The 55,670-nt window shown below is 70.6% G+C and carries 53 protein-coding genes, 1 tRNA gene and 2 pseudogenes (2 of these 56 cut by a window edge); 34 read left to right on the top strand and 22 right to left on the bottom strand.

Going from position 1 to position 55,670, the window contains the following annotated elements; genetic code table 11:
* The 4 genes in view from ACR68M_RS17065 to ACR68M_RS17050 are tightly spaced (at most 41 nt apart) and all read left to right on the top strand, a layout consistent with a single transcriptional unit that may run on beyond the window.
* Positions 1-667: the 3' portion of a uroporphyrinogen-III synthase gene (locus ACR68M_RS17065; RefSeq protein WP_441251368.1), read on the top strand. The gene continues 458 nt to the left of window position 1, outside the view; 667 of the gene's 1,125 nt are visible here — the last part of the coding sequence; the start codon falls outside the window, past its left edge; its stop codon occupies positions 665-667.
* Positions 664-1,464 carry a sirohydrochlorin chelatase gene (locus tag ACR68M_RS17060; protein WP_441251367.1) on the top strand — a complete coding sequence of 267 codons (801 nt, stop codon included), beginning with the start codon at positions 664-666 and terminating at the stop codon, positions 1,462-1,464. The genes ACR68M_RS17065 and ACR68M_RS17060 overlap by 4 nt, the downstream gene beginning before the upstream one ends.
* Entirely contained in the window at positions 1,406-2,386 is a 981-nt protein-coding gene (locus ACR68M_RS17055; protein WP_441251366.1) for a sigma-70 family RNA polymerase sigma factor, read from the top strand. The genes ACR68M_RS17060 and ACR68M_RS17055 overlap by 59 nt, the downstream gene beginning before the upstream one ends.
* A 41-nt stretch (positions 2,387-2,427) precedes the next feature.
* A complete protein-coding gene (locus ACR68M_RS17050) occupies positions 2,428-2,832 on the top strand; it encodes a hypothetical protein (RefSeq protein ID WP_441251365.1) in 405 nt (134 codons plus the stop codon).
* A 14-nt stretch (positions 2,833-2,846) separates the two neighbouring features.
* Here ACR68M_RS17050 and ACR68M_RS17045 read toward each other — a convergent pair whose 3' ends face one another.
* From ACR68M_RS17045 to ACR68M_RS17025, 5 genes are read right to left on the bottom strand one after another with little or no spacing between them, the layout of a single operon-like run.
* On the bottom strand, positions 2,847-4,019 hold the full coding sequence (locus tag ACR68M_RS17045) for an aminotransferase class I/II-fold pyridoxal phosphate-dependent enzyme (protein ID WP_441251364.1): 1,173 nt from the start codon (positions 4,017-4,019) through the stop codon (positions 2,847-2,849).
* Positions 4,006-4,746: an alanine--tRNA ligase-related protein gene (locus ACR68M_RS17040; RefSeq protein ID WP_441251363.1), complete on the bottom strand. Its 741-nt coding sequence runs from the start codon at positions 4,744-4,746 to the stop codon at positions 4,006-4,008. Before ACR68M_RS17040 ends, ACR68M_RS17045 begins: the two co-directional genes overlap by 14 nt.
* Complete coding sequence (locus tag ACR68M_RS17035) at positions 4,743-5,702, bottom strand: pyridoxal-phosphate dependent enzyme (RefSeq protein ID WP_441251362.1); 960 nt, start codon at positions 5,700-5,702, stop codon at positions 4,743-4,745. The genes ACR68M_RS17040 and ACR68M_RS17035 overlap by 4 nt, the downstream gene beginning before the upstream one ends.
* The gene (locus tag ACR68M_RS17030) at positions 5,699-6,679 is read right to left on the bottom strand and encodes a DMT family transporter (RefSeq protein ID WP_441251361.1); all 981 of its coding nucleotides are present in this window, start codon (positions 6,677-6,679) and stop codon (positions 5,699-5,701) included. Before ACR68M_RS17030 ends, ACR68M_RS17035 begins: the two co-directional genes overlap by 4 nt.
* Positions 6,676-7,350 (bottom strand): GHMP family kinase ATP-binding protein, encoded by a 675-nt coding sequence (locus tag ACR68M_RS17025; RefSeq protein WP_441251360.1) that lies wholly within the window; start codon positions 7,348-7,350, stop codon positions 6,676-6,678. Before ACR68M_RS17025 ends, ACR68M_RS17030 begins: the two co-directional genes overlap by 4 nt.
* A gap of 463 nt (positions 7,351-7,813) precedes the next feature.
* On the opposite strand from ACR68M_RS17025, the pseudogene ACR68M_RS17020 reads away from it, so the two are divergent.
* From ACR68M_RS17020 to ACR68M_RS16990, 7 genes and pseudogenes are all read left to right on the top strand, one after another.
* Positions 7,814-8,710, top strand: a pseudogene (locus ACR68M_RS17020) (LysR family transcriptional regulator); the annotation flags it as partial.
* Positions 8,711-8,884: 174 nt separating this feature from the next.
* On the top strand, positions 8,885-10,141 hold the full coding sequence (locus ACR68M_RS17015; RefSeq protein WP_441251359.1) for a sensor histidine kinase: 1,257 nt from the start codon (positions 8,885-8,887) through the stop codon (positions 10,139-10,141).
* Positions 10,138-10,539 carry a roadblock/LC7 domain-containing protein gene (locus tag ACR68M_RS17010; protein ID WP_441251358.1) on the top strand — a complete coding sequence of 134 codons (402 nt, stop codon included), beginning with the start codon at positions 10,138-10,140 and terminating at the stop codon, positions 10,537-10,539. Before ACR68M_RS17015 ends, ACR68M_RS17010 begins: the two co-directional genes overlap by 4 nt.
* Positions 10,536-10,913, top strand: a complete 378-nt coding sequence (locus tag ACR68M_RS17005) for a DUF742 domain-containing protein (RefSeq protein ID WP_441251357.1) — start codon at positions 10,536-10,538, stop codon at positions 10,911-10,913. The genes ACR68M_RS17010 and ACR68M_RS17005 overlap by 4 nt, the downstream gene beginning before the upstream one ends.
* Positions 10,888-11,499: a GTP-binding protein gene (locus ACR68M_RS17000; RefSeq protein WP_441251356.1), complete on the top strand. Its 612-nt coding sequence runs from the start codon at positions 10,888-10,890 to the stop codon at positions 11,497-11,499. Before ACR68M_RS17005 ends, ACR68M_RS17000 begins: the two co-directional genes overlap by 26 nt.
* A gap of 15 nt (positions 11,500-11,514) precedes the next feature.
* On the top strand, positions 11,515-12,858 hold the full coding sequence (locus ACR68M_RS16995) for a cytochrome P450 (protein ID WP_441251355.1): 1,344 nt from the start codon (positions 11,515-11,517) through the stop codon (positions 12,856-12,858).
* A 251-nt stretch (positions 12,859-13,109) separates the two neighbouring features.
* Positions 13,110-14,228: a tryptophan dimethylallyltransferase family protein gene (locus tag ACR68M_RS16990; protein ID WP_441251354.1), complete on the top strand. Its 1,119-nt coding sequence runs from the start codon at positions 13,110-13,112 to the stop codon at positions 14,226-14,228.
* Positions 14,229-14,303: 75 nt separating this feature from the next.
* Here the strand turns inward: ACR68M_RS16990 and ACR68M_RS16985 are convergent, their stop codons facing one another.
* Both ACR68M_RS16985 and ACR68M_RS16980 read right to left on the bottom strand, forming a co-directional pair.
* Entirely contained in the window at positions 14,304-15,593 is a 1,290-nt protein-coding gene (locus ACR68M_RS16985; RefSeq protein ID WP_441251353.1) for a flavin-containing monooxygenase, read from the bottom strand.
* A 130-nt stretch (positions 15,594-15,723) separates the two neighbouring features.
* Positions 15,724-16,464 (bottom strand): helix-turn-helix domain-containing protein, encoded by a 741-nt coding sequence (locus ACR68M_RS16980; RefSeq protein ID WP_441251352.1) that lies wholly within the window; start codon positions 16,462-16,464, stop codon positions 15,724-15,726.
* Positions 16,465-16,687: 223 nt separating this feature from the next.
* Here ACR68M_RS16980 and ACR68M_RS16975 point away from each other — a divergent pair, with 223 nt between their 5' ends.
* From ACR68M_RS16975 to ACR68M_RS16965, 3 genes are read left to right on the top strand one after another with little or no spacing between them, the layout of a single operon-like run.
* A complete protein-coding gene (locus tag ACR68M_RS16975) occupies positions 16,688-17,359 on the top strand; it encodes a DUF4097 family beta strand repeat-containing protein (RefSeq protein ID WP_441251351.1) in 672 nt (223 codons plus the stop codon).
* Positions 17,360-17,377: 18 nt separating this feature from the next.
* Positions 17,378-18,376, top strand: coding sequence for an ATP-binding cassette domain-containing protein (locus ACR68M_RS16970; protein ID WP_441251350.1), 999 nt, complete (start codon positions 17,378-17,380; stop codon positions 18,374-18,376).
* Positions 18,373-19,161, top strand: a complete 789-nt coding sequence (locus tag ACR68M_RS16965) for an ABC transporter permease (RefSeq protein WP_441251349.1) — start codon at positions 18,373-18,375, stop codon at positions 19,159-19,161. Before ACR68M_RS16970 ends, ACR68M_RS16965 begins: the two co-directional genes overlap by 4 nt.
* Positions 19,162-19,177: 16 nt before the next feature.
* Here the strand turns inward: ACR68M_RS16965 and ACR68M_RS16960 are convergent, their stop codons facing one another.
* A complete protein-coding gene (locus ACR68M_RS16960; RefSeq protein ID WP_441251348.1) occupies positions 19,178-19,816 on the bottom strand; it encodes an NAD(P)-dependent oxidoreductase in 639 nt (212 codons plus the stop codon).
* A 102-nt stretch (positions 19,817-19,918) separates the two neighbouring features.
* Between ACR68M_RS16960 and ACR68M_RS16955 the strand changes: the two genes are divergently transcribed.
* Complete coding sequence (locus ACR68M_RS16955) at positions 19,919-20,296, top strand: winged helix-turn-helix transcriptional regulator (RefSeq protein WP_441251347.1); 378 nt, start codon at positions 19,919-19,921, stop codon at positions 20,294-20,296.
* A 214-nt stretch (positions 20,297-20,510) separates the two neighbouring features.
* Here ACR68M_RS16955 and ACR68M_RS16950 read toward each other — a convergent pair whose 3' ends face one another.
* The gene (locus ACR68M_RS16950; RefSeq protein WP_441251346.1) at positions 20,511-21,542 is read right to left on the bottom strand and encodes a medium chain dehydrogenase/reductase family protein; all 1,032 of its coding nucleotides are present in this window, start codon (positions 21,540-21,542) and stop codon (positions 20,511-20,513) included.
* 129 nt (positions 21,543-21,671) lie between these two features.
* On the opposite strand from ACR68M_RS16950, the gene ACR68M_RS16945 reads away from it, so the two are divergent.
* Entirely contained in the window at positions 21,672-22,259 is a 588-nt protein-coding gene (locus tag ACR68M_RS16945) for a TetR/AcrR family transcriptional regulator (RefSeq protein WP_441251345.1), read from the top strand.
* Positions 22,260-22,349: 90 nt separating this feature from the next.
* Here ACR68M_RS16945 and ACR68M_RS16940 read toward each other — a convergent pair whose 3' ends face one another.
* Positions 22,350-22,790, bottom strand: a complete 441-nt coding sequence (locus tag ACR68M_RS16940; RefSeq protein ID WP_441251344.1) for a DoxX family protein — start codon at positions 22,788-22,790, stop codon at positions 22,350-22,352.
* Between the two features lie 110 nt (positions 22,791-22,900).
* Here ACR68M_RS16940 and ACR68M_RS16935 point away from each other — a divergent pair, with 110 nt between their 5' ends.
* Positions 22,901-23,467: a TetR/AcrR family transcriptional regulator gene (locus tag ACR68M_RS16935; protein WP_441251343.1), complete on the top strand. Its 567-nt coding sequence runs from the start codon at positions 22,901-22,903 to the stop codon at positions 23,465-23,467.
* A gap of 130 nt (positions 23,468-23,597) precedes the next feature.
* Here ACR68M_RS16935 and ACR68M_RS16930 read toward each other — a convergent pair whose 3' ends face one another.
* Positions 23,598-24,563, bottom strand: coding sequence for an alpha/beta hydrolase family protein (locus tag ACR68M_RS16930; protein WP_441251342.1), 966 nt, complete (start codon positions 24,561-24,563; stop codon positions 23,598-23,600).
* 173 nt (positions 24,564-24,736) lie between these two features.
* Here ACR68M_RS16930 and ACR68M_RS16925 point away from each other — a divergent pair, with 173 nt between their 5' ends.
* Entirely contained in the window at positions 24,737-25,333 is a 597-nt protein-coding gene (locus ACR68M_RS16925) for a TetR/AcrR family transcriptional regulator (protein WP_441251341.1), read from the top strand.
* Positions 25,334-25,456: 123 nt separating this feature from the next.
* Complete coding sequence (locus ACR68M_RS16920) at positions 25,457-26,623, top strand: damage-control phosphatase ARMT1 family protein (protein ID WP_441251340.1); 1,167 nt, start codon at positions 25,457-25,459, stop codon at positions 26,621-26,623.
* 60 nt (positions 26,624-26,683) lie between these two features.
* Here the strand turns inward: ACR68M_RS16920 and ACR68M_RS16915 are convergent, their stop codons facing one another.
* Together ACR68M_RS16915 and ACR68M_RS16910 are read right to left on the bottom strand one after the other, a co-directional pair.
* Positions 26,684-27,775 carry a hypothetical protein gene (locus tag ACR68M_RS16915; protein ID WP_441251339.1) on the bottom strand — a complete coding sequence of 364 codons (1,092 nt, stop codon included), beginning with the start codon at positions 27,773-27,775 and terminating at the stop codon, positions 26,684-26,686.
* Positions 27,776-27,938: 163 nt separating this feature from the next.
* A tRNA-Gly gene (locus tag ACR68M_RS16910) sits at positions 27,939-28,012 on the bottom strand.
* 247 nt (positions 28,013-28,259) lie between these two features.
* Between ACR68M_RS16910 and ACR68M_RS16905 the strand changes: the two genes are divergently transcribed.
* Complete coding sequence (locus tag ACR68M_RS16905; protein WP_441251338.1) at positions 28,260-28,481, top strand: hypothetical protein; 222 nt, start codon at positions 28,260-28,262, stop codon at positions 28,479-28,481.
* Between the two features lie 82 nt (positions 28,482-28,563).
* A complete protein-coding gene (gene dcd / locus ACR68M_RS16900; RefSeq protein ID WP_441251337.1) occupies positions 28,564-29,139 on the top strand; it encodes a dCTP deaminase in 576 nt (191 codons plus the stop codon).
* Positions 29,140-29,202: 63 nt separating this feature from the next.
* On the opposite strand, the gene ACR68M_RS16895 is transcribed toward dcd, so the two are convergent.
* The 5 genes and pseudogenes from ACR68M_RS16895 to ACR68M_RS16875 all read right to left on the bottom strand — a co-directional run bounded on the left by ACR68M_RS16895 (position 29,203) and on the right by ACR68M_RS16875 (position 36,022).
* On the bottom strand, positions 29,203-30,102 hold the full coding sequence (locus ACR68M_RS16895; RefSeq protein WP_441251336.1) for a metal-dependent hydrolase: 900 nt from the start codon (positions 30,100-30,102) through the stop codon (positions 29,203-29,205).
* Positions 30,103-30,178: 76 nt separating this feature from the next.
* Complete coding sequence (locus ACR68M_RS16890) at positions 30,179-31,078, bottom strand: Yip1 family protein (RefSeq protein WP_441251335.1); 900 nt, start codon at positions 31,076-31,078, stop codon at positions 30,179-30,181.
* Between the two features lie 200 nt (positions 31,079-31,278).
* Positions 31,279-32,343, bottom strand: a pseudogene (locus ACR68M_RS16885) (sugar phosphate nucleotidyltransferase); the annotation flags it as partial.
* 186 nt (positions 32,344-32,529) lie between these two features.
* Positions 32,530-33,708, bottom strand: coding sequence for a LamG domain-containing protein (locus ACR68M_RS16880; protein WP_441251334.1), 1,179 nt, complete (start codon positions 33,706-33,708; stop codon positions 32,530-32,532).
* Positions 33,709-33,811: 103 nt separating this feature from the next.
* The gene (locus tag ACR68M_RS16875) at positions 33,812-36,022 is read right to left on the bottom strand and encodes a 4Fe-4S dicluster domain-containing protein (RefSeq protein ID WP_441251333.1); all 2,211 of its coding nucleotides are present in this window, start codon (positions 36,020-36,022) and stop codon (positions 33,812-33,814) included.
* 311 nt (positions 36,023-36,333) lie between these two features.
* On the opposite strand from ACR68M_RS16875, the gene dnaK reads away from it, so the two are divergent.
* The 6 genes from dnaK (at position 36,334) to ACR68M_RS16845 (ending at position 42,960) form a co-directional block, all read left to right on the top strand.
* Complete coding sequence (gene dnaK, locus ACR68M_RS16870; protein ID WP_441251332.1) at positions 36,334-38,172, top strand: molecular chaperone DnaK; 1,839 nt, start codon at positions 36,334-36,336, stop codon at positions 38,170-38,172.
* Positions 38,169-38,780: a nucleotide exchange factor GrpE gene (gene grpE, locus ACR68M_RS16865; protein ID WP_441251331.1), complete on the top strand. Its 612-nt coding sequence runs from the start codon at positions 38,169-38,171 to the stop codon at positions 38,778-38,780. Before dnaK ends, grpE begins: the two co-directional genes overlap by 4 nt.
* A gap of 90 nt (positions 38,781-38,870) precedes the next feature.
* Positions 38,871-40,007, top strand: coding sequence for a molecular chaperone DnaJ (gene dnaJ / locus ACR68M_RS16860; protein ID WP_441251330.1), 1,137 nt, complete (start codon positions 38,871-38,873; stop codon positions 40,005-40,007).
* 13 nt (positions 40,008-40,020) lie between these two features.
* A complete protein-coding gene (locus ACR68M_RS16855; RefSeq protein WP_441251329.1) occupies positions 40,021-40,506 on the top strand; it encodes a heat shock protein transcriptional repressor HspR in 486 nt (161 codons plus the stop codon).
* 330 nt (positions 40,507-40,836) lie between these two features.
* Positions 40,837-41,703 carry a helix-turn-helix domain-containing protein gene (locus tag ACR68M_RS16850; protein WP_441251328.1) on the top strand — a complete coding sequence of 289 codons (867 nt, stop codon included), beginning with the start codon at positions 40,837-40,839 and terminating at the stop codon, positions 41,701-41,703.
* Between the two features lie 636 nt (positions 41,704-42,339).
* The gene (locus ACR68M_RS16845) at positions 42,340-42,960 is read left to right on the top strand and encodes a hypothetical protein (protein ID WP_441251327.1); all 621 of its coding nucleotides are present in this window, start codon (positions 42,340-42,342) and stop codon (positions 42,958-42,960) included.
* On the opposite strand, the gene ACR68M_RS16840 is transcribed toward ACR68M_RS16845, so the two are convergent.
* The 4 genes from ACR68M_RS16840 to ACR68M_RS16825 form a co-directional block, all read right to left on the bottom strand.
* Positions 42,930-43,922, bottom strand: coding sequence for a LuxR C-terminal-related transcriptional regulator (locus ACR68M_RS16840; RefSeq protein WP_441251326.1), 993 nt, complete (start codon positions 43,920-43,922; stop codon positions 42,930-42,932). The genes ACR68M_RS16845 and ACR68M_RS16840 overlap by 31 nt on opposite strands.
* The gene (locus tag ACR68M_RS16835; RefSeq protein ID WP_441251325.1) at positions 43,915-44,883 is read right to left on the bottom strand and encodes a LuxR C-terminal-related transcriptional regulator; all 969 of its coding nucleotides are present in this window, start codon (positions 44,881-44,883) and stop codon (positions 43,915-43,917) included. The genes ACR68M_RS16840 and ACR68M_RS16835 overlap by 8 nt, the downstream gene beginning before the upstream one ends.
* Positions 44,876-45,853, bottom strand: a complete 978-nt coding sequence (locus tag ACR68M_RS16830; protein ID WP_441251324.1) for a LuxR C-terminal-related transcriptional regulator — start codon at positions 45,851-45,853, stop codon at positions 44,876-44,878. The genes ACR68M_RS16835 and ACR68M_RS16830 overlap by 8 nt, the downstream gene beginning before the upstream one ends.
* 575 nt (positions 45,854-46,428) lie before the next feature.
* Positions 46,429-47,523: a TDT family transporter gene (locus tag ACR68M_RS16825; protein WP_441251323.1), complete on the bottom strand. Its 1,095-nt coding sequence runs from the start codon at positions 47,521-47,523 to the stop codon at positions 46,429-46,431.
* Between the two features lie 70 nt (positions 47,524-47,593).
* Here ACR68M_RS16825 and ACR68M_RS16820 point away from each other — a divergent pair, with 70 nt between their 5' ends.
* From ACR68M_RS16820 to ACR68M_RS16790, 7 genes are all read left to right on the top strand, one after another.
* Entirely contained in the window at positions 47,594-48,619 is a 1,026-nt protein-coding gene (locus tag ACR68M_RS16820) for a LysR family transcriptional regulator (RefSeq protein ID WP_441251322.1), read from the top strand.
* Positions 48,620-48,736: 117 nt separating this feature from the next.
* On the top strand, positions 48,737-51,331 hold the full coding sequence (clpB, locus tag ACR68M_RS16815; RefSeq protein WP_441251321.1) for an ATP-dependent chaperone ClpB: 2,595 nt from the start codon (positions 48,737-48,739) through the stop codon (positions 51,329-51,331).
* Positions 51,332-51,494: 163 nt separating this feature from the next.
* A complete protein-coding gene (locus ACR68M_RS16810) occupies positions 51,495-52,055 on the top strand; it encodes a YbjN domain-containing protein (RefSeq protein WP_441251320.1) in 561 nt (186 codons plus the stop codon).
* Between the two features lie 131 nt (positions 52,056-52,186).
* A complete protein-coding gene (locus ACR68M_RS16805; protein WP_441251319.1) occupies positions 52,187-53,347 on the top strand; it encodes a pyridoxal phosphate-dependent aminotransferase in 1,161 nt (386 codons plus the stop codon).
* Between the two features lie 237 nt (positions 53,348-53,584).
* The gene (locus ACR68M_RS16800; RefSeq protein WP_441251318.1) at positions 53,585-54,337 is read left to right on the top strand and encodes an ATP-binding cassette domain-containing protein; all 753 of its coding nucleotides are present in this window, start codon (positions 53,585-53,587) and stop codon (positions 54,335-54,337) included.
* Positions 54,337-55,605 carry an ABC transporter permease gene (locus ACR68M_RS16795; protein WP_441251317.1) on the top strand — a complete coding sequence of 423 codons (1,269 nt, stop codon included), beginning with the start codon at positions 54,337-54,339 and terminating at the stop codon, positions 55,603-55,605. The genes ACR68M_RS16800 and ACR68M_RS16795 overlap by 1 nt, the downstream gene beginning before the upstream one ends.
* A protein-coding gene (locus ACR68M_RS16790) for a hypothetical protein (RefSeq protein ID WP_441251316.1) crosses the window boundary here: on the top strand, positions 55,598-55,670 show its beginning. 572 nt of this gene lie beyond the right edge of the window; only the first 73 of its 645 coding nucleotides appear in the window; it begins with the start codon at positions 55,598-55,600; its stop codon lies off the right edge, out of view. The genes ACR68M_RS16795 and ACR68M_RS16790 overlap by 8 nt, the downstream gene beginning before the upstream one ends.

Here is a 55,670-nt window from a genome sequence, read left to right as displayed (position 1 = left end):
CGTACGACTGGACGACTTCGCGGCGGCCCTGCGCGAGCGCGGCGCCGAGGTGATCTCCGTCCCGGTCTACCGCTGGGCCCCGCCGGAGGACCCGGCGCTGGTGCGACGGCTGGTGGAGCAGACGGTCCGCCGCGAGGTGCACGCACTGACCTTCACCAGCGCCCCGGCGATCACCGCCTTCCTGGAGACGGCCGCCGCCGACGAACTGCTCCCCGCGACCCTGGACGCGATGCGCGGCGACGTGCTGCCGGTCTGCGTCGGGCCGGTCTGCGCGAGACCCCTCACCGACCTGGGCATCCCGGTGGTCTGGCCGGACCGCGGCCGGCTTGGCGCGCTGGTCCGGACGCTGACCGACGTGCTGCCCGCCCGTTCCAGACAGGAACTGACCCTGGCCGGGCGCCCGCTGGTGCTCCAGGGCAACGCCCTGTTGGTGGACACCGAGAACTACTGGCTCTCCCCCAAGAGCGCGGCCCTGCTCCGGGCCCTGGCCGAACGCCCCGGCTGGGTGCTGAGCCGCGCCGAGCTGCTCCGCCGGGCCTGGGCCGACTCCGACGCCGACGAGCACGCGGTGGAGGCCGCGATCGGACGGCTGCGGGCCGCCCTGGGCCCGCACGGCAGCCTGATCCGCACCGTGCCCAAGCGCGGCTACCGCCTGGCGCTCGGATGACCCCCGCCACGGGAGCCCCCACCCTGCTGGCCGTCGCGCACGGCACCCGCGACCCCGACGGCGTCGCCACCACCGAGGCCCTGCTCGCCCGCGTCCGGGCGCTGCGCCCCGGCCTGCGGGTCGAGTGCTGCTACCTGGATCTCGTCCGGCCCGGCCTGCCCGAGGCGCTCGCCGCGCTGACCGGCGAGGCGGTGCTCGTCCCGCTGCTGCTGGGCACCGGCTACCACGTACGGGTCGACATCCCGGCCGCGCTGGCCGCCGCCCCCCACCTCCGGGCCCGCACCGCCCGCGCCCTCGGCCCCGACCCGCTGCTGGCCACCGCCCTGGAGGCCCGCCTGACGCAGACCGGCTGGCGCCGGGGCGACGGCCCGGTGGTGCTGGCCGCCGCCGGCTCGACGGACCCGTCGGCCAACGCCGACACCGCCGCCATGGCCCGGCTGCTGACCCGGCAGCTGGGCCCCTCCGCCCCCGTCGTCCCCTCGTACCTGTGCGCCGCCGGGCCGACCCCCGACCAGGCCGTCGAAGCCCTCCGGGCCTCCGGCCACCGCCGGGTCGCCGTCGCCGAGTACCTGCTGAGCCCCGGCCACTTCGCCCGCCGCGCGGCGCAGACCGCCGCCCACTGGTCCACCGCACCGCTCGGCACCCACGAGGCGCTCGCCCGCCTGGTCGTCCGCCGCTACGACGAGGCATCGCAGACGAGGCATCGAACTTCTCGGGCGGTCGGCGCATCGTTTAGGTATGACCCCGACAGCAATGGAACCCCGGACCCCGGACCCGCTCGCACCGCAGAACGGTGACACCGATCTGGTGCTCGCGGCCCGGCGGGGCGACACGGCGGCCCTCGGGCTGCTGCTGGAGAGCCACCGCGCCCGGCTGTACCGCCAGGCACTCGGCTACCTCGGTGACCCGCAGGACGCCGCCGACGCCGTCCAGGACACCTTCCTGACCGCCCTGCGCCACCTGTCCGACCTGCGTGACCCGGCGGCCTTCGGCGGCTGGCTGGCGCAGATCCAGCGCAACACCTGCCTGATGCGACGGCGCGCGGCCCGGGAGACCCCGGCCGAGGACGTCACCGCCCGGCTCGATCGGTCGCGGCCCACCTCCTCGGCCGAGGAGTGCGTGGAGCGCCTCGCCCTGAGCGACTGGCTCTGGCAGGCCCTCGGCGAGCTCCCCGAACCCCAGCGCGTCACGGTGATGCTGCGCCACTTCGGCCGCCAGCACTCCTACCAGGAGATCGCCGCCATCACCGGCGTCCCGCTCGGCACCGTACGCAGCAGGCTGCACCAGGCCCGCGCGGCCCTGGCGCAGCGGCTGCTGGACGAGGCGGCGCAGACCAGCAGCGCGGCCCGGGACGCGGCCGGCGAGTGGGGCCGGCTCTTCGACGGTGCGTTCGACGCGTTCAACCGGCGCCGCGACCCCGGGCCGCTCGCAGACGTCTTCGCTCCCGCCGTCACCGCCCGGCTGGGCGACGACGGGCCCGAGCTGCACGGCCGGGAGGAGGTCCGGTCGGTGCTCCTGGAGAGCGACCTGGCGGACGACGTCGGCTACCGGCTGACGGACGTGGTCGCCAGTGGCGGCCTCGCCGTGGTCGAGGCCCGGTTCGTCAATCCGCCGGGCGACCCCTTCCACTGCCCGCCAACCTTCACCCAAGTCCTCTACCACCACGGGTTCCAGGCCCACCGGATGGTCGCCTACTTCGCACCCCGGCCCACCACCTGACCCCCGCCCTCCCCCACCGTCCGAAGGGACGTGGCACCACCATGAACGAGACCACCGCCAACGAGCTGGCCGGGAAGTTCATCGCCTTCCTGGAGACCGGCACCGCCCCCGAGGGGCTCTTCCACCCGGACGTGTTCCTCGACTTCACCCCGCCGCAGTGGCGTCTGCAGGCCAGCGGCGCCGACAACGTCGTCCAGGCCCGCCTCAGCTCCCACCCGGCCGAGGGCTCGGTGCCGCGCTGGCGCTGCGACCCCACCCCCCGTGGCTTCGTCCTCGAGGTCGAGGAACGCTGGACCGACGCCGACGACGACTGGTACTGCCGCGAGCTGTTCCGCGCCGACACCACCGACGGCGCGATCAGCGACCTCTCGGTCTACTGCACCGGCGACTGGGACTCCGCCCTGCAGGAGCGCCACCAGCAGCAGGTCGCCCTGCTCCGCCCCTGACACCACGCCTTCGGTCAGAGAGCCGCCCGGATCCGGGCGAACGCCTCGCTCAGTACGGCCGGATGGCTTGCCGCGTTGATCCGGAAGCAGTGGGCGAGGCCCGGGTCACCGAAGCCCGCCCCCGGCAGTACGGACACCTGGCTCTCGGCCAGTGCCCGGCCGAAGCGGTCGGCGTCGTCCCCGTGCGGGAACTCGGCCCACACCAGGTACGTGGCGTCGGGGACGCCGACCTCGGCCGCCAGTGGCAGCCCCGCGAGCTCCGCGAGGACCTGCTGCACCCGGTCGGCGAGCGCGGCGCGCAGGGCCTCCAGCCAGTCCATGCCCTGCTCGTAGCAGGCGACGGTGGCGATCGCGCCGAGGCTTCCCGGCCGACCGAGCAGGCTCTGCGGCATCTCGGTGAGCGCCCGCGCCGAGCGGTCGGAGGCGTAGACCGTCGCACTCTTGAGGCCGGGGATGTTGAACGCCTTGGACGCGGAGGTGAACCCGTAGGCCCGCACCCGGTGGACGGCCGGGTCGGCGAACGCCGACACCAGCCGCCGGTTCAGGCCCAGCGGGATGTGCACCTCGTTCGCGAGCAGCAGCAGGTCGTGCTCCAGCACGAGGGCGATCGCCTGCGACTGCTCCTCGGCCGTCCAGGCCCGCCCCACCGGGTTGTGGGGCTGGCACAGGAACCACCCCCGGGCACCGGCCCTCGCCGCGTCGGCGAGGGCCGCCCAGTCGTGCCGGTACCCCTGCGCGTCGCGCAGCAGCGGGACGGGCAGCGGGACGAGCCCGGCCTCCCGGACCACGGTGAGCAGGTCACCGTAGACCGGGGTCTCGACGATCACCGGGCTGCCCGGCGGCAGGTCCAGCCGCAGCACGGTCCGCAGGCCGGTCAGCACGTCCGTGGTGCAGCGGGCGCCCGCGAGGCCGGCGTCGTGGTGCTCCGTCAGGTACTTCTCGCACGCCGCCTCCTGCGCCTCGCAGAGCCCGTACCCCGTCTCTCCCAGCCGGACGGCCTGGTCGAGGGTCTCGCGCAGGAAGTCGGGTGCGTACAGGTCCATCTCGGCGACGCCCAGACAGATCCTGTCCGGCGTCAGCTCCCCGGCCTGCCACTTGAAGGTGCGGCGGCGGCGCAGGAGGGCCAGGTCCTCGATGAAGACCGGCTCGTGCGGTGTGCGGGTGTTGCGGGTGTCAGATATTCGCATCGCGGTCGAGTTCGATGTAGAGGCGGGTGCCGTTCCTGCCCTTGGTGCGGCGGCGGACCGCGACCGAACCCTCGATCTCCTTCGGGTGGTTGACGTGGGTGCCGCCGCAGGGGATCTCGATGTCGCCGGCCCGCCAGATGAAGACGTCGTGCGTCCCGGGGAGGGCGGTGACGGTCGCCTCGGGGGAGGAGCCGAGCAGTTCGACGACGCGCGCCTGGATGACGGCCACCGCCTCGGTGGGGATCGAGCAGCCGAAGTCGAAGCGGGCCGAGCTGTCGCTGATGTGGCAGCCGCGGGTCGAGCGGGTCTCCCCGTGCGCCTCCAGGTACTCGCCGGTGGCGTGGAAGAGGAAGTGCGCCAGAGTGTGCATCTGCATGTTGCGGAAGCGGCGGCTCCAGTCGATCTCCATCGTGACCTGCTCGCCCACGGTGAGCGTGCAGGGCTCGGCGAACTCGTGGCAGAAGACCGACTCGACGGTGGCAACGTCGCCGTTCGGCAGCTGGAAGGGCCGCCCACCGGCCTTCTGCACGTCGACCACCAGCGCGCCGTTGATCGTCCCCTGGTCGGCCACCTGTCCGCCGGATTCGGCGTAGAAGATCGACCGGTCGAAGACGGCGTGCTGGCCGTCGACCGAGAGGACGGTCGCGGTCGCCGACGTCCCGTAGGGGTCGTCGTGGTACAGCTGTTCGGTGGGCGGGCAGGAACTCCACAAAGCGGCGTGCATCATTGCCTCTCTTCCCAGTTCAAGAGCGTGGTTCCGTACAGTTCCCCGCGGTCGGCGAAGAAGGTGAGGATCTCCCCCTCGGCCTCCGGCCCCAGATCGGCGGCCAGTTGACGGGCACCGACGTAACATACGCCGGACGAGCCGCCGACGCTGATGCCGTTGGCGGCCAAGTCCCTGACGCCACCGCAGGCCTGGGCGTCCGAGACGGTGTAGACGCCCGCCACCCGGGACCTTGCGGCGTCGATGACGGCCGGTATCCGGTTCTGGTTGCCCGTACCGCGCAGCACGCTCGCCCCGGGCTCGCCGCCGAAGGTGATCGACCCCAGCCGGTCCGCGACGTACGAGGGGATGCCCTTGGCGCTCAACATGGCCGACAGCGCCGAGAAGTGACCGCCGCTGCCCACGCAGAAGATGCCGGCGGCGATCCGGGAGAAGTCCAGCGTCTGGGTCAGGTGCGGCACCACCCAGCGGGTGTACACCTCGGGGTTGAGCGGGCTGTCGTTCTGGTTGGTCCAGTAGAAGTCGGGGTGCTCGCTGCGGAGTTGCTGCAGGAGGTCGTCGCGGGCCTGCTGGAAGCCGAGGACGGGGTGCGGGGTGTCGACGAGGTGCAGGGTGGCCCCGGCCAGCTCGGTCTTGCGGCGGGTCACGTCCGGTATCCCGTGGTCGGACACCAGGTGGACGGGGTGGCCCATCAGCCGCCCGGCGAAGGCCAGGCCCAGGCCGAGGGAGCCCGAGGTGGACTCGATCACCGGCTGCCCCTCGGCGAGCAGCCCCTGCTCGCGGGCCAGGAGGAGCAGGCCCAGGCCCAGGATGGACTTGAAGCTGGTCTCGGTGGCGGGGCTGCCGTGGATGGCCCGACATCGCAGACCACCGCCCGCAAGAGGACCGCAGTCGATTGACGTGATGCGGCTGAACCGCTCGATGACCTCGTACGGGTCCGGAAGCTCGGGGTTGGTCATTTCCGTCCTTCCAAAAGGTTCTTGGCCCAGAAGATGGAGACGAGGAGGATGCCGATCCCTGCCAGCTGCACCGGGCTCAGGTGCTGACCGAACAGCACGAACCCGTAGCCGGCGGCGGCGATCGGCTGCAACAGGACGAAGATCGCGGCGAGTTGCAGCGGCAGGAACTTGACCGCGTGTGCCATGAGGGTCTGGCCGAGCACCTGCGAGGTGACCGCGAGGGCGATCAGCAGCAGCCAGCCCCGGGCGGTGTGCGGCCAGATCTTCTCTCCCAGCACGGCTGCCACCGCGAGGCAGGCGACGCCGCAGACCACGCTCAGGCTCGCCATGATGCGGGTCGCCTCGTAGCGCTCGCGCAGCCCCTTGGCCACCACCAGGAAGAGGGCGTAGAAGACCGCGGTGGCCAGCGCGAGCAGATCGCCGCGCAGGTGCGTCGGGTCGAGGCCGGTGCCGAGGATGACGAGGACGTAGAGCCCGCCGAGCGCCAGCACCGCGGGCAGGACGAGCTTCCACGGCACCCGGTCGCCGAAGAGGAAGAAGCACAGCGGCGCGATGATGAACGGAACCAGGTTGGCGAGCAGGTTGGACTCGGCCAGCGAGGTGTAGAGGAACGAGATGTTCCACAGACAGAGGTCCGCCGCGAGGAACAAACCGCCCAGTGCGATGAGCAGTTGGTCCCGCAGCGTGATGCGCGTCGCCTTCCGTTCCGCCGGCGTGCTCGCACCCCCGGTGGAGCGCCGCGTCATCGCGACGGAGAGGCCGAGCAGCATGGGCGCGGCGAACAGCGAGCGGTAGGCCCCGGACGCCACCGGGCCGACCTCGCTGATCCTGACGAAGACCCCGCCGAGGGCCAGGCAGCACACCGCCCCCAGCACCATGAGCTGATAGCGGCCGCGCCCCTTGAAGAGGGACGGCCTACCGGGATGCGGTGAGGTGGTCGGTGACGTGGTCGCACCGCTCATGGTGGTTCCGCTCATGGCCGCTTCGCTTCCTTCAGTGTGAAAGTGCCGCCGGTGTAGCCGTATGCGTCCAGGGCACTGCGGCACTCCCGCACCCGGCTGTCGTGCTCGGGTTCGTACCGGGAGAAGATGAGGCCGGCCAGCGTGCCGCTGTGCGCGACGCAGATCCCCAGGGCCCCGAGGTCCTTCCCCACCGCCTGGAGGTCCTCCAGGGACTTCTTGGGCAGCCGGTCGTTGTGCAACTCGGCGCTGTGGGTGGCGATCCGCGCGGCGGCCACGCCGTCGTCCGCGCGCAGTGCCGCGTCGAGCTCCTGGAAGAGCTGCTCGTAGACGCGCGCCTTGCCCCGGTCCTCGGGGCATTCCCGGTGGAAGTCCTCGGTGTTGACCCAACCGCCTTCGTCCACACCGACGATGGTCCACCGCAGGTCGGTCTCGTACTTGGCGAGGAGGGTCTGGGAGCGCTGTGCGCACGCCGCGACGCCGGGGTGCAGCAGGTAGTCGCCGTACTCGAGGCTGCGGGCCACGGAGAGCGCCAGCGCGTGGGCCACGGCTTCGGGGGTGCTGGGATACGCCTCGGATATGCAGAGGAGAGCGGCCGCCAGGATGTCGGCGGTCGAGCTCGCGTGCCCCTTGGCGATCGGAATGTTCGACTCGATCTCGACGGCAGTACCGTGCGTGGGCAGCTGCAAGGAGGAACTGAGCAGCTCGTAGGCCTGCCGGGCCTTGACGCGGTCAGCTGGGCCGACGGTTAACGGAGCCGTCGGGGGAATTCCGTCGCGTAACAGCCGGGCCCGGCAGCTGAGCTCTTCGACCGGTGCCGTAAAGAGAAAATGTTCGAATCCACTCGACCCGAGGGTGTAACCCTGAAGTATTTCCCCGAAGACGCCGTGGACCGTGCGAGCGATCTGGGCAGACATGAGGAAGTTGTACCTCACAAATAATCATGTCGACAACTCCAAGAGATCCTTTGAGGTCACATAAAAGCACTCTTGGCGAGCGGCAATTGTCCACCTTGGACGCATATTTATGCTCCGTAATCGTACGGTTTGGCCATTTTTGCCCACCCGTCCAAGGGCTGGACGCCCGCGGGCGACGGGTCATCGATCGCCACAAGTGGTTGTCGACGGACCCTCAACTCCGTACGTTGGGGGCATGATTCAAGCTCGCCATCTCCGCGTGCTGCGCGCGGTCGACCAAGCCGGCTCCATCACCGGGGCGGCCCGCACACTGGGCTGTACGCAACCTGCCGTCAGCCAGCAGATAAAGGCACTCGAAGGTGCCGTCCGGACTCCTCTCCTCGTCCGGACGGGACGCGGAGTACGGCTCACGGAGGCCGGGGAAATCCTGGCCAGATATGCGGCGGACATCCTCTCGAGACTCGCGGCCGCGGAGGAGGAGGTGGCGAGTATCGTAGGGGCCCGCTCCGCGCGCGTCCGGCTTTCCTCATTTCTCAGCGGAGCATCGGAAATCCTGCCGCCGGCGCTCTCCGCATTGCGCGACAAATGGCCCGGCATCGAGGTGTCGTTCACCGACACCGCACCGCCCCGCTCGGTGGAGATGCTGCGGAACGGCGAATGCGAGATCGCGCTGGCCTTCCACTACCCCGACAGCGACGGCAGCGGGACCGTCCCCGAGTGGGAGGGCCTGGTCGTCCACCACCTCATGACCGACCGCCTGCTGCTCCTGGCGCCGCCCGGACACCGCCACACCGACACAGAGCACATCAGCCTCGCCGAGCTCGCCGACGAGACCTGGGTCGCGGGCTGCACGAGTTGCCGCCACCACCTGGTGGAACTCTGCGAGGCCGAGGGCTTCTCCCCCCGGATAGACCTCGCCACGGACGACCACCTGGCGGTCGTCGCCCTGGTCGCAGCCGGGCTCGGCATGGCGATCCTCCCGGAACTGGCCCTGAACACCTGGGCCGAGAGCGTCCAGGTCCTGCACCTCGAACCCCCGGCCCACCGCGAGATCGTGGCGCTGACCCTCCCGGAGACCGAGTTCGCCCCGGCCGTGCGGGCCATGATCGAGGAGTTGCGGGCCGCCGCACAGTCCTTCAGGAGGCAACTTCGGTCGCCAGCCGCTCAGGAGACGGACCCTCACATCTGGACGGCCCGTAAATGACATGTTCAGCCGATGATACGATCAGCGCGCTTGCGGAGCGGCGGGTTCACCCTGCACTGGCGGGGATTCACAGTCGGCCGTCAGTCGCCTGAAGAGAGTCTTATGACGAAATACACAGCGAACCCAGTGCTTTGGGCTCTTGTCCTCGTCCTTGTCGCCGCGGTGGCCCTCGTGGTCCGCCAGCGCAGAGCGGCCCTGACGATGCGCCAGGAGATCGACGGACTCAAGGAGCACTACTCCGGTCTGGAGAACTCCTACGCACAGTCCGTCGAGGCGGCCCAGGAGCTGGCCGACGAAGCGACGAAGACCGTGCTGAAGTCCGCGATGCGGACGCTGCAGGGCCTTGCCGCCGAGCAGCAGCTGATCGTCTCCCGGTTGCAGAACAAGTACGGCGAGTCGGTCATCCTCCAGGACCTGCTGGAAGTCGACCACACCAACTCCCAGTTCGGCCGACGCGCGCAGTCCATCGCCGTGCTCTGCGGCGGCTGGCTGGGCCGGCACCGCGACCCCGCCTCGCTGTACGACGTGGTCCGCAGCGCCCAGGGCCGCATCCGGCAGTTCCGGCGGGTGGAGATCCTCTCCCAGGTGGACTTCGGCGTCTCCAGCAGGGCGGTCGAACCGGTCGCGCTGGCCCTCGCCGAGGTGCTCGACAACGCGACCAGCTACTCCAGCCCGGACACCGTCGTCGAGATCAACATCCGGACGGTGCCCAAGGGAGTCGTCATCGTCGTGGACGACGCGGGCGTCGGCATGAACGACGAGGAGCGCGCCCGCGCCGAGAAGCTGCTGACCAGCGAGCGGGTCTCGGGCGTCGCAGGTCTCGGCAACCCGCCGCAGTTCGGTCTGGCGGTGATCGGCGTCCTCTGCGAGCGCTTCGGCTTCGAGGTGTCAGTGGGCTCCTCCTCCCCCTACGGCGGGGTGCGCGCGGTGGTCCTGCTACCGCACGAGCTGCTCACCGGCATGCCGGAGAGGAAGGCTCCCAGCTCCGCCATGTCCACCGCCCCGGCAGCGACCCAGGCCTGGCCCGAGCCCGGCTGGGCCGCACCCGTGGCCGCCCCGGCGGCCCCCGCCGAGGCCCTGCCCGTACGGAGCGCCGCCCTGACCCCCGACGGCCTGCCGATGCGCAACGCGGCCTCGACCGCCGACGGCCTGCCGGTACGGCGGCGCAAGCGACCGATGACGGTCGCGCCGCCCACCGAGCCCGTGCCGGTCGGCTCGTCCCGCTCCGGCACGGAGACCGCAGCGATCATGGGCGCCTTCCAGCGGGGCACCCGGTCGGGCAGGGCCACCCAGCCGGACGACACGGACCAGGCGACCAGCACACGCGGTGCGAGCAGTGAAGGGCTTGAGTTCTCGTGAACGACGATCTGGCATGGATGCTCGACAGCGCTCTGGAGATTCCCGGAGCCCTGCACGCGGTCCTGATCTCCGCCGACGGTCTGCTGATGGCCCGGACGAAGGACATCGGCAAGGACAACGCTGACCGGGTCGCCGCCGCGATGAGCGGCGTGCAGTCGCTCAGCCGCTCGCTCGGCTTCTTCTGCGACAGCCCCGGCCAGCGCTGGCAGCAGACCCTGGTCGAGTTCGACGGCGGCTGGGTGTTCCTGATCTCCGCCGGTGAGGGCGCCTACCTCGGCGTCTCGGCCTCCCCGGACGTCGACATGCAGGACATCACCTTCCGGATGCAGCAACTCGTCGGCCAGCTCGGCAAGGTGCTGGCGGCGCCACCGCGCGAGGTATTCGGCGGCCGCAGGTGAGCACCCCCGAGGAGTTCGAGCTCGAAGCCGCCGGCTTAGTACGGGCCTACGTCATCACCAAAGGGCGCGGGCTGCCCGACGAGCAGCAGCTCTCGCTGATCACGCTGATCACGGCGGCGCCCGAGCAGGGGCAGCGGCCGCCGCGCCTGACGCCCGAGGAACAGCAGCTGCTGGACATCTGCTCCGCCGGCTACCTCTCGGTCGCCGAGCTCGCCGGCCACACCCGGCTGCCGCTCGGCGTGGTGCGCATCGTCCTGGCCGGGCTCACCGAAGGCGGGCACCTCATCGCCCGCCCGCCGGTGCCCCGGGCCCGCCAGGCCGACAAGGAGATCCTTCAGGAGGTGCTCAATGGTCTCCAGACCAAGTTCGGCTGACGTACGCGGCCTCGACGAGCAGGACTACGTGCACGCCGGGGCGACCCAGACGGCCGTGAAGATCCTCGTCGTCGGCCACTTCGCGGTGGGCAAGACCACGTTCATCGGCTCGATCTCCGAGATCGAACCGCTGTCCACCGAGGAGACGATGACCCGGGCCGCGGAGGCGGTGGACGACCTCAAGGGAGTCCGGGGCAAGACCACCACCACGGTCGCCATGGACTTCGGCCGACTGACCGTCAGCGAGCGCGTTGTGCTGTACCTGTTCGGCACGCCCGGCCAGCTGCGGTTCGTGCAGATGTGGGAGGACATGGCCCGGGGCGCCCTCGGCGCGCTGATCCTCGTCGACCCCGAACGGCTCGCCGACTCCTTCCCCGTGATCGACCTCATCGAGCAGTACGGCCTCGACTACGCGATCGCGGTGAACCACTTCGACGGCAACCCGGCGCGCACCGAGGCGGCGCTGCGGGAGGCGCTCGATCTCCTCGACGACACCCCCGTCGTCACCTGCGACGCGCGCGACGAGAAGTCGTCGGCCGCCGCACTGACCACACTGGTCCGCTTTTTGCTGGACCGTGCCAGCTAGGAGCAAGAACCAGACATGAACGCTCGCCCCACCACCCCGGTGCCCCCGCCCGGGTGCCCGGCCCACGACAGCGGCGCCCGGGTGCCGCTGTACGGGCCGGAGTTCGCGGCAGATCCGCAGGCCTACTACTCCTACCTGCGCAGTTTCGGGCCGGCCGCACCAGTCGAGCTCGCACCCGGGGTGGAGGCGACGCTCGTCACCGACTACACGGCCGCGCTGCAACTGCTCCAGGACCCGGCCTCCTTCCGCAAGGACTCGCGTCGCTGGCGGGCCTTCAACGAGGGGCACGTCGCGCCCGACAGCCCGGTCGTTCCGCTCCTCGTGTACCGGCCCAACTGCATGTTCAGCGACGGCGCCGAGCACCTGAGGCTGCGCCAGGCCGTCACGGACAGCATGGCCCGGGTCGACTCGCGGCGGGTGACCCGGATCACCGAGCAGGTCTCCAACTACCTCATCTCCCAGTTCGGCTCCCGCGGTTCGGCCGACCTGCTGGGGAACTACGCCAGGCAGCTGCCGCTGTTCGTCTTCAACGAGCTCTTCGGCTGCCCGGCCGACATCGGCGACCGGGTGCTGTTCGGCATCTCCGGGATGTTCGACGGCGTCAACGCCGAGCAGGCGGCCGGGGTGCTGTTCGGCGCGGTGGCCGAGCTGGTGGCGCTCAAGCGGACCAGGCCCGGTGACGACGTCACCTCCTGGCTGATGCAGCATCACTCCAAGCTGACCGACGATGAGATGGTCCACCAGCTGGCCCTGCTGCTGGCGGCCGGCACCGAACCGCTGGGCAACCTCATCGGCAACACGCTGCACCGGCTGCTCACCCACGACGCGTACGCGCACACCGGCGGGCTGATCGACGAGGCCATCGACGCCACGCTGTGGGAGAACCCGCCCATGTCGAACCTCGCGCCGCACTACCCGGCGACCGACATGGAGTTCGCCGGGCAGCAGCTGCGGGCCGGCGACCTGGTCATGGTCAGCTTCGCCGCCGCCAACAGCAGCCCGAGCCTCGCGGCGGAGCGGCAGGCGAGCAGCCGGGCCCACCTGGCGTGGAGTGCGGGCTCGCACGCCTGCCCGTCCAAGGACCCGGCCCGGCAGATCTCGATGGCGGCCATCGAGAACCTGCTCAACGAGCTCCCGGACATCCAACTGGCCGTGCCGGAGGAGAGCCTGACGTGGCGTCCCGGCCCCTTCAACCGCGGCCTGGTCGTGCTGCCCAGCCGGTTCACCCCGATCGAGCCCGCCCGGGGTGCATCCCCGCAGCCCCAGCCGCCCGTGCGCGAGGAGCAGGCCCCGCAGGACGGCCGCGCGCCCGAGCGGGTAGGGCGTTGGAGCCAGTTCCTCAACTGGTTGACGAAGTGATGTACACAACAACGTAGGATTTCTGTCCGGTGCATGACGGTTCAACAACACGGGTAATCAGCAGCGCGATAGTCCCCCGTCGTTGATCCAGGACAGGAGGGTGTCGTGGAGAGTCATTCCGCCGATGCCGATTTCGCCCAGCCCCCCGCCGCGTCGCACCCTCCGATACCCGCCCATCCGGGCGGGTATCTCCTTTTCGCCCCCGCTCGCCGGCAGGCGGGCCGGTGATCGGCACCAGGCACAGACCCCCCATGGCCCCCGCCACGGAGACCCTCGGCGATCACACGACCCGTCAGCTGCTGCGCCTGTGCGAGGTCGCCGGCCTCGGCCCGGCCGACGCCGTCCGCTACTCCCGGACGCTGACGGCCGCCCTCGGCCCCGCCGCCGAGCGGCCGCTGGACCTGCCCTCCCCCGACAGCTCGTTCCTCTCCGACGACCACACCCCGGTGGAGTTCTCGCTCTCCTTCGAACCCGGCGCGGCCCCGACCCTGCGGGTGCTGCTGGAGCCGGGCAGCGGCGCCGGCAGTCTGGCCCGGAGCGGGCAGGTGGGCCTGCGGACCGTCCGTGCGCTCGCGCGCCGCTGGGGCTTCGGCACCGAGCGGCTCGACATCCTGGAGGACCTCTTCTTCCCGGCGTCCCCGGCGGGCCCGCTGGCCCTGTGGTGCGCGCTGGAGCTGCGCCCCGGCGGTGTCCCCAAGGTCAAGGTGTACCTGAACCCGGCGGCCTCCGGCGCCGAGCGCGCCGCCGAGACCGTCCGGGAGGCCCTGCACCGGCTCGGCCACCGGCATGCGTTCACGGCCCTGCCGGAGTCGGACCGCATCCTGTTCTTCGCCCTCGACCTGGGCGACTGGGACGAGCCCCGGGTGAAGGTGTACACCGCCCACGACGACCTGCCGGCCACGGCGGCGGCGGGCCTGTGCGGGATGACGGACGGGCCCGACCCCGCCGAGGTCGAGGCGTTCTTCCGGACGGCCTCGGGGATCGACAGCTCCGGGTACGGCAGTGGGCAGGGCTCCCGCTTCGACCGCCGGCCCGTGCAGGCGTGCCACGCCTTCACCGAGACGGCGAGCGGCCTGCCGGGCGGCTTCACCCTCTACGTCCCGGTCCGCGACTTCGCACAGCACGACGGCGAGGCCCTCGACCGGGCACTGGCCCTGCTGCGGCGCTACGGCATCGACGAGTCCCAGCTCCTCGACTCCCTGGCCGCCGTCACCTCGCGCCGGCTGGACGACGGGGTCGGGCTCATCGCCTACCTCGCCCTCGCCCACCAGCAGGGCCGCCCGCCCCGGGTGATGGTCTACATCTCCTCGGAGGCGTACGAGGTGCGGCCGCCGGCCTTCCTGGCCCAGCCGGTCGGCACCCGGCGCTGAGCCCGGCCACCGGGTCGTGCGTAGGGCGGGGGCCCTACGCCCGACAGCTGCCCTCTGCCCGGCTGCCCCGCTGCCCTACGCCTCACTCAACTCCCGCTGGTACGAGCCGACATCGACCTGCACGGACGACCCCGTGCTCAGTCCGTACCGGCTCTCGATGCCGCTCAGGTACTCGTCGATCTCCTTGTGCATGACGTCCGCCGACGGCAGCGCGGTGTCACCGGCGACGATCCCGGCGACCCACCGCGCCTGTGCTTCCACCAGGCGGGTGATCGAGCCCACCGGGCGGATCAGGCCGAGGAAGTACAGGCCGGGCCGGTCGGGTGCGACGATCCGCCGGTACAGCTCGACCGGGCCCTGCGGGCCTGCCGGACACCCGGCGGGCAGGAAGGGGAAGGCCATCCGGAAGCCGGTGCAGAAGACGATCGCGTCCGCCTCGGCCGAGCTGCCGTCGGCGAAGTGCACCAAGTCGCCGTCCAGGGAGGCGATCGCGGGCTTCGGGGTCACCGCGCCGTGCCGGATGCGGCTGAGGATCTCGTCCGAGATGGTCACGGCCGAGGAGAAGATCGGGTGGTCCGGCTCGGGCAGTCCGTAGTCCGACATCTTGCCGCGCGCCACCAGCAGGGCCTCCTCGACCAGCCGCCGCTGTTCGTCCAGCGGCTTGCCGGTGAACCACGGCGCCTCGGCGATCAGGTCCACGGACACGCCGTAGAGCTGCTTCGGCACGATGTGCAGCCCCCGGCGCACCGAGAGCACCGTCCGCTCGGCGTGCCGCGACAGGTCGGCGGCGATGTCCACCGCCGACGCCCCGAGCCCGACCACGACGACGCGCTGCCCGGCGAAGTCCTTGCCGTCCAGGTAGTCCGTCGAGTGCAGGATCGTCCCGCCGAAGCTGTCGGCACCGGGCGGCAGGGGGTTCGGCAGGGCCGGCTCCGAATGGTGCCCGGAGGCGACGACCACCTGGTCGAAGCCCCGCACCACCTCGACCCCGTCCGCGTCCCGACTGGTCACCATCCACCGTTCGTCCGGGCCCTGACGGACCGACAGCACTTCGGTGCGCAGCTCGAGATGGGGCAGCAACCCGGCCCAGTCGGCGAACGACCGCAGGTACGCGGCGACATCGCCGTGCCGGGGGTAGAGCGGCAGCTCGGCGGACATCGGGAAGTCGACGTAACCGGTCAGCTGCTTCGCGCTGTTCAGGTGCAGCGCCCGGTAGGCCGGGCCCGGCTCACCCGCTCCCGGCATCCGCCAGATGCCGCCGACGTCCGGTGCCTTCTCCAGGCAGACGAAGTCGGCGCCCCGCCCTCTGAGCGCATGCGCGGCTGCCAGTCCGGACAGACCCGCACCTATCACGCACACGCTCACGCTTGCCTCCGCAGCACACCATGCGACAAATCCACGACCCATCAGGGATCTTGACGGCTCAGCATATTCGCGCCGCCCACCGGAGACGAGAGGGCAGCGGCCGGCACCCTGCGGCGGCCACCGAACCTCGCTACCCGCTCTCGGCACCGTCCGACGTCGCCTCGACCTTGGTGTGGAGGACCTCGCGGGCCTGCTCGGCGGCGCGGACGATGCTCTCCGAGACGAAGTCGACGAAGCGGGAGATGTTCTCGAGGCGGGCGGCTGCCGGGGTGCCGGGGCCGAGGATGCCGACGCCCTGCCGGGCGGTCTCGGCGAACTGGGCGGTGCCACGGGCGCTGGCCATCATCGACTGGTACCAGACGTCGTCGTCGACGATGTAGCGCTCGCGGCGGCGCTCGTCGCGCTCGCGGCGCACCAGGCCCTGGCTCTCCAGGAAGGCGATCGCCTTGGAGATGGACGCCGGGCTGACCTGGACCCGCTGGACGAGTTCGGACGCGGTGAGGCTGCCCTCGTCGGTGGTGTAGAGGCAGACCAGCACCCGGGCCATCATCCTGGTCAGGCCCGACTGCACGAGGACGGCGGTGAAGACCTCCTCGTACTCCCGCACCGCCTCGGCGTCCCGGCCGTGGGCCTGCGGGAGCGCCTCCGGCCCCCGGGGCGCGGCCGCCCTGCGCCGGTGGGCGCGGTGTTCGGTGGCGCGGTGGGCCAGTTCGGCCCGGTAGGCGGTGGGGCCGCCGTTGCGCGTCACCTCACGCGTGACGGTCGAGGTCGGGCGGTCGAGGCCCCTGGCGATCTCCGCGTAGGCGAGGCCGTCGGCGAGCCCCGACGCGATCTGCCGGCGTTCCTGCTGGGTGAGCCTGCCTCCGGGCATCGCGGATCTCCTTCGTGTCCCTTGATGCCGCCAGTATAGCGTTCACTCTCAATTCATTGCAACGAACTGAGCGCTCATCGTTGCGTTAGAATCAAATCCATTGCAACGATTTACTGCCATTGGCCTGCAGCTATAGGGATCAGACGCAACAAGCTTGTTGCCTGACCCTTGAATGCAACGTAGCGTTTCGCTTATCAGAAACGACGAGCCAAAGGAACGCACCATGCAGAAGTTCGACACCGCCGCCCCGATCTCCGCCATCCTCGACATCCCCGCGGGCCGCATCCGGTTCATCGCCGCCGACCGGGCCGACACCACGGTCGAGGTCCTGCCGGCCAACGCCTCGAAGAGCCGCGACGTGAAGGCGGCGGAGCAGACCGAGGTCAGCTACCGCGACGGCGTCCTGCGGATCGCCGCCGCGCCGGCGAAGAACCGGGTCCTCGGCGCTTCGGGATTCGTCGAGGTGACCGTCCAACTGCCCGCCGGCTCCCGGGTCGAGGCGAAGGCGGCCAGCGCCGACTTCCGGGGCGTCGGACGGCTCGGCGAGGTCACCCTCCAGGGCGCGCAGGGCTCGATCAAGGTCGACGAGTCCGCGAGCGCCCACCTCACCCTCCTCGACGGCGACATCTCGGTCGGCCGCCTGGGCGGCCCGGCGGAGATCAGCACCCAGAAGGGCGACCTCACCATCGCCGAGGCCGTCCGGGGCACGGTCACCCTGCGCACCGAGTACGGCCAGATCTCGGTCGGCGCCGCCCGGGGCGTCTCCGCCTCCCTGGACGCCGGCACCGCCTACGGCCGGATCCAGAACGCGCTCAAGAACTCCGACGGCGCCGACGCCGACCTGACCATCCACGCGACCACCGCCTACGGCGACGTCACCGCCCGCAGCCTCTAATCCACAGGAGCAACTCCCATGACCGACCTGGCCATCGCGGCGAACGGGCTGCGCAAGTCCTACGGCGACAAGAACGTCCTGGACGGCATCGACCTGGCCGTCCCGGCCGGGTCCGTGTTCGCCCTGCTCGGGCCGAACGGCGCCGGCAAGACCACTGTCGTCAAGATCCTCTCCACCCTCGTCTCCCCCGACCCCGACCCCGCCTCCGCCGGTGGCTCCGACCCCGCCTCCGGCTCCGGCCGGATCCGGGTCGGCGGCCACGACCTCGCCACCGACCCGCAGGCCGTACGGGCCGCGATCGGCGTCACCGGGCAGTTCTCCGCCGTCGACGGCCTGATCACCGGCGAGGAGAACATGCTCCTGATGGCGGACCTGCATCACCTCTCCCGCCGCGAAGGGCGGCGGGTCGCCGCCGAACTGCTGGAGCGGTTCGACCTGGTGGAGGCCGCGAAGAAGCCCGCCTCCACCTACTCCGGCGGCATGAAGCGCCGCCTAGACATCGCCATGACGCTGGTCGGCAACCCGCGGATCATCTTCCTCGACGAGCCGACCACCGGCCTCGACCCGCGCAGCCGCCACACCATGTGGGGCATCATCCGCGAGCTGGTCTCCGACGGCGTCACCGTCTTCCTCACCACCCAGTACCTGGAGGAGGCCGACGAACTCGCCGACCGCATCGCCGTGCTCGACAACGGCCGGATCGCCGCCGAAGGCACCGCCGACGAACTCAAGCGGCTCGTCCCGGGCGGGCACGTCCGACTCCGCTTCACCGACCCGGCCGCCTACCGCAGCGCCGCCGCCGCCCTCCACGACGCCACCCGCCACGACGAAACCCTGGCCCTGCAACTCCCCAGCGACGGCAGCCAGTACGCACTGCGCACCGTCCTCGACCGGCTGGACTCGGCCGGCATCCAGGCCGACGAGCTGACCGTGCACACCCCCGACCTCGACGACGTGTTCTTCGCCCTGACCGGCGGCGCCGACATCCCCGACCAGCCCACGGAGGCAGTCCGATGAGCCAGCTCTCCCTCGCCGTACGCGACTCGCGGACCATGCTGCGCCGCAACCTGCTGCACGCCCGCCGGTACCCGTCCCTCACCCTGAACCTGCTGCTCACCCCGGTCATGCTGCTGCTGCTCTTCGTCTACGTCTTCGGCGACGTGATGAGCGCGGGCCTCGGCGGCGGCGCGGACCGCGCCCGGTACCTCGCCTACGTCGTCCCGGGCATCCTGCTGATGACCGTCAGCGGCACCGTCGTCGGGACGGCCGTCTCCGTCTCCACCGACATGAGCGAGGGCATCATCGCCCGCTTCCGCACGATGGCGATCCACCGCGGGTCGGTGCTCGTCGGGCACGTCGTCGGCAGCGTGCTGCAGTGCGTCATGAGCGTCGTCCTGGTCGGCGCGATCGCCGTGGCCCTCGGCTTCCGGTCCACGAACGCCACCGCCCTGGAGTGGCTGGCTGCCTTCGGCCTGCTCGTACTCTTCGCCCTCGCCCTCACCTGGATCGCCGTCGGCATGGGCCTGGTCAGCCCGAACGCCGAGGCCGCCAGCAACAACGCGATGCCGCTGATCCTGCTGCCGCTGCTCTCCAGCGCCTTCGTCCCGGTGCACGCCATGCCCGGCTGGTTCCAACCCATCGCCGAGTACCAGCCGTTCACACCCGCCATCGAGACCCTCCGGGGCCTGCTCCTCGGCAGCGAGATCGGCCACAACGGCTGGCTCACCCTCGCCTGGAGCCTGGGCCTCGCCGTACTCGGCTACTTCTGGTCGGCCTCGAAGTTCAACCGCGACCCGAAGTAGCCGCCGTGGCCCGCCCTCAGCCGGTTTCGACCCCGAGGTGCACGCGGTGGTGGCGCGGCTCGTCGATCTCGTCGAGCAGCGCGATCGCGAAGTCGGCGTACGAGATGCGGCTGGCCGCCTCCGCCGCAGCCGTCCGGTACCCGCCGGTGCGGGCGCCCTCGTGGTCGAAGTCGCCGGCCGGGCTGAGGACCAGCCAGTCGCACTCGGTGGTGGCGGCGCGCAGCACGTCCGTCCCGGCCGCGTGTCCCAGGTAGAAGGCGCGGTACTCCTGGGGATAGCCCGGAGTGTCCATCAGGAGCCCACCGGCCGCAGTCTCCAACGCCGAGGCCAGGCCGACTCCCACCAGCCGGCTCACACCGGCCCGCGCCAGCCCGTCGAGGAGGGCACGGGCCACGCCGGGGAAGAAGACGTCAGGCTGGGTGGCCATGTCGAACGCGGCACCGATCGCGGCATCATGGCCCTCGGCGAGCCGCGCGACACCGTCGGCGTCGGTGACATCACCGGCCACCACCCGTACGCCGTCCACCGCCGCCAACTCGGCGTACTTGGCCGGGTCGCGCACAACGGCCGTCACCTGGTGCCCACGACCGCGGGCCTCCGCGACGGCAGCCCGACCGGCCCGACCACCCGCACCGAAAACAATGACCTGGCCCATGAAACCCACCCCGCATCAGAAGGCCGACTCCGAACGCCGACCGCTCCCCCGGACCCTACGGAGGGCCCCGGTTACCAATCGGGTACCAGCTAGGCTGGAGCCGTGCCTGAGCCACTCGACCCCGAGATGTTCGACCCGGTCTGCCCGTCCACACTCAGCCCGATCCGCTTCGGCGACAAGTGGGCAGCCCTGATCATCCGCTGCCTCGAACAGGGCCCCCGACGCTTCTCGGAGCTCCGGATCCCCCTGCGCGGCGTCACCGCCAAGGTCCTCACCCAGTCCCTCCGCACCCTCGAACGCGACGGCCTGGTCACCCGCACGATCCACCCCGAACCAATCCGCCGGGTCGACTACGAACTCACCCCACTCGGCCGCAGCCTCCTGGTACCGATGGCCGCAGCATGCGCCTGGACAGCGGAGCACTGGGACGAACTCATCGACGCACGCGAAGCCGCAACCCCCCTCAGCAGCACGGGCTGACGGCGCTGGACCACAAGTCCGCCCCGGCGATATCGCGCCCCGTGTTCCGGGGCGAGTTTCCCACCTTCATGCGGATACCGCGTCGGGGCGGTGAAGGGGCACAGGCCCGCCGACGACCGGGGTAGACGGCGCTACGCGGTGGGCTGCGCGGCGGCGGCGGCGGTGCCGAGGACGGTGCAGACGGCCGTCGTACCGATCAGCCCGGGGGTAAGAGTCAGGGGATCAGGACGACCTTGCCGGAGACGGTCCCGGACTCGGCCAGGCGCAGGGCCTCGGCGGCCTCGGTGAGCGGCAGTTGGGCAGCGATGCGGGCGGTGACGTCGCCCCGGCGGACGGCGGCGAAGACCTCGGTGAGGTCGGAGCGCAGTCGGGCCCGGAAGCGGTCCTTGTTCAGCGGCCGGCCCGCCCAGATGTTGTAGAAATGGGCGCGGCGCCCGTTGGGCAGGGTGTTCCAGAGCCAGGTGCGGGCGAGGATCTTCAGGACGGGCCACTGCTTGGAGCCGGTGTCGTCGCGGGTGGAGGCGCTGCCGTAGGAGATGAGGGTGCCGCCGGGGGCAAGCAGGTGCCAGGAGTCGACGACGCTGCGGCCACCGACGTGGTCGAAGACCGCGTCCACTCCGCCGGGCGCCAGTTCGCGGACCTGGGCGGGCACGTCCTCGCCCCGGTAGTCGACCGGCGTGACGCCCAGCTCCCGCAGGGCGTCGTGGTGCCGGACGGAGGCCGTGCCGATCACCTTCGCACCTGCTGCGCGGGCCAGTTGGACCAGGACCGAGCCGACGCCACCGCTGGCGCCGTGCACCAGGACGGTCTGTCCGGCCCGCACCCGGGCCTTGCGGTGCAGCATCTGCCAGGCCGTGATGCCGTTGACCACGACAGTCTCGGCCTGCGCCGCCGTGAGGCCCTCCGGGACCTGGACCGCGTCGCCGGCATCGAGCACCACATGGCTGGCCCATCCGCCGACCTTCACCAGCGCGGCCACCCGTCGACCGACCAGGCCCGGGTCGACGCCCTGGCCGGTGGTCAGCACCCGGCCCACCAGGTCGTAGCCGGGTACGAACGGGAAAGGCGGCTGGTCGTAGTACCGCCCGCGGCGCATCTGCTGCTCGGCGAACGAGACGCCGGTGGCCTCCATGGCGACGACGACCTGCCCACGGCCTGCTTGCGGTACGGCGCTCTCGCGGATCTCCAGGCCTTCCGGCGCCACGATGCCCGGCAGAACGACCTCGATGCGACGTTCGGTACTCATGATCGCCTCTTTCGTAGATGCTTTCGCGTTCGTTAGAAGTTGTAACGCAGCTCGCTCGTGATAGTCAAGAGCGACAGTGATAGCCTCTAACCAATGCTTGGACCGGAGCGAGGGAGAGGGAGCGGGATCATGGGCGAACCAGGCACGAGGACACCGAGGGAGCGGTACCGCGCACAGGTACAGGAGGAGATCAAGCAGCACGCCTGGGGGCAGATCGCCACCGCCGGGGCCTCCGCACTGTCCCTCAACGCCATCGCCAGGCAGATGGGCATGAGTGGGCCGGCCCTTTACCGGTACTTCGCCAACCGCGACGAGCTGATCACCGAACTCGTCAAGGACGCCTACCGCAGCCTGGCCGACACCTTCGCCGCCGGCGCCGAAGCCGGCACCGGCCTCGACGGCCTGGCGCACGCACTGCGCCGGTGGGCCCTGGAAGACCCCCAGCGGTACTTCCTCGTCTACGGCACTCCCGTGCCCGGCTACAAAGCGCCCGAGGACACCACGCGCATCACCGCCGAGATCATGGCGTACCTCCTCGACGCCTGCGCCGGGGAGCAATCCACCCCGTCACCGGCACTCCGCCGGGCCCTCGCCTTCTGGACCCGCCTGCACGGCGTCCTCTCACTCGAACTCGCCGGACACTTCACCGGCATGGGACTCGATCCCGCCGAGCTCTACGCCGACGAGGTACAAGCGCTCGGGACCTCCTGGCACTGACTGCCACATCGCAGGACAGAACCCGTCAGCCGCCTGGGGAGCAGGTTCACGGTTCCTACCTGCGGTCTCCGTCATCGAGTACCGCCACCGTCAGAGCGCCGCGGCGACGGCGGCCGCGACGAAGACCACCTGGAGGGCGGTACGGGTGGGCAGCGGCGTCACGGGCTTTCCGGCGAGGGTGAGTCCACTGCGGGCCGCGTACACGTTGGCCGGGAACATCGCGAGCATGAGCAGCGCCAGGCCCCCTGCAGCGAGGGGCGCGAGCGGGGGGACGAGCAGACCGACGGCACCTGCCAGTTCGAGGATGCCGGTGAGGGTGACCAGCAGGTCGGGCCGGGGCAGCGCCGGCGGGATCATCGCGACGAAGTCGCGCCGCCAGGACGCGATGAAGTGCGGCACGCCGGTGGCGACGAACATCAGCGCGAGGCCGCCGCGCAGGGCGGGCTGCCACGCATCGAGGCCGTCGACGGCGACCAGGCCGAGCGCGCGCAGAACAGCGAAGCCACCGACGAGAGCGATGAGCGGGATCATGCCGTCCTCCAACCGTTGAATCTTGTCACTGGCAAGATTGAGGCAGGTGGGCAATCTTGTCAATGCCTAGATACAGTGGAGTGACACCCCCGAACGACTGGAGAGCACCGATGGGACAGACCGCCCAGCCGAGCTACCACCACGGAAACCTCCGCCGCGCCGTACTGGACGCGGCCCTGGAGGCGATCACCGAGTCCGGCCCTTCCGGCTGGAGCCTGCGCGAACTGGCCCGGCGCGCAGGGGTGTCGCACGCGGCACCCGCGCACCACTTCGTCGACAAGACGGGAGTGCTGACGGCCGTGGCCACGGAGGGCTTCGAGCTGTTCGCCGACAGCCTGGAGCGGGCAGCCGACGATCCGTACGGCTCCGGCGTGGCCTACGTCCGGTTCGCCGTCGACCACCGGCCGTACTTCGAGGTCATGTTCCGGCCGGAGCTGTACCGGGCCGACGACCCCGACATGGCGGCGGCGCGAGAGCGCGCAGGCGCGGTACTCGCCACGAGCGCACGCAAGTTGTCACCGGGAGAAGCAACCGACCGGACGACGACGATCGCGGCCTGGTCGCTGGCCCACGGCTTCGCCGGCCTGTGGCTGAGCGGCGCACTGCCGGAGAGCGCGGACGGCGACGTGGAGGAGCTGGCCCGCGCAGTGCTCCAGCTGGCCTTCGCCCGGGACTGAACGGTCGGCGGGTGCGCCTCAGCTGAGGCGCCATCCACACCGCTGCGGTCGGCTGCCGTTACGAGCCCGCCAACTGCCCCTGTGCGCCCCGCCCGCCTTGCCCGGTAGGCCGCCCATGGGATTCAGGGGCTTACTTGGATTCGACTCGTCCTACCGGATTGGGGCCGGTCGTCAGTGCCTCGCACGCGGTCTGCCACGTGGGCGCACCGGGGTGCAGCCGGGTGTGGAGGTAGGCCGCGGTGAGCCGGGCGAGGGCAGCGACTCGCTCGGGGTTCTCGTCCGTGGTCTCGGCGGCGTCGTATCCGGCGATCCCGCCGAGTCCGTGCTCCGCGTCGAACAGGGTGAGCAGGGTCTTGGGGCCGGGGGCAAGGATGTAGGGGTCGGCGTGCCAGTCCGGCCCCATGTCCGTGAAGTGCCGGGAGTCGTCCTTGTCGCCGGCGACGACCAGGGCGGGTGCGGTCATGGTGGAGAAGTCGACAGCCCCGATGATCGGCCACTGCTCGGCCATCGGCCCGTTGAGGACTTCACCGCCTCGGCCGGGCGCGGCGAGCAGCACGCCCGCCTTGATCCGGGGCTCGACGAGGTGCACCACATTCCCGGTGACGGGGTCGTTGAGCCCGGCACCCAGCAGGAGGGCGGCGGTGAAGCCGCCGAGCGAGTGTCCGACGAGGGCGACCTTGGTGGAGTCGATCCGTCCTGCGAGCTGCGGAACGGTGCGCTCGATCACGTCGAGCCGGTCGAGGATGTGGGTCATGTCCTCGGCGCGGGAGCGCCAGAAGTCGGGTGCGCCGGGTGCGCCGGCGACCAGATGGCTCAGTGTGCGGGAGGTGAGGTGGGTGGGCTGGATGACGGCGAATCCGTGGGAGGCCCAGAAGTCGGCGAGCGGCGCGTAGCCGTTGAGCGAGGACAGGTTGTTCGAGGGGCCGTGACCGTGGGAGAGGAGGATGACAGGGAGGTCGGTTCCGGTCGCGGGTGCGGAGACGCGCATCTGGAGGTCCACGGGACGTCCGGGCACCGGGAGAACTACAGGGCTGAAGGTCAGGACCGGGACGGGCGTGCCCAAGGCGTCGGCGCTGGTGGTGGCGGATGTGCTCACGAGGTGGATTCCCTTTCGGTGGTGCCTGCCGTCCGCCGGTCTCCGGCGACGAGCCAGGCGGTGAGCCAAGCGGTGAGCGGCGTCCGGCTTCGGCTAAGCTGAAGCGGAGCGCTGCTCCATTTAGTATCCGGAGCACTGCTCCGCTTTGTCAATCAGTCTGGAAGGACAACGTGATGGCCACCGAGAGCCCTGCGGGGGAGCCGCCGCCGCGGGGAAAGCGGTCCGACGCGCAGCGCAACCGGCAGACGGTGCTCGCTGCCGCCGCCGACGTGTTCGTCACCTCCGGCGTCGACGCGCCCATCCGCCAGATCGCGACCCGGGCGGGCGTCGGGATGGCCACGATCTACCGCCACTTCCCGACCCGGGCGGACCTCGTCACCGCCGTCTACCGCCACCAGATCGAGGAGTGCGCCGAGGCCGGCCCGAACCTGCTGGCCAGTGCCGACTCCCCGTTCGACGCGCTGCGCCAGTGGATCGACCTCTTCGTCGACTTCCTGGTCACCAAGCACGGACTCGCCGACGCCCTGCAGTCCGACAGCGACCGCTTCGCCGCGCTGCACGCCTACTTCCTCGACCGCCTGCTTCCCGTCTCCACCCAACTGCTCGACGCTGCGGTCGAGTCCGGCGACATCAGCCCCGGCACGCAGCCGTACGAGCTGATGCGCGGCATCGGCAACCTCTGCATCGGACGCGACAACGACCCCCGATACAACCCCCGACACCTGATCGCCCTCCTCCTCCAGGGACTCCGGCGACCTCGCGCATCCTGATGCCGACGAGCGACATCGCCACCTGTTCCCTCCGCGACTTCCACGCGATCCGAACGACCGCCTGTCAACAGCCGGAGACGCCAGCAGGCAGCAGTGCCCCTGAGCAGAAAGACGAACCTGAACGTGCCCACTGCACCCACGATCCTGAGTGACGTCCCCGGGCCCTTCGCCTGGAGCGTCTTCCACGAGCGGCACCCGAAGCTCATCCAGCAGGTGCTCGATGCCCTTCCGTACGGGCCGGTCGAGCGGGCAGCGCTCGAGCAACTGCTCACCGAGAGCACCACCGGCGTGCTGGAGCCGCTGGACGAGAGCGCCCACGATCACCAGCAGTGGCTGGAGTGGGGCGAGGGCCTGTTCGGGCGACCGTGGGGCGAGGCGCCGTTCCTGTGGGCCGAGAGCTACTTCTACCGCAGGCTGCTCGAAGCCACCGGCTACTTCCGGCCCGGGACTTGGCACGGCATCGACCCGTTCGCCCCGTTCAAGAACGCCGAGCTGGCCGGCCCTGCCGTCGACGACGAACTCGCCGCCCTCCGCGATCTGCCGTCCCTCTCGGCCGAGAAGCGGTCCGAGGTCCTGCTCTCCTCGTCGCTCTGGGGCAACCGGGCCGACCTCAGCTTCCAGCTCACCGCCTCGGCCGGGGACGCCCGGTCCCCCGCCCTGATCGCGGACGACAGCCCACTCCTCCGGCAGGCCCTCACCGCAGCGAACAACCCGAGGGTCTGCGTCATCGCGGACAACGCCGGGCGCGAGCTACTCCCCGACCTCGTCCTGGTCGACCACCTCCTCACGGGCGGACTGGCCTCCGAGGTGGTCCTGTACGTCAAGCCCGCCCCCTACTACGTGTCGGACGCGACCACCGCCGACGTCCTCGCCACCGTCGAGCGCCTGCGCACCGCACCGGAGCAGGAGGCGGAACTGATCGGCCGTCGGCTCTGGCAGGCGATGAACAGCGGCACACTCGTGGTCCGCACGCACGAGTTCTTCTGCGCGCCGCTGCCGTTTCACGACATGCCCGCCGACCTCAGAGCCGAACTCTCGACCGCCACGATCACGATCCTCAAGGGCGACCTCAACTACCGCCGCCTCGTCGGGGACCAGCTCTGGGACGCCACGACCCCATTCGCCGAGAGGGCCGGCCACTTCCCGTCCCCGGTAGCGGCCCTGCGCACGTTGAAGTCCGACGTCATCGTCGGCCTCGACGGACCGGTGGTCGCGGGGCTGGACACCACTGGGGAGCCGTGGCGCACCAGCGGCAAGTACGGCCTCATTCAGGTTCACACCCGGGCATAGAGCCGACATCACCCGCCGGCGACCGAGAAGTTGGCCCCGGCGGGTGATGGGCTAGGGAACTCATGCCACCGGCGGCCAGGGCCCAGCAAGGAGGTCACGGGCCTCGTCGATGATCCGTTGCCCGAAGGCCTCGCGGGGCGTGTCCCAGTCGTCTTTCCAGTCGTCGTACTCGCTGGTCCAGGCAAGGAACGGTCGGAGCGCTGCGGGGCGGTCGAGGTGGTCCCACGCCTCGTACGAGATCAGGTTGCCGCCCTCGATGGCGTTCATGCTGCCGTTGGCGATGAGCTGCAGCCACCAACGCACCAGTGCCCAACGGGCCTCCGCGTCGGTGGCGGGGAGCCGAGCCGCGAGGCCGAGTTCCTCAACCACCTGGGTGAAGAGCTCGTGGGCCCGCGACTCCTCGCCTCGGGTCAGGCCGGCGAGGTCGCAGACGGCAGGGGTGTCGACATCGAGGACGAGCGCGACCAGAGCGGCCTGGATCAGCGTGTCCGCACCGACGCGGCGGCCGATTCGTCGCTCGATCGCAAGCAAGCACAGGTGGTCGACGGCTTCCTCGGCGGTGACCGCGTAGGGGTCGTGAGGGGTGGTGCCAACGATCTCCGGGAGTTCGTCATCGCCGAGGAAGTACGACCAGAAGGGCACGCTCGCGCGGGCACGACCGAGGTCGCTCGCGGAGCCGCCGAACTCGTGGCGAAGGTAGTCCGCGAGGTCGTTGCCGTAGTAGATGATGTCGGTCTGATGGACCGAGAGCACCGGGTGTCCGCTCTGGCCTGCGATGCCGGGCAGATAGCGGTGCGAGAAGACGGGCACCAGCTGCGGCGCATCTCCAAGACGGGTCTCCGCGAGCCGAAGCGCCTCCCGGCGATCCTCGGGCTTCTCGCCCCAACCCGGGTACCAGAAGCCGTGCTTCACATCGAACAGCACGCCGTCTCTCGGCCGTTCCAGGTGGCCGCGCAGTTCGTCGGCGTCACCGCCCCGCCAGTCCGGCCAGCCTCGGCCCAGCGGCAGCCCGGCCTGCAGGAAGAGCCGGTGATCCGCCGCGAACCGGAACCCGAAGCGCTCCTCGGCGGCCTCGATCTCGGCGTCGCTGAGACCGGGACCGATGGTTACCGGGAGCACCGCCAGCAGGGCGAGCGCCCTCTCGCGAGTCATGGGTTCGGGCTGTTCAGGAGTCACGAGCCAGCAGCTTAGCCAGGAGCCCCATCAGCCGAACTCCACAGAAAATGCATCTCACGCCGGCACGGATCTGGCACGGCGACCCAGAAATGGTCCAGACAACAAACAATCCCCAGGTCTCTGACCTGGGGATTCACAATGGAGCGGGCGACGAGAATCGAACTCGCGCTATAAGCTTGGGAAGCTCATGTTCTACCATTAAACTACGCCCGCATGACGAGCCGTCAGTGACCGCTCGATCTTCGCCCACTCTACCTCATCGACCGGGGTGCCCGTGGCGGCACGGGTGTGGGGTGGATGAGGTCGTGGAGTGGCGGGTTGGTGAGGTCGGCGAGCCGTCGTGAGTGGTGTCCGGAACATCCCCTAATGTGACGCTGTCCTGGGACGGCGAGGCCTGGTGGACGTCGTGTCGGGTGGCTTGAGTACACGGGTACGGGTGAGAGGGATGGGAAGGGGATCGATGGAGCAGCGGACCGTCGTTCGTTGTGCCGAGGGGCACCTGTTCAGCACCGCGAAGTTCCCGATGCAGAATCTCGGCGGCGGCCGGCTGGGGCCCGGCAGGTTGATCCGGTGTCCGCAGTGCGGGCGGCTGCGGAGTTCGGTGCGGGCCGATGTGAGTGAGCTCTCGGGGGCTCAGTTGGCGCGGGCGCTGCGGTTGGAGGCGGCGGAGTTCCTCGCGTAGCAGCGGGAGGGACGGGAGAAAAACAGCAGGCGGGCCGGGGTCGGATTCGTCCCTGGCCTGCCGGTGCACGTAACCTCGAGGCGTGCTGCTCTCTGACAAGGACATCCGGACCGAGATCGACAAGGGTCGGGTCAAGATCGACCCGTTCGACCCGGCGATGATCCAGCCCTCCAGCGTCGACGTCCGGCTGGACCGTTACTTCCGGGTGTTCGAGAACCACCGGTACCCCTTCATCGACCCCTCGCAGGAGCAGCCGGACCTGACGCGGCTGGTCGAGCCCGAGGGCGACGAGCCGTTCATCCTGCACCCGGGCGAATTCGTGCTCGCGTCGACGTACGAGACGGTGACGCTGCCGGACGACGTCGCGTCCCGCCTGGAGGGCAAGTCCAGCCTCGGCCGGCTCGGCCTGCTGACGCACTCCACCGCCGGTTTCATCGACCCGGGCTTCAGCGGGCACGTGACGCTCGAGCTGTCGAACGTCGCGACGCTGCCGATCAAGCTCTACCCGGGCATGAAGATCGGCCAGCTCTGCCTCTTCCGGCTGTCCTCGCCGTCCGAGCACCCGTACGGCTCCGAGCGGTACGGCTCGCGCTACCAGGGTCAGCGCGGCCCGACGGCCTCGCGCTCGCACCTGAACTTCCACCGCACCGACGTGTGAGCCCATGGGTGAGGGGCGGTAGGCAGCTGCCTACCGCCCCTCACCCATGGGCAGGAGCCGGGATCAGGGCTTCGGGCGGGTGACGGCGGTCAGCTCGCTGCCGTCCTCCGAGAGCTGCAACTCCGTACGCAGCTCGACGAGTTCACCGAGGTGGTGGAGGTGGGTGCCGCCGCAGAAGATCTCGGCGGCGCCGCCCGGGACGGCGGGGAGTTCGCAGCGCCAGCGGCGGCGGGCCGTCAGCTCGGGGCCGGGCACGTCGATCCGGACGGCGGCGTCGGCGGCGACCCACTCGGCGAGCTTGGCATTCACCACGGAGGTGAGGGCGGGCAGGGCGTCGGCGAGGGCCGGGAAGTCCTCCGTGGCCTCGACCGTGAAGCCCTTCTTCCGGAGCGACTTGCCGAGGCGGTAGACATCCGTGCTGGCCTCGGTGTCCATCACCGACGTGGCCATCGCGAGGCTGTCGAAGTCGGGGTTGCCGAACGCGTCGGCGCGGCCCGGGTCCTTGCGCCAGCGCGGGGCGAGCGCCTCGTTCAGGGCCAGCGCGAGCAGGTGGCAGCCGCTGTGCGCGGCGGAGAGCAGGGCCCGCCGCTCCGCGTCGACCCGCAGCTCGGCGACCAGCCCGACCGCTCCGGCCGGCTCCGCCGCCAGCACGTGCAGCACCAGCCAGGACCACTCCTCGTCGCCCCGTCGCACCGGGATGTCGGCGCCGACGAGCACGGTGGGGTCCGAGGGGCCGACGGCGCCGGTCAGGCAGTCCACCACCGGGTACTCGACGCCGCCGACGGTCAGGGTGCCGAGGTCGGCGGGCTGGTCGGGCCAGGTGTGGTCGAGCGGGTGGAAGGGCGTCGCCTCGGTGACCACGGCGTACCGGCCGTCGGCCAGCGGGTAGACGGCCAGCACGGGCGACTCGCCGGTCACCGCCCCGGCGGGGAAGCTGACGTGGGTGGTGGGGAGGAGGGTCATCCGGTGAACTCCGTGCACAAGAGCGGTCAGGGCTGTCCCAGATGCTGGAACACCCCCACCCTAGACCGGCCGGGTCTCAGCCCAGGGTCGGAAGCTTGATCAGCACCAGCAGCGCGAGCAGTTGCACCGCCGCCGCACCGGCCGCCTTGCCCCACGGCAGGTCGTGCACCCGCTTCACCATCATGGTCAGCAGAACCGCGCAGAACAGCCAGGTGGCCCACCCGAGGGCCTGCACCACGGTGTTTCCGGCGGGCAGGAAGAGCGCGAGCAGCAGGCGCGGGGCGTCCGTCATCCAGCCGATCAGCACGGCCAGGCCGATCGTCGACTGCCAGGGCCCGTCGCCGCCGAACTGCCGCGCGAGCCCGTACGTCACGGCGCCGAGCATCGCCCCGGCGAGGGTGAAGACGACGGCCGCGCCCAGGATCGACCAGACGGCGGTGGCGAAGGTCGAGTTCACGACCTCGCTCTGGGTCAGGCCGATGCCGAGCACCGCGAGTGCGCCGTAGAGCAGCGAGACGACCAGTGCGGGCAGCCAGACCTGGTGATCGCGGGTCAGGTCGAAGGTGCGGGCCGGCTCCCGGTAGATGCCGGTGAGCAGCGCCTTCCAGGGCAGCCGGGGCCCGGTCGCGCGCGGCGTGGACTGGCCGCCGGCCCGGTAGACGGTGACGTTGTCCTGGACAGGCGCGGCAGCCTCAGCCGCTGCGTCGTACCCCTCGTACCCCTCGTACCCGTCGCCGACCGTGAACGCCCGCGTGCTTCCGGGCTGGTCGGCCCCGTACGGGTCGCCCTGCGGAGCTCCGTACGGCCCGCCGTGAGGCCCGCCATAGGGCCCATCGGGAGCCCCGCCCGGCGCTCCACCGTTCGCCGTGAAGTACTCGGGCTCCCCCGACGGGCCGTGCCCGCCACCGGGAGCCGCTGACCACCCCTGACGGGGGTCAGCGGCTCCCTGACCGTTGTCGTATCCGTTGCCAGCCACGATCCGAAGGTACCGGGTGGGGCCGACGCCGCGCTGGCCCGGCACCGCACCGGCGCACGTTTGAAGCACGCCCGTGACAGGAGCCGACGAACCAGCGCCCGAGCCGGCGCCCCGAGTCAGCGCTGGGCGCCCACCGCGGGCCCGTGCACGACCGCCGCCGCCGACTCCCCTGCGGGGCAGCCGCCGGGGCCGGCCGTGGTGCGGACGGCGCCGACCGGCAGCAGCGTGCCGCAGGCGATCCGGATGCCGGCCGGCAGCTCGTTGTCGGCCTCGACGATCGCGCCGTCGCCGATCACGGCGCCGTCCAGCGAGGTGCGGGCGCCGATCACGGCGTACGCGCCGACGATCGAGTCCTTGACGAAGGTGTTCTCGCCGATCACGGCGCCGGGCAGGATGACGCTGCCCTCGACGATCGCGCCGGCCTCGATCACCGCGTCCTCGGAGACGACCGTGCCGGAGCTGAGCACGGCGCCCTGGTGCACCTCGGCGCCGGGGAGCAGCAGCGCCTCACCCGTCGGGCCAGGGACGGCGGGCGAGTCGACCTTGCCGAGCACGAGGTCGGCGGAGCCGCGCACGAAGGCGCCCGGGGTGCCGAGGTCGAGCCAGTACGAGGTGTCGACCACGCCGCGCAGCAGGGCGCCGGTGGCGAGCAGCTCGGGGAAGGTCTCGCGCTCGACGGAGACCTCGCGGCCGGTCGGGATGCGGTCGATCACCGACCGGGTGAAGACGTAGCACCCGGCGTTGATCTGGTCCGTGATGATCTGCTCGGGCGTCTCGGGCTTCTCCAGGAACTCCAGCACCCGCCCGTCCGCGTCGGTCGGTACGAGACCGAAGGCGCGCGGGTCCTCGACCCGGGTGAGGTGCAGGGTGACGTCCGCGCCCGCGGCGACGTGGCTGTCCCGCAGGGCGGCGATGTCCAGCCCGGAGAGGATGTCGCCGTTGAAGACGAGCACGGGCTCGTCGGCGGCGCAGGTGAGTCCGGAGGCGGCGTTGCGGATGGCCCCGCCGGTGCCGAGCGGCTCGCGCTCGGTGAGGTAGACCAGCTCGATGCCGTACGGGCTGCCGTCCTTGAAGTGGTCCTCGAACACCTCGGCGAGGTACGAGGTGGCCAGCACCACCCGGGTGACCCCGGCTGCGGCCGCGCGGGCCAGCTGGTGCGCGATGAACGGCACTCCGGCGACGGGCAGCATGGGCTTCGGTGTGTGGGTGGTCAGCGGACGCAGGCGTGTGCCCTTACCACCGACCAGCATGATTGCCTGGGTCATGGTCTGCGCTTCTCCCCTTGCTGATCGCCGGCAGACCCGCACAGCGCGGATCCAGCGCCTACTGTATTTCCTTCCAAAGCGCAGACATTCCAGCGGCAGCTTGATCAGTATCACTCGGACGGTCCGTGCACCCCCGCACGTGTACCGCGCTCACCGCCCGACGGCTGCTCGGCGGCTGCTCGGCGGCTACGGCAGCAGCCACCCCGCGAGCGGCGAGACCCCGGCGGACACGCCCCCGCTACCGCCGAGTTGGGCGATCCGGGAGGCCGGCAGCGCCTGGTCCCACACCTGGGCGTTGGAGATCGCGCCGTCCCAGCTGTCGCTCCAGGCGGACTTGTACCTGACCCGGCCGATCTGCAGCGGGCCGGTGGTCTGCCAGATCCCGGTGACCGCGGTGGTCTGGGCGAGTTCGCCGTTGACGTAGAGCGAGATCTTCTTCGCGGCGGCGTCGTAGACGCCGGTGAGCAGCGTCCACTGGCCGGTGGTGGCGGGGCCCTTGGAGAACGCCTGGTAGGTGGTGTTGTCCTGGCCGCCGGCCGCGGTCTGCACCTTGAAGACCCACTGGTCGTGGCCGGTCCAGTAGTCCCGGCCGAGGTCGAAGGAGTAGTAGCTGTCGCTGCCCTGACTGATCACCGAACGGCCGCCCGTGGGGGCGTTGTTGCGGACCATCGCGGAGACGGTGAAGCTCCGGCCGGTGTTCACCACGGGCGAGCCGGTCTGCCCGTACGTGCCGGGGTTGCTGTTGAGGATCAGCGTCGGGCCGCTGTGCCCCTCGGTCTGGCCGACCACCGACCCGGGGGTCAACGACACCGGGTAGTGGCCGCTGCGGTCGTCCAGCCGTGCCGGGCCCGCAGGGGCTGCCGGAGCCGCCGGCGAACCGGGAGCGGCGGCGGAGGCCCCTGGGGCTCCGCCGGGCGCCTTGGCGCTGCTCGCGGTCTTCCCGGGGGTGCTGCTGGGGGTGCTGCTGGGGGTGCTGCTGGGCGTACCCGAGGCCGACGCGGACTCCGAGGGGGAGGCGGAGCCCGAGGCGGAAGCCGACTCGGACGGCGGCGGGCTCGAAGGGCCGACGGGCGCGAGCGGCAGGGGGGACGCGGCGGTTTCGGCCACCTTCCGGTCGCCGCCCGGCTTCTGCACGGCGATCACGGCCGCACCACCGCCGACGACGAGCAGCAGGCCCAGCACGGCGCCGCCGATCTTCAGCGTCCGGCGGCGCCGGTCCTCCTGCTGGCTCCGCAGGGCGAGTGCCTCCCAGTCCGGCGCGATGCTCACCGGCGGCAGGTACGCGGGCTGCGGCCCGCCTGGGCCGGTGCTGCCCCAACCCGTGCTGGTGGTGCCGTGCGCCGGTATTCCCCCGTCATCGTTCATGGGCCGAAATGCTAGGCCATGACGGTCCGTTGACCACCGGCGGGAACGCCGCCGCCCCGCCCGCCTTCTCGGCGGACGGGGCGGGACGGCCGGGTCTACGGCATCAGGCCTCGACGGGCTCCGGCTCGGCCGGCTGCGCCTTGACCGAGTCGAGCAGCAGCTGCGCGACGTCGACGACCTTCAGGTGCTCCTTGGCCGCGCCCTCGTTCTTCTTGCCGTTGACGGAGTCGGAGAGCATCACCAGGCAGAACGGGCAGGCGGTGGAGACGATGTCGGGGTTGAGCGACAGCGCCTCGTCCACGCGCTCGGTGTTGATGCGCTTGCCGATCCGCTCCTCCATCCACATCCGCGCGCCACCGGCGCCGCAGCAGAAGCCGCGCTCCTTGTGACGGTGCATCTCCTGCTGGCGCAGGCCAGGGACCTTGTCCATGATCTCGCGCGGCGGGCTGTAGACCTTGTTGTGCCGGCCCAGGTAGCACGGGTCGTGGTAGGTGATCAGACCCTCGACCGGGTTGACCGGGATCAGCTTGCCCTCGTCGATCAGGTGCTGGAGCAGCTGGGTGTGGTGGATGACCTCGAAGTGCCCGCCGAGCTGCGGGTACTCGTTGGCGAGGGTGTTGAAGCAGTGCGGGCAGGTGGCGACGATCCGCTTGGTCGGGGCGTCCTCCAGCGCGGCGTTCAGCGTCTCGACGTTCTGCGCGCCGAGCATCTGGAAGAGGAACTCGTTGCCCAGGCGGCGCGGGGAGTCACCCGAGCAGGTCTCCTCCTTGCCGAGGATCGCGAACTTGACGCCCGCGGTGTGCAGCAGCTCGGCGAAGGCCTTGGTGGTCTTCTTGGCCCGGTCCTCCAGCGCGCCGGCACAGCCGACCCAGTAGAGGTACTCGACCTCGGCCGGCTCGATGTCCTGACCGATGACCGGCACCTCGATGCCGGTCTCCTTCTTGAGCTCCTTGACCCAGTCGAGGCGCGCCTTGGTGGCCATGCCCCACGGGTTGCCCTTGTTCTCAAGGTTCTTGAGCATCGTCCCGGCCTCGGTCGGGAAGGAGCTCTCGATCATGACCTGGTAGCGGCGCATGTCGACGATGTGGTCGATGTGCTCGATGTCGACCGGGCACTGCTCGACGCAGGCGCCGCAGCTGGTGCAGGACCAGAGCACGTCCGGGTCGATGACGCCGTTCTCCTCGGCGGTGCCGATCAGCGGGCGCTCGGCCTCGGCCAGCGCCGCCGCCGGGACGTCCTTCAGCTGCTCCGGGGTGGCGATCTCGTTGCCCTCGGCGTCCTTGCCGCCGCCGGCGAGCAGGTACGGCGCCTTGGCGAAGGCGTGCTCGCGCAGGCTCATGATGAGCAGCTTCGGCGAGAGCGGCTTGCCGGTGTTCCAGGCGGGGCACTGCGACTGGCAGCGACCGCACTCGGTGCAGGTGGAGAAGTCGAGGATGCCCTTCCAGGCGAAGTGCTCGACCTGGGAGACGCCGAAGACGGCGTCCTCCGCCGGGTCCTCGAAGTCGATCGGGGCGCCGCCGCTGGTCATCGGGCGGAGCGCGCCGAGCGCGACGCCGCCGTTCTCCTCGCGCTTGAAGAAGATGTTGAAGAAGGCCAGGAAGCGGTGCCAGGCGACACCCATCGAGGGGTTGAGGCCGATGGTGGTGGCCCAGGCGAAGGAGACCGAGATCTTCACCATCGCCACGAAGTAGATCAGGTTCGTGATGGCGGGGTGCGAGAGGTTGCGGAAGGCGCAGACCAGCGGGTACGAGACCAGGTACGTGGCGTCGTACGCACCGACGTCCTCCAGCGCTCCCTCCAGGCCGCGCAGCAGCATGATGCAGACGCCGATGCCGAGGATCGTGTACTCGACGTAGAAGGCCTGCCAGGCGATCGAGCCGGCGAAGCGGGACTTGCGGCCGGCCCTGGAGGGCAGGCTGAGCAGTCGGATCACCATCAGGGTGGCGATGCCCAGCACGGTGAAGGTGCCGACGAACTCGACGAAGAGTTCGTACGGCAGCCAGCCGCCGATGACCGGCAGCTTGAAGTTCACGTCGAAGAGCTGCCCGAAGGCGTTGACGATGGTGAGGAAGAGGCTGAAGAAGCCGACCGCGACGAACCAGTGCGCGACGCCGACGATGCCCCACTGGTTCATCCGGGTGTGGCCGAGGAACTCGACGGCCACGGTCTTCGTGCGCTGCACCGGGTTGCCGGTCCGGGTGGTGTCCGGCTGGCCGGTCTTCACCACCTGGTAGATGTACATGCCCGCACGGGTGGCGAGCGCGATGCCGATCACTGTGATGACCAGCGAGATGACGATCGCTGCTAGCTGCATCGGCTCTCTGTCTCCTGCGGGCTGAGGGGCAAGGGATACAAGGGTTCGGTCAATAGTACTCGCCGGTAACTTACTGAGCCGACTCGGGGCGGACATTACCGCCCGTTAACACGCGTCCAGAAGACGCGCAGGGTATGGCGGCAGTCACTTAGGGCACGCTCACCCGCATGGCCCAACCGGCCCGTCACCGCACCTCCACACATAAGCGCGCAGTAAAGTTGCGCCGACCAGACTCATAGCTGTTGACGACCTCGCGGCCGTCATGCATGCTTGAGCCTGTAAAGCTCAACTTCTCTGTGGAGGTATCTACGATGGCACGCGCGGTCGGTATCGACCTCGGTACGACGAACTCGGTCGTCAGCGTTCTCGAAGGTGGCGAGCCCACCGTCATCACGAACGCCGAGGGCGCCCGGACCACGCCGTCCGTCGTCGCCTTCGCCAAGAACGGCGAGGTGCTCGTCGGCGAGGTCGCCAAGCGCCAGGCGGTCACCAACGTCGACCGGACGATCCGTTCGGTCAAGCGCCACATGGGTACGGGTTGGAAGATCAACCTGGATGGCAAGGACTTCAACCCCCAGCAGATCAGCGCCTTCATCCTGCAGAAGCTGAAGCGCGACGCCGAGGCGTACCTGGGCGAGACGGTGACCGACGCGGTCATCACCGTCCCCGCGTACTTCTCCGACTCCGAGCGCCAGGCGACGAAGGAGGCCGGTGAGATCGCGGGCCTCAACGTCCTGCGCATCGTCAACGAGCCGACCGCCGCCGCGCTGGCCTACGGCCTGGACAAGGACGACCAGACGATCCTGGTCTTCGACCTCGGCGGTGGCACCTTCGACGTGTCGCTGCTCGAGATCGGCGACGGCGTCGTCGAGGTCAAGGCCACCAACGGTGACAACCACCTCGGTGGTGACGACTGGGACCAGAAGGTCGTCGACCACCTGGTGAAGGTCTTCCACTCCGGCCACGGCGTCGACCTCTCCAAGGACAAGATGGCGCTCCAGCGCCTGCGCGAGGCGGCCGAGAAGGCCAAGATCGAGCTGTCCTCGTCCTCCGAGACCTCGATCAACCTGCCCTACATCACGGCCTCCGCCGAGGGCCCGCTGCACCTGGACGAGAAGCTCACCCGCGCCCAGTTCCAGCAGCTCACCGCCGACCTGCTGGAGCGCTGCAAGACGCCGTTCCACAACGTGATCAAGGACGCGGGCATCAACCTGTCCGAGATCGACCACGTGGTCCTGGTCGGTGGCTCCACCCGCATGCCGGCCGTCGCCGAGCTCGTCAAGGAGCTGACCGGTGGCCAGGACGCCAACAAGGGCGTGAACCCGGACGAGGTCGTCGCCATCGGCGCCGCCCTGCAGGCCGGTGTCCTGAAGGGCGAGGTCAAGGACGTCCTGCTGCTCGACGTCACCCCGCTGTCCCTGGGTATCGAGACCAAGGGCGGCATCATGACCAAGCTGATCGAGCGCAACACCACGATCCCGACCAAGCGGTCCGAGATCTTCACGACGGCCGAGGACAACCAGCCGTCCGTGCAGATCCAGGTCTACCAGGGCGAGCGCGAGATCGCGGCGTACAACAAGAAGCTCGGCATGTTCGAGCTGACCGGCCTGCCGCCGGCCCCCCGCGGCCTGCCCCAGATCGAGGTCACCTTCGACATCGACGCCAACGGCATCATGCACGTCGGCGCGAAGGACCTCGGCACCGGCAAGGAGCAGCGGATGACCGTCACCGGTGGCTCCGCGCTGCCGAAGGACGACATCGAGCGCATGATGCGCGAGGCCGAGCAGTACGCGGAGGAGGACCACAAGCGCCGCGAGGCCGTGGAGACCCGCAACCAGGGCGAGCAGCTCGTCTACTCGACCGAGAAGTTCATCGCGGACAACTCCGACAAGCTCCCGGAGGACGTCAAGACCGAGGTCGAGACGGCCATCACCGAGCTCAAGGAGACCCTGAAGGGCGAGGACATCGCGGCCATCCGCGAGGCGACCGAGAAGGTCTCCACCACCGCCCAGAAGCTCGGCGCCGCGCTCTACGCGAACGCCGACGCGGCCGCCCCCGCCGGTGACGCCCCGCAGGACGCCAAGGCCGAGGACGACGTCGTGGACGCCGAGATCGTCGACGACGAGAAGCCGAAGGGCGGCAAGGCATGACGGAGAAGCCGCAGGGCGACAAGCCCGGCGACGACTCCGCCGAAGAGGCCGTCCTGAAGGCCGCCGAAGAGGCGGTCTCGGGCGGAGCCTCGGAGGAGCTCGCCGCCGCGCAGCGTGAGGTGGCCGAACGTACGGCCGACTTGCAGCGCCTTCAGGCCGAGTACCAGAACTACCGCAAGCGGGTCGAGCGCGACCGGCTGACGGTCCGTGAGATCGCCGTCTCCAACATCCTGGAGGCGTTGATCCCGGTGCTGGACGACATCGGCCGGGCCCGCGAGCACGGCGAGGTTACGGGCGGTTTCAAGTCGGTCTCCGACAACCTGGAGACGGTCGTCGCCAAGCTGGGCCTCCAGCAGTTCGGCAAGGAGGGCGAGCCCTTCGACCCGACGCTGCACGAGGCGCTGATGCACAGCTACTCCTCGGAGGTCACCGAGGACACCTGTGTCCAGATCCTCCAGCCGGGCTACCGGATCGGCGAGCGGATCATCCGCCCGGCGATGGTGGCCGTGGCCGAGCCGCAGCCGGGCACCCAGACCACGGGCGCCCCGGACGCGGAGAAGCCCGGCAAGTCGTCAGGCGACAAGGCTGACGGCGCAGCCGAAAGCTGACAATCTGTGCGCTGCGGAGTCGTACGTCGTCGAGTACGGCGGACGGCTCCGCAGCGTCGTATCTAAAGACTTCGGGAGGTTGCGGCAGCCATGAGCGCCAAGGACTACGTGGAGAAGGACTACTACAAGGTCCTCGGTGTGCCCAAGGACGCCACCACCGCCGAGATCAAGAAGACGTACCGGAAGCTGGCCCGCGAGTTCCACCCGGACGCCAACAAGGGTGACACCAAGGCCGAGGACCGCTTCAAGGACATCTCCGAGGCGTACGACGTCCTCTCGGACGACAAGCGCCGCAAGGAGTACGACGAGGCGCGCAGCCTCTTCGGCTCGGGCGGGTACCGGCCGGGCGGGGCGGGCAGCACCGGCAACTTCGACTTCGGTGACCTCTTCACCGGCTCGCAGGGCGGCGGCATCGGCGACGTCTTCGGCGGGCTGTTCAACCGGGGCGGGCGCCAGCCCCAGCCGCGCCGGGGCGCCGACGTCGAGACCGAGGTGACACTCTCCTTCGAGGAGGCGGTGGACGGCGCGACCGTCCCGCTGCGGATGACCAGCCAGGCACCCTGCCGAGTCTGCTCGGGCACCGGCGCCAAGGCCGGCACCACCCCGCGGGTCTGCCCGACCTGCGTCGGAGCCGGCACCGTCAGCCGGGGCCAGGGCGCCTTCGCGCTCTCCGAGCCCTGCCGGGACTGCAAGGGCCGCGGCATGCTCGTCGACGACCCGTGCACCGTCTGCCACGGCAGCGGCCGGGCCAGCTCCGCCCGCACCATGCAGGTCCGCATCCCGGCCGGGGTGCAGGCCGACCAACGCATCCGGCTCAAGGGCAAGGGCGCCCAGGGCGAGCGCGGCGGCCAGCCCGGCGACCTCTACGTCACCGTGCACGTCGACCCGCACCCGGTCTTCGGCCGCAAGGGCGACAACCTGACGGTCACCGTGCCGGTGTCCTTCCCCGAAGCGGCGCTGGGCGGCACCATCGAGGTGCCCACCCTGGCCGGCCCGCCGGTCAAGCTCCGCCTCCCGGCCGGCAGCGCCAACGGACTCACCCTGCGGGCCCGGGGCAAGGGTGCCACCCGCAAGGACGGCACCCGCGGCGACCTGCTGGTCACCGTGGAGGTCGCGGTCCCGAAGCTCGTCGAGGGCGACGCGCTGACGGCCCTGGAGCAGTACCGCGAGGCCACTGCCTCGGACGACCCGCGAGCCGCCCTCTTCCGGGCGACGGAGGGAGCGTGACCCGATGAACCCGATGAACCATGACCCCATCGGCCCCGGCCTCGGCGAAGGCCTCCCGGGCAACCGCCGCCCACCCCGCAACGCCTACCAGCTCACCGAAGAAACCCCGGTCTACGTCATCTCGGTGGCCGCCGAGCTCTCCGGCCTGCACCCGCAGACCCTCCGCCAGTACGACCGCCTCGGCCTGGTCTCCCCCGACCGCACCGCAGGCCGCGGCCGCCGCTACTCGGCCCGGGACATCCAGCAGCTCCGCGAGGTCCAGCGGCTGTCCCAGGACGAGGGCATCAACCTGGCCGGCATCAAGCGCATCATCGAGCTGGAGAACCAGGTCGCCGCCCTCCAGTCCCGCATCACCGAACTGGCCGACTCCCTGGACACCGCCGCCAGCGCCCTCCAGCAGCGCGAGGCCGCCGTCCACGCCTCCTACCGCCGCGACCTGGTCCCGTACCAGCAGGTCCAGCAGTCCAGCGCCCTGGTCGTCTGGCACCCGAAGCGGTAGCCCGGCAAACGACCGGAAGCCGTCGGTACCCCTCGACCGGGGGGTGCCGACGGCGCAGTCTTTGGTGAGAGAGTTCGGCGAGGGGAAAGTCGACCTCCCCGCGAAAACGTCATCGAGTCCATCGTCCTGCAATGATCTGCAGCCTAGAATTCTGACGAAACAGAACCTGGACCTGTCCGGGTCGACGACAAGGAGCCGCAGATGAGTGGACGAGCTCAGCTCGGTGCCACTGCGGGTGGGGCGCCCATCCTCTCCGCAGAGGCTCGGGCTCTGTATCTGAATGTCGTCAAGGATGGTGGGCGCCTACCTCGTCACACCGACCCGACCGGCATGGACAGCTCCCTTGCCGAGTTGGTGGACATCGGGCTTCTCGTCCCCGACTCCGACGAGCCGGGTTCCCTTGTCGCTGTCGACCCCACCCAACTCGCATCCAGCCTGAGCAGTGCATGGCAACGGCAGGCGCTCGACCTGCTCTCCCGTGCGGTGTCGCTCCCCACCGACCTGCAGGAGCTCGCGCTGGCGTTTCACCCTCAGGAACAGACCGGCGGATGCATCGAGTACGTCCGCGGGAAAGTTCTCATCAATCAGAAGCTGCAACAATGCATATCCGCCGGAATGGAAGAGGCGCTGGCCTTGCAGCCGGGCGGACCCCGCCCGCCCGAGCTGCTGGACTCCATGGTCGAGCGGGATCTGGACACTCTCCGCCGCGGCACAACAATGCGAACCATTTACCATGCCAGCACGCGGTACCACCAGCCGACCAGGGATTACGTGGCAACCCTCGCGAAGGCCGGGGGCCAGTACCGGACTCTCGACGAGCCCTACACCCGACTGATCGTCATCGACCGGCGAATTGCCGTCATACCGGTCGCGGACGACATGAGCCTCGCTGCATTCATCCACGAGCCGGCGATCGCCCACTACCTGGCAGAAGAGGTCTTCGAGCCCAGCTGGGGCCGCGCCCTCGGTTTCGACGGCGACCGTTCGGTGCCTCAGCAGGTGGTCTCCCGGCTCCGCCAGACGATCATCGACCTGCTCCTCGCGGGAACCAACCACCGCGTCATCGCACGGCGCCTGGGCATCAGCGAGCGAACCCTGGCGCGGCACATCGCCGAAATGCGCGAGGACTACAACGTCGACTCGCTATTCCAGCTGGGATACGTCCTCGCGCGAGCCTCGGAGAGCCCCTCCGAATAAGCGCGGTATCTCGGTGATCCATGGCACTCCCGGCATCCCCGGAGCGATGCGGCTCACTCCCGAGGACTCAAATCCCCTGTCCGGGCGCCACGGTCACCACACCTGCCACGCAGGCTTATGCCCAGCCGAGGTCATCAGCTGTAATCACCTTGGCAACTGAGACCGACTCAGCTCCGGGCTGCGCCCCGCCGTCTGCCAGTGCGAAGTACCCGCCGGTCAGTGCGGCCGCACCAATCACCAGCGGCAGCACAATCTTACGGACAAACCGGTGCATGCCAGACATATGCCCACCCCTTCCTTCGGATACCTCGTCGGACTAATCCCCAACAGAAGAACAATCGTCCACATGTTGCCCCATGGCGTGCGACCGTGCCAACTACCCCGGTCCCCAGCGGTGCGTCATCTCGCTGCCAGGCATCCAGATGACACCCGACGAGCCTGGACGCGACAGCTGCCAGCGATGGACGATCAGTTCGCTCTCGATGGTCTCAGCAGGCCCTGCAAACTTGCCGATGTACCTTCAATTACGCATTCAACATCCACTCGAATCATCGGCCAGTCAGTTTGAGCAGCCGCCATCCATAACGCCGACCGGCACTGCGATTCGCCTGGTAGGCCGCATCCCCCGGAGTCGACATGAGTGAGCCCTACCTGCGCGATCGCGCCGTCCAGACCCCCGAGGGTCGGCGCGCTCGGGTGTTCCTGGCCGCACCGCTCATGCGGCTGACCGGCCCGGCCGACAGCGTGGTCACGCTGGCCAGCCGGACTCGGCTGACCACCCTGCGCTCGACGCTGCTCCGCAGTGGCGCCGCCGTCTACAGCGCTCACCACAGCGACGCCTGGTCCGTGGCCGGACGGGCACCGGAGCCCCGGGTGCCGTCCGACTTCCGTGCGCTGCAGAGCGCCGACCTGGTCTTCGCGTACGTCGGTGCCCCGCTCTCGGCCGGTGTCAGCCTGGAGCTCGGCTGGGCCTCGGCGCTGCGCAAGCCCGTCGTCCTGCTCGTCGACGAGGCGATCACGCACAACCCGCTGATAGCCACCATCGAGCAGGTCGCCCCCGTGCTGCCGCTGGTCTTCGACGACACCTGGTCGCCGGAGGCGCTGCACCACACCGTCGAGACCGCTCTGGACTGGGCCGGCATGGCGCTCTCCCTCCGCGAGGGTTTCTGGACGGCGCCCGGCGAGCAGTTCCCGATCCCGCGTCAGCAGCCGCCCGCCTCGTACGGCTACTGGTCCCCCGAGGTCGCGACCGGCTGACCGAAGGCACCGGCTCCCCGCATCTGCCATCCGAGCTGGAACAGCGTCTCGGCGTCGTGCAGCTCGCGCAGCCGCGAGATGTGCCCCGCCACCGTCCGCTCGCTCAGGCCCAGCCGGCTCGCGATCGTCCGCTGCGTCAGCCCCTGTGTCAGCAGGCGCCCGACCTGCTCATGGACGGGTGACCCGTCGTCGCTCCCCCAGTGGACCCGCTCGGCCCGCTCCCAGTCCCGCTGGAAGACGTCGACCAGGAAGTTGACCACTGCCGGGTCCTCGACGAACGCCGCACTTCCGTGGTCGGCGGACGCCGGGATCACCGCGACCCGACGGTCGAAGATCATCATCCGGGTGAACGGCTCCCGCAGCACCCGGAACCGCGCACCCCACCCGGTCACCGTCGCCGCGTACGCGACGGCGGTCGCGTCGGACTTGGTCTCCAGCTCGTACAGGATGTGCATCGCACAGCCGCGCTCCAGCGCGAGCCGGGTCCGGTCCACCGCCGCGTCCAGGTGCTGGGCCGGGCGCGGGCCCGGCTGAGCGGCCAACGCCTCCTCGCGGTAGTCCGCCTCGATCTGGATGATCCGGTGCCGGATCTCCTCCCGGTTGTCGACGTACTGCACCTCACCCAGGCGGTCGACCCGGCGCGGGGCCCCGTCGTAGGCCCGGGTCAGGTCTCCCAGCAGCGTGGGCATCTCCTCGGCCCGCGTCAGCAGCCGCGTCCCCTCCGACCGCAGCTCGGCGCTCAGCCGCTCACCCACCGACCGCGGATTCACGGCGGTGAGTGACGAATCCGGCAGGTTGTTGTGCACCAGCAACCCGAGCTCCAGCAGCCGCAGCACCGCCCCGGCATCGGCCGGGGCCACGTCGCGGAACATCACCCGCCCGCCCTGCGCCAGGAGGTCGAAGTACAGCGCCCGCTCCACCTCGTCCGGCAGCCCGGCCGTCGCCCCACCGGTCTCACTCACCACGCATCAACCACCCCAGTTGGAACAACGTCTCGGCGTCGTGCAGCTCGCGCAGCCGCGAGATGTGCCCCGCCACCGTCCGCTCGCTCAACCCCAGCCGACTCGCGATCGTCCGCTGCGTCAGCCCCTGCGCCAGCAGCCGCCCGATCTGCTCGTGCACCGGAGGGCCTTCCCCTTCCGACCCCTCCGGCCGGACGGCCCCCCACTGGACGCGCTCGGCCCGCTCCCAATCACGCTCGAACACCCCCACCAGGAAACTCACCACCGCCGGGTCTTCCACGAACGCCGCACTGCTGTTGTCCGCCGAGGCCGGGATCACCGCCACCCGCCGGTCGAAGACCAGCAGGCGGGTGAACGGCTCGCCCAGGACTCGTACCTGCTCACCCCATTCACCGGCCACTGCCGCGTACTGGGCGGTCGCGGCGTCCGTCTTCGCTCCGGGCTCGTAGATCGTGCGGCTGGTGCCTCCCTGCTCCAGGAAACGTCGAATCCGGTCCATCGACTGTGTCAGGTGCCCCGCCGGCCTTGCTCCCCCGGGCTGCGCCGCCAAGGCCTCCACCCTGAGATCGGCCTCGATCTGGAGAATCCGGTGCCGGATCTCCGGGAAGTTGTCGACGTGCTGGACTTTGCTGATCCGGTCGAGCCGGTGCGGAGTCGCTTCGTACTGCTGCGTCAGTTCATCCAGCAGTGTCGGCACCTCCTCCGCCTCCACCAGCATCCGCACGCCGGTGGACCGCAGTTCCGCGCTGAGCCGCTCCCCCACCGAACGCGGGTTCACCGCTGTGAGCGAGGAGTCCTCCGTGTGATGGACGAGCAGCCCGATCTCGACCAACCGCAGCACCGCCTTGGCATCCGTTTCGGCCACGTCCCGGAACATCACCCGCCCACCCTGTTCGAGCACCGCGAGGTAGAGCGCCTGCTCCGCCGCGCTCGGCAGCGACCCGCCGAAGGCGTCACTCATCGCGGGCACCCCGCATCAGCCACCCCAGCTGGAAGAGCGTCTGCGCCCCGTACCGCTCGCGCAGCCGGGAGATGTGCCCGGCGACCGTCCGTTCGCTCAGGCCCAGCCGGGTCGCCACCGCACGCTGCGTCAGCCCGGACGACAGCAGGCAGCCGATGCGGCGGCTGGTGGAGTACAGGTGACGTCGGGAGTCGATGCTCTGCCACTGAGCGACCTCTGCGCGGTGCCAGTCCCGTTCGAAGACGGTGACCAGGAAGGCGACAGCCGCCGGGTCCTCAATGAAGACGGCGCGGGTGTTGTCGTCGGCGGCGGGGACGACGGCGACGGTGCGGTCGATGATGATCATTCGTTGGAACGGCTCGTCGAGGATGCGCACCGCGGCGCCCTGCGCGGTGACGGCCGTGGCGTACGCCACGGTGGCGGGTTCACCGAGGGTCAGGGGCTGGTAGAGGGTGCGCAGCGTGCCGCCGCGCTTGAGCAGCAGCAGGTCCTGCGGCAGAGCCAGCTCCAGCCCGGCGGCCGGCCTGCTGCCGGGCTGGGTGGTGAGCAGTTCCTTCCGGCACTCGGAGACCAGTTGGGTGATCCGGTGGCGGATGGCGTCGAGGCCGACGACGTGGCTGGCCTCGCCCGGTTGGTCCGCCGGGCACGGGACGGCTTCGTAGGCCTGGGTCAGGCCGTCGAGCAGCCCTGGCAGGCGGTCCGCGCGGAGCAGCAGGTGGGCCGCCTCGGAGCGCATCTCGGCGCCGATCTTCGCGCCGACCGCCCGGGGGCTGACCGCGGTGTAGACCCCGTCCAGGAGGTTGGGCACCACCAGGCCGATCTCGATCAGTCGCCCCAGCGCCGCCCGGTCCGCCTCGGCGACCGCTGCGCGCGGCACTCGGCCCCCTTCGGCGAGGATCGCGAGGTAGAGCTGCCGGGCCGGTTCGTCGGGCAGGCCCGCGTCCGGTTCGGCGGTCGGTTCCGCGGTCACTTCGAACACTCCCTGTCGGACACTCCCGATCGGACTCTCTCCTCGGTGCCCGAACGTGATCTCAATACGCATGATCTCAACACGTGCGGCCGGGAGAAACCCCAGCATCGACGTATCCCCCGGAGGCCGAGCGCGAGCGCGCTGCGGGGCTCCGGGGAATCGTCGGTGCTACGCCTTCGCGTGGGCGCTTCCGGTGAGGCGGAGCAGCAACGCATCACCGGCTCCGGGGCCGGGAGCCATCACCACACATGGCGTCCCGTCCGGCGCTCTTTCCCCCGTGGTGCCGGGTACCGACGTACCCGTGCGCACCCGAAGAGCAAGCCCCCATCGCCAGGTTGCGGTGACCTGGGCGACGCGGCGTGACTCCACCCTCACAGTGGGAGGCGTGTGGAACAAGGGGCGCCCGACTGCAGGTTCCCGCACTTGCACGAACCTGCAGCCCGGCGGCCCTCCCGCTGCCCCGTCAGGTCTCTGAGCAGCGGTATTACCGACCGAAGGGTCAGGTTCCGCCGACCGGACGGGCAGTCGGGAGAGGCCGTCGGGGGCAGGGGCGCGTCACCTCGGCAGGGAGTGCGTCACCGCAGCAGGCGTCCGCCGGCGATGGCCGAGACCGTCCGGACGGCGGCGGTGCACCAGGCGACGACCAGCATGACGAACAGGCCGGCCGCCAGCCCGGTGAGTGCGCCGAAGCCGGTGTGGCGGGCGAGTCCGGCGGCGCCGGTGACCATGGTGCCGAGGGGGAAGGTGAAGGCCCACCAGGTCATCGCGAAGGGCATCTCGGCCCGCCAGGCCTTCACGTTGGCGGCGGTCGCGAGGCCGAGCCAGAGCAGTGCGAAGCCCATCACCATGAGCCCGAAGAGCACCGCGAAGGCGAGTGCGGCGGGGGCGAACCGGGGGGCGGCCGTCCTGGCGGCGTCGGCGAGCTGGTTGGCGGCGGTGGTGGACTGGCCGAGCGGGCCGAGCACCAGGAAGAGCGAGGGGGTCAGGACGAGGCTGGGCAGCTTGCTGTGGACGAGGCCGGTGACCACTACGGGCAGCAGGACCATCGTGCCGATCAGCCCGGCGCCGAACAGGCCGTAACAGCCGTAGAGCATCGCGGTCTGCGCGCCGCCCTCGGGGAGGTGCGGCACCAGGGCGGGGCCGAGCGCGGCGGCGACCATGGGGGCGACGACGGGCAGCAGCCAGGTCGGGTTGGCCTCCAGGGCGGAGACCCGGTGCCGGGTGATCATCAGGTACGGGATGCCCAGGGCCACCGCGAGGGCGTAGACCGTACCGACCGTCCAGAGCAGCACGTCGATGGCGACGGCGGGGGCGGTGCCGATCAGCGGGGCGCCGACGACGAGGGTGCCGTAGCCGACGGCGAGCAGGGCCATCGGGGGGCAGCCGTAGAAGACGGCGGAGGCGGGGTTGTCGAGCAGCTGGGCGCGGGCCGCGTCGGGGTGGCGGCGGAAGTGCAGCACGCGGCCGGTGACGAGCACCGCGAGGAGGCCGAGCGAGAGCGCCCACACCGCCTGACTGAAGCCGACCAGCCCCGGGAAGTGCACCGGCAGGGCGGCGGCACCGTTGGCGGTGATCGCGGTGCCCATGACGGCGGCGTACCAGTTCGGGCCGAGCTGGCTGAGGTCGAGTCGGAAGCCGGTGGTGTCGCGGAGTGCGGTGAGGGTGGCCATGTATCCACCGTGCCCCCGCGCGGGCGGCTCCGGTAGCGCGGCCGGACCTATGAGCACATAGCCTGGCCCTATGGCTCCACCCGCACCCACAAGCCGACCCGATGACCGGCCCCACCAGCACGAACGCCCCGACGAACAGCCCTTCAAGGGGTCTCAGCGACGCCTGACGGGGGCCCACGGCGGGACGCTCTCCGCCCGGGTGCCCGAGCTGGGCGCGCTGGAGCTGCTGCTCGCGGTGGCCCGGCTCGGCAGCGTCGGGCGGGCGGCGGCGGAGCTCGGGGTGAGCCAACCGGCGGCCAGCGCGCGGATCAAGGGGATGGAGCGGCAGATCGGGGTCGCCCTGCTGGAGCGCTCGCCGCGCGGCTCGCGGCCGACCGACGCCGGGCGGCTGGTGGTGGAGTGGGCCCGCAGCGTGGTGGAGGCCGCGCAGTCGCTGGACGCGGGCATCGACGCCCTGCGCGGGCGGCGGGACGCCCGGCTGCGGGTGGTGGCCAGCCTGACGGTCGCCGAGTACCTGATGCCGGGCTGGCTGCTCGCGCTGCACGACGCGAGCCCGGAGACGGCGGTGACGCTGCGGACGGCGAACTCGGCGGACGTCGCCTCCCACGTGCTGGCCGGTGACGCCGACCTCGGGTTCATCGAGGGGCCCGGTACGCCGCCTGGGCTCTCCGGAGCGGTGGTGGCGGCCGACCGGCTGGTGGTCGTGGTCGGGCCGGGCCACCCGTGGGCCCGGCGCCGGGCACCGCTGACCGGCGCCGAGCTGGCCGCGACACCGCTGGTGCTGCGGGAGCCCGGCTCGGGCACCCGGGAGGTGCTCGACCAGGCCCTCGAACCGTACGGCGGGACGGCGACGCCGCGCCTCGAGCTGGCCTCCTCGACCGCGCTGAAGGCCGCCGCGATGACCGGCGCCGGGCCGGTCTGCCTCAGCGAGCTCGCGGTGGTCGAGGAGCTGGCGACCCGGCGGCTGGTGGAGATCCCGCTGATCGGCATCGACCTGCACCGGCCGCTGCGCGCCGTCTGGCCCTCCGGCCACCGCCCGGCCGGCCCGGCCCGGGAGCTGCTCGGGCTGACCCGCAAGCTCACCCGCCGGGACTGACCTGACCTCGCAAGATGAACAACTCCGAAAGTTGAGCCATACACGCTCAACTTCCTGCATACTGGCAGAAGCAATACACCCCCGAGATCCAGCAGCACCTGAGGAGGACGTACCCCCGTGGACGCCAGCAAGTTCACCAGCAAGACGCAGGACGCCCTGTCCGCCGCGATCCGGCAGGCCAGCGCCGCAGGAAACCCGGACGTCAAGCCGGTGCACATCCTGCTGGCGCTGCTGGAGCAGCCCGAGGGCATCGCCCGCCCGCTGCTGGAGGCCGTCGGGGCCGACCCGGCCGCCGTCACCGCCGCCGCCCGCAAGCGGCTCGGCGAGCTGCCCGCCGCCCAGGGCTCGACCGTCGCCGCGCCGCAGCTCGCCCGGGACACGCTCGCCGTGCTCAACGAGGCGGGCAAGCGGGCGGACGAGCTCGACGACCAGTACCTCTCCACCGAGCACCTGCTGGTCGGCCTGGCCGCCGAGGGCGGCGCGGTCGCCGAGCTGCTCGCCCAGCACGGCGCCACGCCGAAGTCGCTGCTGGCCGCCTTCAAGGACGTGCGCGGCAGCGCGAAGGTCACCTCCCCCGACCCCGAGGGCACGTACAAGGCACTGGAGAAGTACGGCACCGACCTGACCCAGGCGGCCCGCGACGGCAAGCTCGACCCGGTGATCGGGCGCGACCAGGAGATCCGCCGGGTCGTCCAGGTGCTCTCCCGCCGGACGAAGAACAACCCGGTGCTGATCGGCGACCCGGGCGTCGGCAAGACCGCCGTGGTCGAGGGCCTGGCGCAGCGGATCGTCGCGGGCGACGTGCCGACCTCGCTGCGCGGCAAGCGGCTGGTCTCGCTCGACCTCAGCGCGATGGTCGCCGGGGCGAAGTACCGGGGCGAGTTCGAGGAGCGGCTGAAGGCCGTCCTGAACGACATCCGCTCCAGCGACGGCCAGGTCATCACCTTCATCGACGAGCTGCACACCATGGTCGGCGCGGGCGCCGGCGGCGACTCGTCGATGGACGCGGGCAACATGCTCAAGCCGATGCTGGCCCGGGGCGAGCTGCGGATGGTCGGCGCCACCACGCTGGACGAGTACCGCGAGCGGATCGAGAAGGACCCGGCGCTGGAGCGCCGCTTCCAGCAGGTGCTGGTCGGCGAGCCCAGCGTCGAGGACACCATCGCCATCCTGCGCGGGCTCAAGGGCCGGTACGAGGCGCACCACAAGGTGCAGATCTCGGACGCCGCGCTGGTCGCCGCCGCCACCCTCTCCAACCGCTACATCACCTCGCGCTTCCTCCCCGACAAGGCGATCGACCTGATCGACGAGGCGGCCTCCCGGCTCCGGATGGAGATCGACTCCTCGCCGGTCGAGATCGACGAACTCCAGCGCTCCGTCGACAGGTTGCGGATGGAGGAGCTGGCCCTGGAGAAGGAGTCCGACCCGGCCTCCGTCGACCGGCTGGCCAAGCTCCGGCGCGATCTCGCCGACCGGCAGGAGCAGTTGAACGGGCTGACCGCCCGCTGGGAGCAGGAGAAGAAGAGCCTCAACCGGGTCGGCGAGCTCAAGGAGCGCCTCGACGAGCTGCAGGGTGCGCTCGAACGCGCCCAGCGGGACGGCGACTTCGAGCGCGCCTCGAAGCTGCTGTACGCCGAGATCCCCGCCGCCGAGCACGAGCTCGCGGAGGCCCAGGCCAGGGCGGCCGACGAGGACGCCTCCGAGTCGATGGTCAAGGAGGAGGTCGGGCCGGACGACATCGCCGACGTGGTCAGCGCCTGGTCGGGCATCCCCGCCGGGCGGCTGCTTGAGGGCGAGAGCGCCAAACTCCTGCGCATGGAGGAGGAGTTGGGCCGCCGCCTGATCGGCCAGACGGAGGCCGTCCGGGCCGTCTCGGACGCGGTGCGCCGCACCCGCTCCGGCATCGCCGACCCGGACCGGCCGACCGGCTCCTTCCTCTTCCTCGGCCCGACGGGCGTCGGCAAGACCGAACTCGCGAAGGCCCTGGCCGACTTCCTCTTCGACGACGAGCGGGCGATGGTCCGGATCGACATGAGCGAGTACGGCGAGAAGCACTCCGTCTCCCGGCTGGTCGGCGCCCCGCCCGGGTACGTCGGCTACGAGGAGGGCGGCCAGCTCACCGAGGCCGTCCGGCGCCGCCCGTACAGCGTCGTCCTGCTGGACGAGGTCGAGAAGGCCCACCCCGAGGTCTTCGACGTGCTGCTCCAGGTGCTGGACGACGGGCGGCTCACCGACGGCCAGGGCCGCACCGTCGACTTCCGGAACGCGATCCTGATCCTGACCTCCAACCTCGGCTCGCAGTACCTGGTCGACCCGGTGATCGAGCAGGCGAAGAAGAAGGAGCTGGTGCTGGAGACCGTCCGCACCGCCTTCAAGCCCGAGTTCCTCAACCGGCTGGACGACATCGTGGTCTTCGAGCCGCTCGGCACCGCCGAGCTGAGCCGGATCGTCGACCTCCAGGTCACCCGCCTCGCCGACCGCCTGCGCGACCGGCGGATCAGCCTGGACGTCACCCCGGCCGCCCGTGACTGGCTGGCGCTGACCGGCTACGACCCGGCGTACGGGGCCCGGCCGCTGCGGCGGCTGGTGCAGTCCGCGATCGGCGACCAGCTGGCCAGGGCGATCCTCTCCGGCACGGTGCACGACGGCCAGACCGTCGTGGTCGAGCGCGACGAGGCGGGCGACCGGCTGACCGTCCGGGCCGACGGGTAGCCGGGTGCACGGGCGCTCCCGAAAGCAGCTGGTTGCGGATCTTCCGGGCAGCCGCCAGGGAGCCTCTGTGACCCCGGCCGCAGATGAGGCAGGATGGAGACCTGGAAGGGCGGCCCCTGACATCCCAGCCACCCTTGTGCACTGAGAATCAGAAGGACCTCCCATGAGCATCGACCCGTCCTCCATCCCCTCCTTCGGCGTGCCGCAGGGCGGCCCCGGCGGCCAGCCCGGCGGCGCCCCGGCCGGCCCGCCGCCCGTCGTGGTGCCGGACCAGGCCCTCGTCGGCCAGCTGCTGGACCAGATGCAGCTGAAGCACCTGGTGGACGACGAGGGCGACCTCACCGCCCCCTGGGACGGCTTCCGGGTGTACTACATGTTCCGCGGCGAGCAGAAGGAGCTCTTCGCCGTCCGCGCGTTCTACGACCGCGCGTACCCGCTCGAGGACAAGCACGAGATCCTCGACCTGATCGACGAGTGGAACCGCGAGACCCTCTGGCCGAAGGTCTACACCCACACCCACGAGGACGGCGTCGTCCGCCTGATCGGCGAGTCCCAGATGATCGTCGGCACCGGCGTCAACCTGGACTACTTCGTCACCACCACGGCGAACTGGACCCAGGCCGCCGTCGGCTTCGAGCAGTGGATCGTCGAGCGCCTCGGCCTCCAGAAGGACATCGAGGGCGAGCAGGGCCCGTCCGACGAGAACCCCACCGACGAGGTCTGAGCCCGTCGACACGAACGGCCCGCCCCCACCCGGGGGCGGGCCGTTCGTCGTGGGGCACCCCCGGGAAGTGCTTGCCCAGGCCGCGGCGCCAGCGGATGATTGGGCCCGACTACGAAGCGTGAGGAGCCGGGATGAGTGCGAGGCCACTGCTGAACCGCAGGCTGGCGGGGCTGGGGACGACGATCTTCGCGGAGATGTCGGCCCTGGCGAACGCCACCGGCTCGATCAACCTCGGGCAGGGCTTCCCCGACACCGACGGGCCCCGCGAGATCGCCCAGGCCGCCGCCGACGCGATCCTGGCGGGCAAGGGCAACCAGTACCCGCCCGGCCCCGGCGTCCCGGAGCTGCGCAGCGCCATCGCCGAGCACCAACAGCGGTGGTACGGGCTGGAGTTCGACCCCGACAGCGAGGTGCTCGTCACCGCCGGCGCCACCGAGGCGATCGCCGCCACGATGCTCGCCCTGCTGGAGCCGGGCGACGAGGTGATCGCCTTCGAGCCGTTCTACGACTCGTACGCCGCGACCATCGCGATGGCCGGAGCGACCCGGGTGCCGCTCACCCTGCGCGCGCCCGGCTTCCGCCCCGATCTGGACGAGCTGCGCACGCTGATCACCCCGCGCACCCGGCTGCTGCTGATCAACACCCCGCACAACCCCACCGGCCTCGTCCTGCACCCCGACGAGCTGCGCGCCATCGCCGAACTCGCCTGCGAGCACGACCTGCTGGTCGTCACCGACGAGGTCTACGAACACCTGGTCTTCAGCGGCGGCCACCACCCGATCGCCGCCCTCCCCGGGATGCGCGAACGCACCGTCTCGATCTCCTCCTCCGGCAAGACCTTCTCCTTCACCGGCTGGAAGGTCGGCTGGGTCACCGCCGCCGCCCCGCTGGTCGCCGCCGTCCGCACCGCGAAGCAGTACCTCACCTTCGTCAGCGCAGGCCCCTTCCAGTACGCCGTCGCCGACGCCCTGCGCCTGCCGGACGAGTACTTCGACGGCTTCCGCGCCGACCTGCGCCGCAAGCGCGACCTGCTCTCGGAGGGGCTGACGGCGGCCGGCTTCCAGGTCTTCGAGCCGGAGGGCACGTACTTCATCACCACCGACATCACCCCACTGGGCGAGAAGGACGGCCTGGAGTTCTGCCGCAGCCTCCCCGCCCGCTGCGGCGTCGTCGCCATCCCCAACGTCGTCTTCTACGACAACGCCGACGCCGGGCGCAGCCACGTCCGCTTCACCTTCTGCAAGGGCGACGACGTACTCGCCGAGGCAGTGACCAGGCTCCAGCGGCTCTGACCCGGCGCCTCGGGAAGCGCTGGGTGCAGGCTGAATCTGGCGGATCGACGCGCGGGGCACCTATCGGTTCGGGCGCGTAGCAACCCTGCCGTGGTAGCGTCCGGCCGATCGACCGGGGGGCGATCGGTAACCGAAAAGTCTCGTGGGGGGACATTGTGGGACTGAGCCATTCAGATGTGGCGACGCTTCGCGCCCTCCTCGCTGAAGTCACCCAGCGTGGCTAGGGGGAGGTGCCAGGTGGAGCCGATCGTGGTGGTCCGCGGGCTCGGGCAGGGGTACGGCGGCAAGAGCGTGATCTCAGATCTCGACCTGGAGGTCGGTCCCGGCGTTACGGGCTTGCTCGGCCCCAACGGTGCAGGCAAGACAACGTTGTTGAGAACCCTTGCGACCGTTGTCCCGCCCCACGATGGTGAGATCGAGATCTGCGGGATCAGGGTCGTCTCCGAGCAGACGGCTCGGCAGGCCCGCCGGAGCATCGGATATCTGCCACAGGACTTCGGCTACTACCCCTCGTTCTCGGTGTACGACTTCGTTCGGTACTGCGCGTGGCTCCGGGAGGTACCGTCGTCGGAGGCCGATCGGGAGACGCGGCGCGTGATCGAGGCGGTAGGACTCTCCGACCGCATTTCAGCCAAGATGAAGTCGTTGTCCGGCGGGATGCTCCGCCGGGCAGGAATCGCGACCGCCATGGTCGGCTCGCCGCGGCTGCTTCTTCTCGATGAACCGACTGTCGGTCTGGACCCGGCACAGCGGCTGGACTTCCGCGAACTCATCCGGTCGCTCAGCGACAGTGCGGTGATCCTCAGTACCCACCTGGTGGAGGATGTCTCCGCAGTCTGCAGCAGCGTCGCGGTGCTCAGCGCGGGACGGTTCGTCTTCCAGGGCACTCCCGCCGAGTTGACGGAGGCTGCCGCGCCGGACGCCATCGGTGACAGCCCGCTGGAGCGCGGGTACATGACCACGCTGGGCACCCAGGGGGTGCGCCGCTGATGCGGATCTACTGGATCGAAGTCCGTCGCTCGCCACTGCGTTGGTGGTTACCCGTCCTGCTGGCGCTCGACTTCGCGGCGATCTTCGGACGCAGCCAGTGGTGGATCGGGGTCTGGCCACAGGCCAGCGTCGCAGCGCAACTGCCCTCGCTCTACTTCGGACCGGCACTCGCCGCCTCCGCGACCTGGACGGCCGGACGTGCTCGGCGGGCGGGGATCAATGAGCAGCTGGGCGCCTCGGCCCGTCCCGCCTGGCAACTGGAGCTGGCGCAGCTCGCCGCGACGCTGAGCTACGGAACGCTGGTCTATCTCATCGGCGCTGCCGCAGCCGCTGCTGTGAGTCTCTCGGACGCCGGCCCCGGCTTCCTGTGGCCCGGTTACCTCCTGCTCGGCTTCGGCGTCATGATCGGCTGTGCCGGGCTCGGGCATGTGGTCGGCCGGTGGTCGTCCTCTCCCTATGCGGCATCGGCGGTGTGCGGCCTCGGTTGTTTCGTCTTCCTGGGCTGGGTCGGAAACCCGTCCGCGCTGGACCTCTTCATGCTCTCCGGCGATCCGTTCATCAAGGTTGCCGTATCCCCGCTCCTGGTACGGCTGGCACTGGGCTGCGGCCTGGCGGCCATCGCGGTGCTGGTGGCCAGGCCGACGTTCCGCCGCCACGGTCGTGGCAGGTGGCAAACAACGCCCGCACGGCGGTTCACCGCGCTCGGAGTGGTGGTGGCCTTCGTCCTGGCCGCAGTAGCCGTCGGCCCGGCCGGCCGGATTCGAGTCCAGCGGGCGGCGGCCGCCAACCCGGTGTGCTCCGAGACTGTTCCCCGGGTGTGCCTCTGGCCGGAGGACCGCAAGTATCTGCCCGAGGCGACAGCCATGGCGGCGCGGATGTCCAAGATCCCGGCGGGCATGTTCACCGTGCCGGGCGATTTCTACGAACAGGGTCTCCGGAGCAGTCAGCCGAACGACTTCTACATCCTCGAGGGCTCGCTCTGGGATCCGGCGATCAGCATGGGCAGCGCGATCGTCCAGTCCGAGATCCCGCCACTCTGCCTCGCGGTGGACAACGAGACCATGGAACGAATCGGTCTGGCTTCAGGCGAGTTGTCCATGTGGTTGGCCGCTCGCATCTACGGGGCCGGTCGGCCTGTGAACATGCACGGTGGGCCGCCAGGCGTGGACATGGAGTTCATCGCACGCCTGACCACACAGCCCGAGGAAGCACAGATCGCCTGGGCGCAGCAGCGCCTGCAGACTCTCCACTCGGTGTCCTGTGTCTGATCACATCGCCGCCGTCCGGCGATATGCGCGCGTCCACCACGTCCACGGTCTGGCGATCGGCCTGG

Source organism: Kitasatospora sp. McL0602 (assembly GCF_052076145.1).
Lineage (GTDB): Bacteria > Actinomycetota > Actinomycetes > Streptomycetales > Streptomycetaceae > Kitasatospora.
This window is presented reverse-complemented; position numbering and strand designations above follow the sequence as displayed.

Bases quoted from the DNA above. Each gene is read 5' to 3' on its own strand.
- ACR68M_RS17030 (WP_441251361.1), bottom strand. From the start codon at position 6,679: ATGAGCGGAACCACCATGAGCGGTGCGACCACGTCACCGACCACCTCA.
- ACR68M_RS16875 (WP_441251333.1), bottom strand. From the start codon at position 36,022: ATGCAGCTAGCAGCGATCGTCATCTCGCTGGTCATCACAGTGATCGGC.
- ACR68M_RS16825 (WP_441251323.1), bottom strand. From the start codon at position 47,523: ATGGCCACCCTCACCGCACTCCGCGACACCACCGGCTTCCGACTCGAC.
- ACR68M_RS16995 (WP_441251355.1), top strand. From the start codon at position 11,515: ATGAACGCTCGCCCCACCACCCCGGTGCCCCCGCCCGGGTGCCCGGCC.
- ACR68M_RS17060 (WP_441251367.1), top strand. From the start codon at position 664: ATGACCCCCGCCACGGGAGCCCCCACCCTGCTGGCCGTCGCGCACGGC.
- ACR68M_RS16925 (WP_441251341.1), top strand. From the start codon at position 24,737: ATGGCCACCGAGAGCCCTGCGGGGGAGCCGCCGCCGCGGGGAAAGCGG.
- dnaK (WP_441251332.1), top strand. From the start codon at position 36,334: ATGGCACGCGCGGTCGGTATCGACCTCGGTACGACGAACTCGGTCGTC.
- ACR68M_RS16810 (WP_441251320.1), top strand. From the start codon at position 51,495: ATGAGCATCGACCCGTCCTCCATCCCCTCCTTCGGCGTGCCGCAGGGC.
- ACR68M_RS16795 (WP_441251317.1), top strand. From the start codon at position 54,337: ATGCGGATCTACTGGATCGAAGTCCGTCGCTCGCCACTGCGTTGGTGG.
- ACR68M_RS16965 (WP_441251349.1), top strand. From the start codon at position 18,373: ATGAGCCAGCTCTCCCTCGCCGTACGCGACTCGCGGACCATGCTGCGC.
- ACR68M_RS16880 (WP_441251334.1), bottom strand. From the start codon at position 33,708: ATGAACGATGACGGGGGAATACCGGCGCACGGCACCACCAGCACGGGT.
- ACR68M_RS16820 (WP_441251322.1), top strand. From the start codon at position 47,594: ATGGCTCCACCCGCACCCACAAGCCGACCCGATGACCGGCCCCACCAG.
- ACR68M_RS16915 (WP_441251339.1), bottom strand. From the start codon at position 27,775: ATGACTCGCGAGAGGGCGCTCGCCCTGCTGGCGGTGCTCCCGGTAACC.
- ACR68M_RS17045 (WP_441251364.1), bottom strand. From the start codon at position 4,019: ATGCGAATATCTGACACCCGCAACACCCGCACACCGCACGAGCCGGTC.
- ACR68M_RS17040 (WP_441251363.1), bottom strand. From the start codon at position 4,746: ATGATGCACGCCGCTTTGTGGAGTTCCTGCCCGCCCACCGAACAGCTG.
- ACR68M_RS17055 (WP_441251366.1), top strand. From the start codon at position 1,406: ATGACCCCGACAGCAATGGAACCCCGGACCCCGGACCCGCTCGCACCG.
- ACR68M_RS16945 (WP_441251345.1), top strand. From the start codon at position 21,672: ATGGGCGAACCAGGCACGAGGACACCGAGGGAGCGGTACCGCGCACAG.
- ACR68M_RS17015 (WP_441251359.1), top strand. From the start codon at position 8,885: ATGACGAAATACACAGCGAACCCAGTGCTTTGGGCTCTTGTCCTCGTC.
- ACR68M_RS17050 (WP_441251365.1), top strand. From the start codon at position 2,428: ATGAACGAGACCACCGCCAACGAGCTGGCCGGGAAGTTCATCGCCTTC.
- ACR68M_RS16895 (WP_441251336.1), bottom strand. From the start codon at position 30,102: ATGACCCTCCTCCCCACCACCCACGTCAGCTTCCCCGCCGGGGCGGTG.
- ACR68M_RS17000 (WP_441251356.1), top strand. From the start codon at position 10,888: ATGGTCTCCAGACCAAGTTCGGCTGACGTACGCGGCCTCGACGAGCAG.
- ACR68M_RS16990 (WP_441251354.1), top strand. From the start codon at position 13,110: ATGGCCCCCGCCACGGAGACCCTCGGCGATCACACGACCCGTCAGCTG.
- ACR68M_RS16845 (WP_441251327.1), top strand. From the start codon at position 42,340: ATGAGTGAGCCCTACCTGCGCGATCGCGCCGTCCAGACCCCCGAGGGT.
- ACR68M_RS16835 (WP_441251325.1), bottom strand. From the start codon at position 44,883: ATGAGTGACGCCTTCGGCGGGTCGCTGCCGAGCGCGGCGGAGCAGGCG.
- ACR68M_RS16970 (WP_441251350.1), top strand. From the start codon at position 17,378: ATGACCGACCTGGCCATCGCGGCGAACGGGCTGCGCAAGTCCTACGGC.
- dnaJ (WP_441251330.1), top strand. From the start codon at position 38,871: ATGAGCGCCAAGGACTACGTGGAGAAGGACTACTACAAGGTCCTCGGT.
- ACR68M_RS16905 (WP_441251338.1), top strand. From the start codon at position 28,260: ATGGAGCAGCGGACCGTCGTTCGTTGTGCCGAGGGGCACCTGTTCAGC.
- ACR68M_RS16960 (WP_441251348.1), bottom strand. From the start codon at position 19,816: ATGGGCCAGGTCATTGTTTTCGGTGCGGGTGGTCGGGCCGGTCGGGCT.
- ACR68M_RS16855 (WP_441251329.1), top strand. From the start codon at position 40,021: ATGAACCATGACCCCATCGGCCCCGGCCTCGGCGAAGGCCTCCCGGGC.
- ACR68M_RS17035 (WP_441251362.1), bottom strand. From the start codon at position 5,702: ATGACCAACCCCGAGCTTCCGGACCCGTACGAGGTCATCGAGCGGTTC.
- ACR68M_RS16850 (WP_441251328.1), top strand. From the start codon at position 40,837: ATGGACAGCTCCCTTGCCGAGTTGGTGGACATCGGGCTTCTCGTCCCC.
- ACR68M_RS16935 (WP_441251343.1), top strand. From the start codon at position 22,901: ATGGGACAGACCGCCCAGCCGAGCTACCACCACGGAAACCTCCGCCGC.
- ACR68M_RS16950 (WP_441251346.1), bottom strand. From the start codon at position 21,542: ATGAGTACCGAACGTCGCATCGAGGTCGTTCTGCCGGGCATCGTGGCG.
- ACR68M_RS16980 (WP_441251352.1), bottom strand. From the start codon at position 16,464: ATGCCCGGAGGCAGGCTCACCCAGCAGGAACGCCGGCAGATCGCGTCG.
- ACR68M_RS16805 (WP_441251319.1), top strand. From the start codon at position 52,187: ATGAGTGCGAGGCCACTGCTGAACCGCAGGCTGGCGGGGCTGGGGACG.
- grpE (WP_441251331.1), top strand. From the start codon at position 38,169: ATGACGGAGAAGCCGCAGGGCGACAAGCCCGGCGACGACTCCGCCGAA.
- ACR68M_RS16975 (WP_441251351.1), top strand. From the start codon at position 16,688: ATGCAGAAGTTCGACACCGCCGCCCCGATCTCCGCCATCCTCGACATC.
- ACR68M_RS16940 (WP_441251344.1), bottom strand. From the start codon at position 22,790: ATGATCCCGCTCATCGCTCTCGTCGGTGGCTTCGCTGTTCTGCGCGCG.